The organism is Phenylobacterium conjunctum (assembly GCF_042679085.1).
GTDB lineage: Bacteria > Pseudomonadota > Alphaproteobacteria > Caulobacterales > Caulobacteraceae > Phenylobacterium > Phenylobacterium conjunctum.
Map to the genome: position 1 here is coordinate 1 of NZ_JBHTLQ010000007.1, position 56,891 is coordinate 56,891.

General features: G+C 68.3%; 47 protein-coding genes (1 of these 47 running past the window's edge). 30 read left to right on the forward strand and 17 right to left on the reverse strand.

Annotated features, from left to right (window positions below):
- The 3 genes from ACFQ27_RS04500 to ACFQ27_RS04510 form a co-directional block, all read left to right on the forward strand.
- Positions 1-1,764: hybrid sensor histidine kinase/response regulator (locus tag ACFQ27_RS04500; RefSeq protein ID WP_377352763.1), on the forward strand; the 1,764-nt coding region annotated here is incomplete at its 5' end.
- Between the two features lie 164 nt (positions 1,765-1,928).
- On the forward strand, positions 1,929-2,108 hold the full coding sequence (locus ACFQ27_RS04505; protein ID WP_374345197.1) for a hypothetical protein: 180 nt from the start codon (positions 1,929-1,931) through the stop codon (positions 2,106-2,108).
- A gap of 174 nt (positions 2,109-2,282) precedes the next feature.
- Positions 2,283-4,169 carry a DEAD/DEAH box helicase gene (locus ACFQ27_RS04510; protein WP_377352764.1) on the forward strand — a complete coding sequence of 629 codons (1,887 nt, stop codon included), beginning with the start codon at positions 2,283-2,285 and terminating at the stop codon, positions 4,167-4,169.
- Positions 4,170-4,475: 306 nt separating this feature from the next.
- On the opposite strand, the gene ACFQ27_RS04515 is transcribed toward ACFQ27_RS04510, so the two are convergent.
- Complete coding sequence (locus ACFQ27_RS04515; protein WP_374345195.1) at positions 4,476-5,762, reverse strand: M20/M25/M40 family metallo-hydrolase; 1,287 nt, start codon at positions 5,760-5,762, stop codon at positions 4,476-4,478.
- Between the two features lie 183 nt (positions 5,763-5,945).
- Here ACFQ27_RS04515 and ACFQ27_RS04520 point away from each other — a divergent pair, with 183 nt between their 5' ends.
- Complete coding sequence (locus tag ACFQ27_RS04520; protein WP_374345194.1) at positions 5,946-6,539, forward strand: response regulator; 594 nt, start codon at positions 5,946-5,948, stop codon at positions 6,537-6,539.
- Positions 6,536-7,042, forward strand: coding sequence for a hypothetical protein (locus ACFQ27_RS04525; protein WP_377352765.1), 507 nt, complete (start codon positions 6,536-6,538; stop codon positions 7,040-7,042). The genes ACFQ27_RS04520 and ACFQ27_RS04525 overlap by 4 nt, the downstream gene beginning before the upstream one ends.
- A 240-nt stretch (positions 7,043-7,282) precedes the next feature.
- Here the strand turns inward: ACFQ27_RS04525 and ACFQ27_RS04530 are convergent, their stop codons facing one another.
- Entirely contained in the window at positions 7,283-8,917 is a 1,635-nt protein-coding gene (locus ACFQ27_RS04530; RefSeq protein ID WP_377352766.1) for an AMP-binding protein, read from the reverse strand.
- Positions 8,918-9,021: 104 nt separating this feature from the next.
- Positions 9,022-10,056, reverse strand: a complete 1,035-nt coding sequence (locus ACFQ27_RS04535) for a fatty acid desaturase (RefSeq protein ID WP_374345190.1) — start codon at positions 10,054-10,056, stop codon at positions 9,022-9,024.
- A 261-nt stretch (positions 10,057-10,317) separates the two neighbouring features.
- On the opposite strand from ACFQ27_RS04535, the gene ACFQ27_RS04540 reads away from it, so the two are divergent.
- Positions 10,318-12,141 (forward strand): DUF885 domain-containing protein, encoded by a 1,824-nt coding sequence (locus ACFQ27_RS04540; protein ID WP_377352767.1) that lies wholly within the window; start codon positions 10,318-10,320, stop codon positions 12,139-12,141.
- 16 nt (positions 12,142-12,157) lie between these two features.
- Here the strand turns inward: ACFQ27_RS04540 and ACFQ27_RS04545 are convergent, their stop codons facing one another.
- Positions 12,158-13,768, reverse strand: coding sequence for an EAL domain-containing protein (locus ACFQ27_RS04545; RefSeq protein WP_377352768.1), 1,611 nt, complete (start codon positions 13,766-13,768; stop codon positions 12,158-12,160).
- 145 nt (positions 13,769-13,913) lie between these two features.
- Here ACFQ27_RS04545 and ACFQ27_RS04550 point away from each other — a divergent pair, with 145 nt between their 5' ends.
- Complete coding sequence (locus tag ACFQ27_RS04550) at positions 13,914-14,426, forward strand: NUDIX hydrolase (RefSeq protein WP_374345187.1); 513 nt, start codon at positions 13,914-13,916, stop codon at positions 14,424-14,426.
- 9 nt (positions 14,427-14,435) lie between these two features.
- Here the strand turns inward: ACFQ27_RS04550 and ACFQ27_RS04555 are convergent, their stop codons facing one another.
- Entirely contained in the window at positions 14,436-16,301 is a 1,866-nt protein-coding gene (locus ACFQ27_RS04555) for an ATP-binding protein (RefSeq protein WP_377352769.1), read from the reverse strand.
- 132 nt (positions 16,302-16,433) lie between these two features.
- Between ACFQ27_RS04555 and ACFQ27_RS04560 the strand changes: the two genes are divergently transcribed.
- Positions 16,434-17,558, forward strand: coding sequence for a phosphatidylinositol-specific phospholipase C1-like protein (locus ACFQ27_RS04560; RefSeq protein WP_377352770.1), 1,125 nt, complete (start codon positions 16,434-16,436; stop codon positions 17,556-17,558).
- On the opposite strand, the gene ACFQ27_RS04565 is transcribed toward ACFQ27_RS04560, so the two are convergent.
- Genes ACFQ27_RS04565 through ACFQ27_RS04575 form a run of 3 tightly spaced genes read right to left on the reverse strand, consistent with a single transcriptional unit; the run spans position 17,515 to position 19,556 of the window.
- Entirely contained in the window at positions 17,515-17,916 is a 402-nt protein-coding gene (locus ACFQ27_RS04565; protein WP_377352771.1) for a GFA family protein, read from the reverse strand. The genes ACFQ27_RS04560 and ACFQ27_RS04565 overlap by 44 nt on opposite strands.
- Before the next feature lie 3 nt (positions 17,917-17,919).
- A complete protein-coding gene (locus ACFQ27_RS04570) occupies positions 17,920-18,696 on the reverse strand; it encodes an enoyl-CoA hydratase/isomerase family protein (protein ID WP_374345183.1) in 777 nt (258 codons plus the stop codon).
- Positions 18,693-19,556 (reverse strand): hypothetical protein, encoded by an 864-nt coding sequence (locus tag ACFQ27_RS04575; RefSeq protein ID WP_377352773.1) that lies wholly within the window; start codon positions 19,554-19,556, stop codon positions 18,693-18,695. Before ACFQ27_RS04575 ends, ACFQ27_RS04570 begins: the two co-directional genes overlap by 4 nt.
- Positions 19,557-19,661: 105 nt before the next feature.
- Between ACFQ27_RS04575 and ACFQ27_RS04580 the strand changes: the two genes are divergently transcribed.
- Positions 19,662-20,189 carry a GNAT family N-acetyltransferase gene (locus ACFQ27_RS04580; protein ID WP_374345181.1) on the forward strand — a complete coding sequence of 176 codons (528 nt, stop codon included), beginning with the start codon at positions 19,662-19,664 and terminating at the stop codon, positions 20,187-20,189.
- A gap of 39 nt (positions 20,190-20,228) precedes the next feature.
- Here the strand turns inward: ACFQ27_RS04580 and ACFQ27_RS04585 are convergent, their stop codons facing one another.
- Positions 20,229-21,434: an acyl-CoA dehydrogenase family protein gene (locus tag ACFQ27_RS04585; RefSeq protein WP_374345180.1), complete on the reverse strand. Its 1,206-nt coding sequence runs from the start codon at positions 21,432-21,434 to the stop codon at positions 20,229-20,231.
- Between the two features lie 101 nt (positions 21,435-21,535).
- Complete coding sequence (locus tag ACFQ27_RS04590) at positions 21,536-22,612, reverse strand: phosphotransferase (RefSeq protein ID WP_374345178.1); 1,077 nt, start codon at positions 22,610-22,612, stop codon at positions 21,536-21,538.
- Positions 22,613-22,785: 173 nt separating this feature from the next.
- Here ACFQ27_RS04590 and ACFQ27_RS04595 point away from each other — a divergent pair, with 173 nt between their 5' ends.
- The 5 genes from ACFQ27_RS04595 (at position 22,786) to ACFQ27_RS04615 (ending at position 28,275) form a co-directional block, all read left to right on the forward strand.
- Complete coding sequence (locus ACFQ27_RS04595) at positions 22,786-23,403, forward strand: sulfotransferase family protein (protein WP_377352774.1); 618 nt, start codon at positions 22,786-22,788, stop codon at positions 23,401-23,403.
- 63 nt (positions 23,404-23,466) lie between these two features.
- Positions 23,467-25,287: an arylsulfatase gene (locus tag ACFQ27_RS04600; protein ID WP_377352775.1), complete on the forward strand. Its 1,821-nt coding sequence runs from the start codon at positions 23,467-23,469 to the stop codon at positions 25,285-25,287.
- A complete protein-coding gene (locus tag ACFQ27_RS04605) occupies positions 25,284-26,351 on the forward strand; it encodes a glutathione S-transferase family protein (protein WP_377352777.1) in 1,068 nt (355 codons plus the stop codon). Before ACFQ27_RS04600 ends, ACFQ27_RS04605 begins: the two co-directional genes overlap by 4 nt.
- Before the next feature lie 69 nt (positions 26,352-26,420).
- On the forward strand, positions 26,421-27,620 hold the full coding sequence (locus ACFQ27_RS04610) for a serine hydrolase domain-containing protein (RefSeq protein WP_377352778.1): 1,200 nt from the start codon (positions 26,421-26,423) through the stop codon (positions 27,618-27,620).
- A 43-nt stretch (positions 27,621-27,663) separates the two neighbouring features.
- Complete coding sequence (locus ACFQ27_RS04615) at positions 27,664-28,275, forward strand: pyridoxamine 5'-phosphate oxidase family protein (protein ID WP_377352779.1); 612 nt, start codon at positions 27,664-27,666, stop codon at positions 28,273-28,275.
- Here the strand turns inward: ACFQ27_RS04615 and ACFQ27_RS04620 are convergent.
- A complete protein-coding gene (locus ACFQ27_RS04620; protein ID WP_377352780.1) occupies positions 28,272-29,876 on the reverse strand; it encodes a GMC family oxidoreductase in 1,605 nt (534 codons plus the stop codon). The genes ACFQ27_RS04615 and ACFQ27_RS04620 overlap by 4 nt on opposite strands.
- A gap of 172 nt (positions 29,877-30,048) precedes the next feature.
- Between ACFQ27_RS04620 and ACFQ27_RS04625 the strand changes: the two genes are divergently transcribed.
- Together ACFQ27_RS04625 and ACFQ27_RS04630 are read left to right on the forward strand one after the other, a co-directional pair.
- Complete coding sequence (locus ACFQ27_RS04625) at positions 30,049-31,359, forward strand: hypothetical protein (RefSeq protein WP_377352781.1); 1,311 nt, start codon at positions 30,049-30,051, stop codon at positions 31,357-31,359.
- A 17-nt stretch (positions 31,360-31,376) separates the two neighbouring features.
- Positions 31,377-31,982 carry a hypothetical protein gene (locus ACFQ27_RS04630; protein ID WP_374345170.1) on the forward strand — a complete coding sequence of 202 codons (606 nt, stop codon included), beginning with the start codon at positions 31,377-31,379 and terminating at the stop codon, positions 31,980-31,982.
- A gap of 154 nt (positions 31,983-32,136) precedes the next feature.
- Here the strand turns inward: ACFQ27_RS04630 and ACFQ27_RS04635 are convergent, their stop codons facing one another.
- Positions 32,137-33,741: a flavin-containing monooxygenase gene (locus tag ACFQ27_RS04635; protein ID WP_374345169.1), complete on the reverse strand. Its 1,605-nt coding sequence runs from the start codon at positions 33,739-33,741 to the stop codon at positions 32,137-32,139.
- Positions 33,742-33,978: 237 nt separating this feature from the next.
- Here ACFQ27_RS04635 and recA point away from each other — a divergent pair, with 237 nt between their 5' ends.
- The 3 genes from recA (at position 33,979) to ACFQ27_RS04650 (ending at position 39,379) form a co-directional block, all read left to right on the forward strand.
- A complete protein-coding gene (gene recA, locus ACFQ27_RS04640; RefSeq protein WP_374345168.1) occupies positions 33,979-35,052 on the forward strand; it encodes a recombinase RecA in 1,074 nt (357 codons plus the stop codon).
- A 260-nt stretch (positions 35,053-35,312) separates the two neighbouring features.
- Positions 35,313-37,958, forward strand: coding sequence for an alanine--tRNA ligase (alaS, locus tag ACFQ27_RS04645; RefSeq protein WP_377352782.1), 2,646 nt, complete (start codon positions 35,313-35,315; stop codon positions 37,956-37,958).
- Between the two features lie 56 nt (positions 37,959-38,014).
- On the forward strand, positions 38,015-39,379 hold the full coding sequence (locus ACFQ27_RS04650) for an FAD-binding oxidoreductase (RefSeq protein ID WP_377352783.1): 1,365 nt from the start codon (positions 38,015-38,017) through the stop codon (positions 39,377-39,379).
- 2 nt (positions 39,380-39,381) lie between these two features.
- Here ACFQ27_RS04650 and ACFQ27_RS04655 read toward each other — a convergent pair whose 3' ends face one another.
- The 3 genes from ACFQ27_RS04655 to ACFQ27_RS04665 all read right to left on the reverse strand — a co-directional run bounded on the left by ACFQ27_RS04655 (position 39,382) and on the right by ACFQ27_RS04665 (position 41,439).
- A complete protein-coding gene (locus ACFQ27_RS04655) occupies positions 39,382-40,317 on the reverse strand; it encodes a hypothetical protein (RefSeq protein ID WP_377352784.1) in 936 nt (311 codons plus the stop codon).
- 99 nt (positions 40,318-40,416) lie between these two features.
- Positions 40,417-40,794: a VOC family protein gene (locus tag ACFQ27_RS04660; RefSeq protein WP_377352785.1), complete on the reverse strand. Its 378-nt coding sequence runs from the start codon at positions 40,792-40,794 to the stop codon at positions 40,417-40,419.
- A gap of 54 nt (positions 40,795-40,848) precedes the next feature.
- Complete coding sequence (locus ACFQ27_RS04665) at positions 40,849-41,439, reverse strand: DUF2939 domain-containing protein (RefSeq protein ID WP_377352786.1); 591 nt, start codon at positions 41,437-41,439, stop codon at positions 40,849-40,851.
- Between the two features lie 165 nt (positions 41,440-41,604).
- Between ACFQ27_RS04665 and ACFQ27_RS04670 the strand changes: the two genes are divergently transcribed.
- Complete coding sequence (locus tag ACFQ27_RS04670) at positions 41,605-42,423, forward strand: SDR family NAD(P)-dependent oxidoreductase (RefSeq protein WP_377352787.1); 819 nt, start codon at positions 41,605-41,607, stop codon at positions 42,421-42,423.
- A 55-nt stretch (positions 42,424-42,478) separates the two neighbouring features.
- Complete coding sequence (locus ACFQ27_RS04675) at positions 42,479-44,710, forward strand: S9 family peptidase (protein ID WP_377352788.1); 2,232 nt, start codon at positions 42,479-42,481, stop codon at positions 44,708-44,710.
- On the opposite strand, the gene ACFQ27_RS04680 is transcribed toward ACFQ27_RS04675, so the two are convergent.
- Positions 44,609-45,049, reverse strand: coding sequence for a hypothetical protein (locus tag ACFQ27_RS04680; RefSeq protein WP_374345160.1), 441 nt, complete (start codon positions 45,047-45,049; stop codon positions 44,609-44,611). The two genes, ACFQ27_RS04675 and ACFQ27_RS04680, sit on opposite strands and share 102 nt — an antisense overlap.
- Before the next feature lie 258 nt (positions 45,050-45,307).
- On the opposite strand from ACFQ27_RS04680, the gene ACFQ27_RS04685 reads away from it, so the two are divergent.
- The 6 genes from ACFQ27_RS04685 to ACFQ27_RS04710 all read left to right on the forward strand — a co-directional run bounded on the left by ACFQ27_RS04685 (position 45,308) and on the right by ACFQ27_RS04710 (position 52,997).
- Positions 45,308-45,535 carry a hypothetical protein gene (locus ACFQ27_RS04685; protein WP_374345159.1) on the forward strand — a complete coding sequence of 76 codons (228 nt, stop codon included), beginning with the start codon at positions 45,308-45,310 and terminating at the stop codon, positions 45,533-45,535.
- A gap of 1 nt (position 45,536) precedes the next feature.
- Positions 45,537-45,887 (forward strand): MarR family winged helix-turn-helix transcriptional regulator, encoded by a 351-nt coding sequence (locus ACFQ27_RS04690; protein WP_374345158.1) that lies wholly within the window; start codon positions 45,537-45,539, stop codon positions 45,885-45,887.
- 121 nt (positions 45,888-46,008) lie between these two features.
- Positions 46,009-46,476: an Lrp/AsnC family transcriptional regulator gene (locus tag ACFQ27_RS04695; protein ID WP_374345157.1), complete on the forward strand. Its 468-nt coding sequence runs from the start codon at positions 46,009-46,011 to the stop codon at positions 46,474-46,476.
- Between the two features lie 347 nt (positions 46,477-46,823).
- Entirely contained in the window at positions 46,824-49,808 is a 2,985-nt protein-coding gene (locus ACFQ27_RS04700) for a TonB-dependent receptor plug domain-containing protein (protein ID WP_377352789.1), read from the forward strand.
- A gap of 205 nt (positions 49,809-50,013) precedes the next feature.
- Complete coding sequence (locus ACFQ27_RS04705; RefSeq protein ID WP_377352790.1) at positions 50,014-52,254, forward strand: transferrin receptor-like dimerization domain-containing protein; 2,241 nt, start codon at positions 50,014-50,016, stop codon at positions 52,252-52,254.
- A 236-nt stretch (positions 52,255-52,490) separates the two neighbouring features.
- Entirely contained in the window at positions 52,491-52,997 is a 507-nt protein-coding gene (locus tag ACFQ27_RS04710) for a glycerol-3-phosphate acyltransferase (RefSeq protein WP_377352841.1), read from the forward strand.
- Positions 52,998-53,244: 247 nt separating this feature from the next.
- Here the strand turns inward: ACFQ27_RS04710 and ACFQ27_RS04715 are convergent, their stop codons facing one another.
- On the reverse strand, positions 53,245-54,462 hold the full coding sequence (locus tag ACFQ27_RS04715) for an NADP-dependent isocitrate dehydrogenase (RefSeq protein ID WP_374345152.1): 1,218 nt from the start codon (positions 54,460-54,462) through the stop codon (positions 53,245-53,247).
- A 239-nt stretch (positions 54,463-54,701) separates the two neighbouring features.
- Here ACFQ27_RS04715 and ACFQ27_RS04720 point away from each other — a divergent pair, with 239 nt between their 5' ends.
- The 3 genes from ACFQ27_RS04720 to ACFQ27_RS04730 form a co-directional block, all read left to right on the forward strand.
- The gene (locus tag ACFQ27_RS04720; protein WP_374345150.1) at positions 54,702-55,481 is read left to right on the forward strand and encodes an RNA methyltransferase; all 780 of its coding nucleotides are present in this window, start codon (positions 54,702-54,704) and stop codon (positions 55,479-55,481) included.
- Positions 55,482-55,542: 61 nt separating this feature from the next.
- On the forward strand, positions 55,543-56,793 hold the full coding sequence (locus ACFQ27_RS04725; protein ID WP_377352791.1) for a DUF1254 domain-containing protein: 1,251 nt from the start codon (positions 55,543-55,545) through the stop codon (positions 56,791-56,793).
- Between the two features lie 33 nt (positions 56,794-56,826).
- Positions 56,827-56,891, forward strand: partial view of a DUF1254 domain-containing protein gene (locus ACFQ27_RS04730; RefSeq protein WP_377352792.1) — the start only. Its footprint extends 1,261 nt past the window's final position; the window shows 65 of its 1,326 coding nt (coding positions 1-65); the start codon lies at positions 56,827-56,829; its stop codon lies off the right edge, out of view.

The following is a 56,891-nucleotide window of genomic DNA, read 5'->3' on the forward strand; positions in this document are numbered from 1 at the left end:
TCTCTGCTGGGCGCCGCCGCGCGCCTGCCGAAGACCGGCGCCTCGGCCTCCAGCCTGTTCTCGGCCCTGACCGCCGCCCGCCGCGAGGGCCTCGGCCAGGCCTCGATCCGCGCCCAGGGCGTGGAGCATCAGGCGACTGTCGCCGCCCTGGGCGAGCGTCGCTATCTCGTGCGTCTGGCCGGTCCGCCGGCCGACCAGCTGGCCTTGTCGCGCGCCGCCGCCGAGGTGCTGACCGCCTTCACCAGCGCCAAGCCGCCGCCGCCCAAGGTGCTGGACGCCTTCGCCGCCGCCTCGCCCTTCGGCGCCGCCCTGCTGGACGGCGAAGACCCGTTCGAGGCCGTGGTCATCGAGGCCAACCCGACCCTGGCGGCCACGCCGGGTTATGGCGGCCTGGGCTCGGCCTTCGGCGGGCTGATCGAGCCGGCCTCCCGCGCCGACGCCGCCGCGCGGCTCAAGGACGAGGCCTTCGCGGGCCAGGCCCTGGAAGTGCGGCTGGCCTACGACCCCACCAAGATCGCCCACCTGTACCTGTCCCGCGGCGAGGGCCGCTGGGTGGCTTATCTGGTGGACGTCTCCGAGCAGAAGCAGATCGAACTGCAGCTGGCCCAGAGCCAGAAGATGCAGGCCATCGGCCAGTTGGCCGGCGGCGTCGCCCACGACTTCAACAACCTGCTCACCGCCATCTTCATGCAGCTGGACGTCCTGGCCCAGCGGCACCCGGTGGGCGATCCCTCCTATGAGGGGCTGAACGAGATCCGCCAGACCTCGACCCGCGCCGCCGACCTGGTGCGCAAGCTGCTGGCCTTCTCGCGCAAGCAGACTGTCCAGCGTGAGATCCTGGACCTTGGCGAACTGATCAGCGAGTTCGAGGTGCTGCTGCGCCGCGTCCTGCACGAGGACGTCTCGCTGGACACCGAATACGGCCGCAACCTGCCCCATGTCCGCGCCGACCGCGGCCAACTGGAGACGGCGGTCATGAACCTGGCGGTCAACGCCCGGGACGCCGCGCGGTCCTTTGGCGGCTCCCGCGTGACGATCCGCACCGCGCGCCTGACCGAGGCCGAGGCGCACGCCCTGGGCTATCCGTCGGCGCGGGGCGAGCAGGCCCTGATCGAGGTGTCCGACGACGGCCCGGGCATCGCGCCCGAGGTGATGGACAAGATCTTCGATCCCTTCTTCACCACCAAGCCGGTGGGCGAGGGGACGGGCCTGGGTCTCGCCACCGTCTATGGCATCGTCAAGCAGTCCGACGGCTGGATTTCGGTCTCGTCCAAGCCGGGTGAGGGCGCGGCTTTCCGCATCTTCCTGCCGGTGCACGTGCCTGTGGCCCAGGCCGATGTCGCCCCGGCCCCCGCCAAACCCGCCCGGCCCCAGGCCCGCGACCTGTCCGGCGCCGGCCGCATCCTGTTCGTCGAGGACGAGGACGCGGTGCGCGGCGTCGCCGCCAAGCTGCTGCGCGCCCGCGGCTATGAGGTGATCGAGGCGGCCTCCGGCGAAGAGGCCCTGGAACTGGCCGAGGAACATGCCGGCTCCATCGACCTGATGATCTCCGACGTGGTCATGCCCGGCATGCAGGGGCCGGACCTGCTGAAAGCCGCCCGCATCTATCTGGGTGAGGCGCCGGTGATGTTCATCTCCGGCTACGCCGAGGCCGAGTTCTCCAACCTGCTCGAGGGCGAGACCAACATCTCCTTCCTGCCCAAGCCGATCGACATCAAGACGCTGGCGGAGCGAGTGAAGCAGGAGCTGCAGAAGGCCGCGTGAACAACCCCATAGTGGGTGTGCTCATTTCGGGTAGTAATCTGCGGAGAGGGGATTCCCCCTTGTGAATCATGGGTTAACCTCTGCAGTGGAAGATCAGTCGCAGGTAGCCCGGATCGATTCGGTCCTCTTCTGGCCGATCGAGCCGCAGTGCTCCGGAGAACGGCATGAAGACTATTGATCAACAGCTGACCGAGGCGAAATCTCCGCCCGCCGATCCTGTTCGCAAGATCACCAAGATCACCTCCGAGCGGATCACCTCCGTCGTCATGGACGCCTATGAGCAGCCCAGGGATACATGGCGCCGCGCCATGGCCGGCCTGATCCGCAACGAAGGCGTTTCTTAAGGCCAGGAGCTGGGACGGCGCACCCTTTGGCCCCCGATCCGTTCGCGCGCGCGGCGTCGACGATCGTGGCGGGTCTTTGCGACGCCTGAGATTGAGCTTGCTCCCGCGCCCGCAAAGGCCCATTAGGCTCGGCCCCGCGCTTTTCTGTGTGTGTCGCGGGCGCAAGGACCTTTCATGCCATTCCCCGCTACCCATCCCGCCCTCGAGCGTGCGCTCGCCCTGCAAGGCTATGCGGAGCCCACGCCCGTCCAGGCCGCCGTCCTGGCCGCTGACGCCGCCGGCCGCGACCTGCTGGTCTCGGCCCAGACCGGCTCCGGCAAGACCGTCGCCTTCGGCCTGGCCGCCGGCCCCACCCTGCTTGAGGATCGCGACACGCTGGGCAAGCCCGGCGCGCCGCTGGCCCTGGTCATTGCGCCCACCCGGGAGCTGGCCCTGCAGGTCAACGCCGAGCTGACCTGGCTCTACAAGGAGGCCGGCGCCGTCGTCGCCTCCTGTGTGGGCGGCATGGATCCCCGTCGGGAGCAGCGCAGCCTGGCCGCCGGCTGCCACATCGTGGTGGGCACGCCCGGCCGCCTGAAGGACCACCTGGAGCGCGGCAACCTCGATCCCTCGGCCCTGCGCGTCGTTGTGCTCGACGAGGCCGACGAGATGCTCGACATGGGCTTCCGCGAGGACCTGGAGGAGATCCTGGACTCCGCGCCGGAAGGCCGCCGGACCCTGCTGTTCTCAGCCACCATCGCCCGCGACATCGCCACCCTGGCCCGCCGCTACCAGCGCGACGCCCTGCGGATCGACACCATCCAGCGCAATGAGCCGCACGGGGATATCGAGTACCGCGCCATGCGCGTGGCCCCGAACGAGATCGAGCACGCCGTGGTCAATGTGCTGCGGTTCTTTGAATCGCCGGGCGCCCTGGTGTTCTGCAACACCCGTGACGGCGTGCGGCACATGCATGCGGCCCTGCGCGAGCGCGGCTTCTCGGTCGTCGGCCTTTCGGGTGAACTGGGCCAGCGCGAGCGCACCGATGCGCTGCAGGCCCTGCGCGACGGCCACGCCCGGGTCTGCGTCGCCACCGACGTCGCCGCCCGCGGCCTCGACCTGCCGGACCTGGGCCTCGTTATCCACGCCGATCTGCCGGTGAACAAGGCGGGCCTGCTGCACCGTTCGGGCCGGACCGGCCGGGCCGGGCGCAAGGGCGTCTCGGTGCTGATCGTTCCCTACACCCGCCGCCGCAAGGCCGAGTCCCTGCTGGACGCCGCCCATATCGAGGCTGAGTGGGGCCCGGCGCCCAGCGCCGACTCCATCCGCGCCAAGGACCAGGTGCGGCTGCTGGAAGATCCGATCCTGGCGGAGGCGCCGGCCGAGGAAGACCTGGCCCTGGCGGCCAAGGTGCTGGAGAGCCGCAGCGCCGAGGCGGTGGCCGCGGCCCTGATCCGGCTCTATCGCGCCCGACTGCCGTCGCCGGAGGACCTGTTCGACGATCCGCGGGATAGCGGCCATCCCGGCCGTAGCGACCGTCCGGCTCGTGGCGAGCGCCCCGAGCGCGGGGATCGCTTTGAGCGGTCGGAACCCGTCGGGCGTCCGGCGCGCCTGGCGCCCGAGGACGTCAACTGGTTCCGGGTTACGGTCGGCCGTCGCAACAACGCCGATCCCAAATGGCTGATCCCGCTGATCTGCCGGCTGGGCCACGTGACCAAGCCGGACATCGGCTCGATCCGCATCTTCGACAACGAGACCAAGTTCGAGATCGCCCGCACGGTGGAGGCCAAGTTCCTGGCCGCCATCGCCGCGACCGCCGACGAGGACATCCGCATCGAGCCCTCGTCGCCTCCCGGCGCGCGGGCCGAGGGCGGTGAGCGTCCGGCTTTCAAGAAGCCGTTCAAGAAGCGCGATGGCGAGGCCGGCGGCGAAGATCGCCCGAAGAAGCCTTTCCGCAAGGGCCCGCCGCCGCACAAGGCTGACGGCAAGCCCGCGGGCAAGCCGGCTGGAAAGCCGTTCGGCAAGCCCGCTGGGAAGGGGGGCGGCAAGCCCTTCAAGGGCCCGCCGCGCAAGCGAGACTAGTCCGGAAGGACGAGTGACGGGCCGCGGTTGGGTTGGCCGGGTCCAGCTTTATCCGTCTCCCACAAGGGAAACGTTGTGAAGTGTTTCTCCTCCAGAGCGTCATGGCCGGGCTTGTCCCGGCCACCTATACGCGCCTGAGGTTCAGGTCTGGGCGCCGCGGCGCCGCCTCACCCTATCCGCTGCCACGGAGTTCATGGGTGGCCGGGACAAGCCCGGCCATGACGGCGCCTCTTGGGGCCCGCTGAATTTCGCAGCGCTCCCACAAGAGGAGAATGACCCTCCGGGGACGACCTAGTCAGTGGGGCCCTAGTCGACCCCTGCCACGCCCAGCAGGGCGGCCAGGCCGACCTGCATGCCCTTCACGCTCGCTTCCTTCTCGACGTCGATCCATTCGTCGAGGGCGTGCGCCCGGCCGGCCGTACCGCCGGAGCCGATGGTCACGGCCGGAATGCCCAGGCTCATGGGCACGTTGGAGTCGGTGGACGAGGCCTCATGCCCGGGCGTGAAGCCGATGGCGCTGATCGCCGCCTGGGTGACGCGCACGATGTCGCTCTTCGGGTCGGTGGCGCCGGCCGGGCGTTCGCCGATCACCTTGGCGTCGTAGCTGACCTTGCCGAAGCGGGTGTTGCGGGCGGCGTTCTCGCCGGCCACGGCGGCGTCCAGGATGCTCACCAGCTTCTGGTCCAGCTTGGCCAGTTCGGCGGCGCTCTCGGAGCGCATGTCGAACTCCATATAGACCTCGTTGGGGATGGAGTTCACCGAGGTGCCACCGCCCGTCACGCTGGCCGAATAGGTGGTCTTGGGATCCGCCGGCGTCTGGATCGCGTAGAGATCGACCACCGACTTGGCCATGGCGGCCATGGGGTTCACGATCCCGAAGGCGCCATAGCTGTGGCCGCCCGGGCCCTTGAAAGTGACGCGATAGCGCTTGGAGCCGACGCCGCGGTCCACGACCCGACTGGGGTCGGTGCCATCCATGGAGAAGAAAGCGCTGATCCGGCCCTTGTAGGGGCCCTTGTTGAACAGGAACCGGGTGCCGCGCAGGTCACCGGGGCCTTCTTCGCCGACATTGGCGACGAACAGGATGTCGGCCTTGGTCTTGATCTTGGCGGCGTCGAGGGCGCGCATATAGGCGAGCACCACGGCCAGCGAGCGGGTGTCGTCGCCGATGCCCGGCGCCATCAACTTGGTCCCCTCGCGGCGGACCTTCACATTCGTGCCCTCCGGAAACACCGTGTCCTGGTGGGCGGCGAGCACGACATAGGGACCCTTGCCCTTGGTCTTGGTGCCGGGGCGCACGCCGGTGACATTGCCCTCGGCGTCCATCTGCACGTCGCTCAGGCCCGCAGCCTTCCACATCTCCAGCAGGGCCTTGCCGCGCTCGGCCTCCTTGAACGGCGGAGCCGGGATCTCGGTCAGGGTGATGATATCGGCGACCGTGCGGTCGTGCTGGTCGGCGAGGGTTTTGGCCGCCGTCTTGAAGGCGGGGCTGGCCACCAGCTTGGCGACAGCGGCGTCCGGCCCAGCGGCCTGGGCGGAGAGCGGGGCGGCGCTCAGGGTGGCGAACAGCAGAGCGTAGGCGATCGGGCGCATGGAGACTCCGTGGAACTGACCCTTCGCTCATAGCCCAAAGGACGCGCGGCGACCAATTGTCTCAGAGTGACCCATTTCGGGCGAGGGCCGCCTCGCCGCCCCCGGGGTGAACCCGAAATTTACAAAGCTACGGCTAAGCCTGGAAAGCAGCGCGAGCCCACGTCCGCGCGTCCGGACCAGGCGATGCAGACCTCCACAAAGATCAATCTCGAGAAGGCGACCGCCCTCGTGATCGATGACAACCAGCAGGCGCTAGACCTGCTGTGCGGGGTTCTGGCCAGTTTCGGCCTGCGCGAGCAGGTGCGCTGCAACAGCGCCCTTGAGGCCAAGGAGATCTGCAAGCGGCAGACCTTCGACCTGATCCTCACCGACGGCGCCATGCCGGAGATGGACGGCTACGAATTCGTCCATTGGCTGCGCCGCGAGGGCGGCGACCAGGGCCGCCTGACCCCGGCCATCGTGATCACCGCGCACACCCGCAAGTCTCACGTGATGAAGGCGAGGGACTGCGGCGCGAACTTCATCATCGCCAAGCCGATCACCCCGACCATCATCCTGCAGCGCATCCTGTGGGTGGCCCAGGCCAGCCGGATGTTCATCGAGGCCGACACCTTCATCGGCCCGGATCGGCGCTTCAAACAGCTGGGTCCGCCGGCGGAGTTCCCGGACGGCCGGCGTAAGGACGACAAGCCCATCGAGCTCGGGGCGGCTCAGGAGCCGAACATGAGCCAGGAAGAGCTCGACAACATGATCAAGGCACAAAAGGCCGCGCTATGAGCGTCGTGAAGAAATACCATGTGAAGCCCCGGCTCGCGACGCTGATCAAGCAGTCGGGCGGCATGTATGTCGGCGAGGCGTTGAAGCGCGGCCAGGCGGTGATCGAGGAGCATCTCGAGGACTGCCTGAGCGAGATCGACCTCGCCATGGCCGCCATGGAGGCGCTCGCCGCCAAGGCCGACTACGACATCGAGGAGATGTACACCGCCTCGACCCGCGTCATCGCGGCTTGCGCGGTGCTGTCGGACGAGAGCCTGGCCCAGGCGGCCCGCTCCCTGTGCGACCTGATCGACCGGGCCAGCGAGACCGGCAAGATCAACCCCATGAGCGTCCAGGTGCACCTGGCCTCGATGAAGCTGCTGCACCGCTCCGAGGCGGGGCCGGACGAACGGGCCCAGATCATCAAGGGCCTGGCTCTGGTGGTCGAGAAGCAGGAGCGGCAGGCCCAGGCGCAAGCCGAGGCCGCCGCCGCCAAGGCCGCTGCCGAAGCGGCCAAGGGGTAGTCCCCGGCCTCAACTGTAATCCGGCTGGATGAGTTTCCTTCTCCCCTTGCGGGAGAAGGTGTCGGGCGAGCAGCCCGACGGATGAGGGGTCGCACACCCCCGTTCGCAATTGTAACTAAGGGCCTTCCCGGAGAGGTCTGAGAGACCCCTCATCCAACCCTGCTCCGCAGGGCCACCTTCTCCCGCAAGGGGAGAAGGAAGCTTCACACAGGGCTGGCGGGGATCAGTTGCGTGCGGACGCTAGGCCTGTAGCCCCAGCGCCGCGAGCGCCCGGGCCTTCACGGCCTTGTAGTCGACCTTGCCGTTGGGGGCGCGGCCGATGCTGTCGACCACGACCAGCTCACGCGGGGCCTTGTAGTGGGCCAGTTGCGCCCGAACGTGATCCGACATCTCGGCCAGGGACAGCTCGGCTGAGCCGTCGGGCTCCACCACCGCGCAGATGCGCTCGCCGAAGCGGGGATCGGGGACGCCCACCACCACCGCGTCGCGGACCCGGGCATGGGTCTTCAGGGCTTCCTCGACCTCTTCGGGGAAGACTTTCTCGCCGCCGGTGTTGATGCACTGGGAGCCGCGGCCCAGCAGCTTCAGGGTCCCGTCGGTGTTGACCTCGGCGAAGTCGCCGGGCACCGACCAGCGCACGCCTTCCATGATCTTGAAGGTCTTGGCGCTCTTCTCCTCGTCCTTGTAGTAGCCCATCGGAAGGAACCCCGAGACGGCGACCAGGCCTCGCTCGCCGGAGCCGGGTTCGACCCGGCGGCCGTCCTCGGTGAACACCGCGGTGTTCGGCCCCAGCATGAAGGCCGCGGTCTGGGCTTCCGCCCCCGCCGCCGAGGCCGAGGCGCCCAGGCCCACGGCTTCCGAGGAGCCGAAGCTGTCAGCGATCATGGCGCCGGGGATGTGGCCCAGCAGGCCGCGCTTGTTCTCCTGGCTCCACATGGAGCCGGACGAGCTCATCGAGCGCACGCTCGACAGGTCCCAGCGGCCCGGATTGGCGTCCAGGGCCTCCAGCATCGGGGTGGAGAAGGCCAGGCCGACGATGACGATGTTGGTGGCCTTCAACCGCTCGACCTCGTTCCACAGCTCGATAGCGTCGAACTTGCGCGAGGGCAGGGTGCAGACCGTGCCGCCGCCGTTCAGGGAGATGAAGGCGGAGAACTGGCCGGTGCCGTGCATCAGCGGCGCGCAGGTGATCATCATGGCGCGCAGGTGGTCAGGCCCCTGGATGCGCTCGACGAGCTCGGCGATGGAGGTCGCGGGCGGGATGCCCAGGGCCGCGTTGCCGCCGGCGCCCAGGACGTTGAACAGGTCGTCCTGTCGCCACATCACGCCTTTGGGCATGCCGGTGGTGCCGCCGGTGTAGAGCAGCAGCATGTCGTCCGGCGAGCGGCCCCAGGGCGCCTTGACCGGGCGCTGGGCCGGAACCTTGGCGACGATGGCGTCATAGTCCTGCGCCCAGGCCGGGACCGGATGGCCGGGTTCGGCCACGGCGATCCACAGCTTGACCTTGGGCAGGCGGGTCTTGATCGCCTCGATGGTGGCGCTGAAGCCGGCGTGGAAGACCACGACCTCGGCGTCGGCGTTGTCGAAGAGATAGACCAGCTCCTCGCCGCCATAGCGGTAGTTGGTGTTGATCGGATCCAGGCCCGCCTTGAAGGCCGCGTAATAGGCCTCCAGGTATTCCGGCCCGTTGTAGAGATAGGCGGCGAGCTTGGCGTCGCCGCCGACGCCAGAGGCGATCAGGTGGGCGGCCAGGGCGTCGGCCCGGGCGTCGAACTGCCCCCAGCTGATCACCCGCTCGCCCTGGATCAGGGCTGGATGGTCCGGCTGCATGCCGGCGATGGCTTCCCAGACGTCAGCGATGGTCCATGCGCTCACGACCGCCTCCCGTGTTGTGTTCTTGTTGAACACAATTGGCGTCGGGCAGGCGGTCCTCGTCAACGGTGACGCGAGGAAAGGTGACGCAACGTCACCCGATTTCCTCAGGCGGCGCGGCGCTTTCGCAGCTCGCGGAAGGAGACCAGGCGCTGGCCGGCCTCGTCCCACAGGGCCAGCCGGACGCAGGCGAAGCTTTCCCTGAGGCCCAGCCGGCTGACCGACTTCAGCTCCGGATTGTCCTTCAGGACGTCGTTGAGCCGGTAGAAGGGGATGCGCGCCGACAGGTGGTGCACGTGGTGGATGCCGATGTTGGCGGTCAGCCAGCGCAGGGGCTGGGGCAGGTCATAGTGCGAGCTGCCGAGCAGGGCGGCCTCGTCGCGCTTCCATTCGCCGTTGCGGGCCCAGGACACGCCCTCGAACTGGTGCTGCACATAGAACAGCCACACGCCGATGGTCGCGGCGATCAGCAGGGTCAGGGTGTTGACCACCAGGACCGGGGTCAGGCCGACCAGCCAGATCAGCAGGCCGATGCCGGCCGCGGCGGCGAGGCCGTTGCCCAGGGTCGAGACCCAGGTCCGCCACTCCTTCATCATGCCGATCGGTACGCGCTGTTGCAGCAGGAAGACGAAGGCCGGGCCTAGGCCGAACATCACCAGCGGATGGCGATAGAGCCGGTAGCCAAGGCGACGCAGCGGCGGCAGGGCGAGGTATTCCTCAACCGTCAGCATCTCGATCACGCCCAGGCCCCGGCGGTCCAGGTTGCCGGAGGTGGCGTGGTGCATGGCGTGGGTGCGCCGCCAGTAGTCGTAAGGGGTCAGGGTCAGGACCCCGATGGCGCGGCCGACCCAGTCATTGGCGGCGCGGGCCTCGAAGAAGGAGCCATGACCGCAGTCGTGCTGGATCATGAACAGCCGCACCAGGAACACCCCGGCGGGCAGGGTGAGCAGCAGGGCCACCGGCCACCAGCCGGCCTTGAAGGCCAGCCAGGCGACGCCCCAGGTGGCGATGAAGATGGCCGCCGTGAGAGCCAGCTCGAACAGGCTGCGGCCGGTGGAGGATTTCCGATAGGGCGCGAGGAGACGGCTCCAGTCGCGCTTCAGGCTCTCGGGGCGGGCGGGCGGCGAAGTCAGGTCCGTCAAGGCGTGTCCGGTAATCGAGATGGTCGTGCGTCGCTTAAGACTAGGGGCCGTATGCGACGAAACCGTTATCCAGGCCAATCACAAGGCCGAGGGGTCCGGTCCTGCGGCGATCCGTCCCCATTACACGGATTTAATGTTCGCAATCAGGCCTCGTGCTTGTCGCCGCCGCCTGGGCCTGCCTAGCCTCGGCGCCATTGCAGTCGACCCCTTGGCCTCACGGGCGGGCGGTGATGGGCTGGGCTTAGTCAGGGCATTGATTTCATGAACACTCTTGATCGTCGCGGCTTTCTTCTGACCTCCGCCGGCGCGGCGGTTCTCGTTGCGACCCCGGCCCTGGCCCAGGGCGCCGAGGACGCGAAGCTGAGAACGCTGCTCGACAAGATGTTCGAGGACCAGGTGGATGAAAGCCCGCAGCGGGCCACGGGTCTGGGCATGGACAAGGGCGCACGCGCCGCCCTGAAGGGCCAGCTGGACGACAACTCCGCCGCCGGCCGGGCCAAGCGCCTGGAGGCGGTGCGGGCCAGGGTCGCCGCGCTGAAGGCCATCGACAGAAACGCCCTGTCTAGCGCCGGCAAGGTCGACCTCGACGTTGTGCTCTACCAGAACACCAACGCCCTGAACGCTGGCGACCGCTACAGCTTCGGCTCGGCCGGCGGTCGGTTCAGCCCCTATGTGATCAGCCAGCAGAATGGGGTCTATCAGTCGGTCCCCGACTTCATGGACAACCAGCATCGGGTGGCGACGTCTGCGGACGCCGACGCCTGGCTGTCGCGGTTGCACGCCTTCGGCAAGGCCCTGGACCAGGACCTGGACCGGATGAAGTCCGATGTCGCGGCCGGCGTCGTGCCGCCCGACTTCACCTGCGACCTGACCCTTGCCCAGCTGAAGGCCCTGCGCGACCAGGCCCCTGAGAAGACGGTCATGGTCACCTCCCTGGTCGGCAAGGCCAAGGCCGCGGGCCTGACAGCCGACTACGCCGGCCCGGCGGCGGCGATCGTGGCGCAGGAGATCTTCCCCGCCCTTGATCGCCAGATCGCCGCCTTGCAGGCGGTCCGCGCCAGGGCGACCAGCGACGCCGGCATCTGGAAGATCGAGAATGGCGCGGCCTACTACCAGGACGCCCTGCGCGCCTCGACCACCACCGAGATAACCGCCGACGAGATCCATCAGATGGGCCTCGACCAGGTGGCCGAGATCACGGGCCGTATCGATGCGATCCTCAAGGCCCAGGGCATGAGCAAGGGCACGGTGGCCGAGCGCCTGACGGCCCTGAACAACCGCCCCGACCAACTCTACGCCAACACCGACGAGGGGCGGGCCGACCTGCTGGCGGCGCTGAACGTCCAGATCGGCGAGATCTACAAGAAGCTTCCCCTGGCCTTCGCCACCCTGCCCAAGGCCAAGGTCGAGGTGAAGCGGGTGCCGGTCTTCATCCAGGACGGGGCGTCCAACGGCTACTACCAGGGCGCGGCCCTGGATGGCTCGCGCCCGGCCAACTTCTTCATCAACCTGAAGGAGACGCACGACTGGCCGAAGTACAACCTGCCGACCCTGGTCTATCACGAGGCGGTGCCGGGCCATCACCTGCAGATCGCCCTGGCCCAGGAGAGCACTCGCATTCCGATCATCCGGCGCACCGGGGGCAGCTTTTCGGCCTTCTCCGAGGGCTGGGCGCTCTACGCCGAACAGTTGGCCGACGAGATCGGCGTCTATCAGGGCGATCCGCTGGGCCAGGCGGGCTACCTGCAGTCCCTGCTGTTCCGAGCCTCACGCCTGGTGATCGACACCGGCATCCACGCCAAGCGATGGAGCCGGGAAAAGGCCACCGACTACATGGTCAGCGTCACCGGCTATCCGCGCACCCGCGCCCAGCGCGAGGTGGAACGCTACTGTGTCTCGCCCGGCCAGGCCTGCAGCTACAAGGTCGGCCATACCGTCTGGACGCGGTTGCGTGCGGAATCAAAAGCCAAGCTGGGGCCGAAATTCGATCTGAAGGCGTGGCACGACGCGGCCCTGCTGTCCGGGTCCATGCCGCTCACGGTGCTGGAGCGCCGCCTGGCGGAGTGGACCGCGGCGCAGGCTTAGGCGGCGGGGGCCGCGCTCAGCTCCAGGTCTCCCGCGCGCCGGCCCGGCGCCGGGGGGCCACCGAGCCCTGGCCGACAGGCTGCTGCGGGGTCTCTGAACCGGCGCCGTAGAGCCAGCCCTGGGCGTAGTCGACCCCGGCGGCGCGGACCACCTCCTCGGCGGCGGCGCTCTCGACCATCTCGGCGATGGTCTTGACCCCCAGTTCGGCGCACATGCGCACCAGATGGCGCAGGAAGGTCGATTGCCGGCCGCCGTGCTCGATCTCGCGGATGAAGCGGCCGTCGATCTTCACGATGTCCAGGGTCAGGTGCTGCAGATAGCCCAGCGAGGCGGCGCCCGACCCGAAGTCGTCCAGGCAGACCTGGCAGCCCGAGGTCCGAAGCATCTGCAGGTGCCGGTCGGCGAGGCCGAGGTCGTCGATGGCGGCGCTCTCGGTCAGCTCGAACATCAGGCGTTTGCGAATGGCCTGGTGCCGGACCAGCATCTGGCGGACCGAGCCCATGAAGTCGGGATTGACGATGGTCCGGCCGGAGATGTTGACCGCCAGCTTCAGGCCGGGATTGGCGTTCAGCTCGCGGATCGCGCGTTCGAGGATGGCCAGGTCCAGGCCCTGGATCATGTCCAGCTCCTCGGCCAGCCGGATCATCGGGAAGGGGCTGTCGTCGCCGAAGCGGACCAGCACCTCGTGGTGGTGCAGGGCGCCGCCGGCCTTCAGGTCCACGACGGGTTGATAGATCAGCCGGAAATCACCGGCGCGCACGACCTTCTGCAGGTCGCCCATCCGGGTCAGGGTTTTCTGAACCGACTGGGCCACCACGTCGTCGAGGTCGCCGGGCGGCACGCCGGGCATGCCATCGCGAATGAAGGAGTCCAGGGAGAAGCGGATGGCCCGGATGACCTGGCCCGGCGCGGCGTCATGGGTGTTGAGGGCCTTGGTCGCGGCCACCGGCTTGACGTCATGCGCCTCGGCCCGGGCCAGCAGGGTCAGCAGGCGCTTGGTCAGGCTGTCGGCGGTCTCGCCTTGTTGGCGGATCAGGGCGTAGCGGTCTTCGCCCAGCCGGGCGGCGGCCCCGCCGCCGTGGCTCTGGGCCAGAAGGATGCCGGTGAGCCGTTCCTCAAGCGCCTGGGCTGCGCGCTCGTCCATGTCCTGGCGAAGGCTGGACAGGCCCTCCATCTCCACCAGGGCGAGTTCCAGTTCCAGACCGCTCTGCTGGGCGGCCTCGATGAGATTGGCGGTGGTGACCTCGAACGCCGCCTTGTCCTGCAGGCCGTGGCTGGTCTTGGGCGCGGCCCGGCTCAGGGCGCAGGAGACCAGGCCTTCGTTATCGGGCAGGCAGAAGGCCGAGAGGCTGGCGGCGCGGTCCGGCCCGCCATGATTGGCCAGGCTGACAACCACCGGGCCGGCGCGGCGGCCGGGGCCGAGGCCGTCGAAGAGGGCTTGCAGCAGGGGCCAGTCGCGCTCGTCGATGAAGTCGCGCCAAGCCTGACCGATCACCTGGGTGTCGCGCGTGCCCGAGATCGCCTCGGCCGCGCCGATCGCGAATGTGATGACGCCGGCCGGCGAAATCTCGATCAGCAGATCCGCGCTGGCGAAGGCGAATCCGAGCAGGCGTTGGGGCGCGAGCAAAAGGCGGGCTCCTGTTTCGTCCGCCTTTTTCCCACACGAGACTTAAGAGCCGGTGCAAATCGTCGCACGGTGGAAAAAAGTTCAGCATGAATGCGCCAGTCGCCAGCGGCTTGATTCCGCCGTCTGGCCCAGGCTTCCTGCGGCGATGTTCGATCCCTCGCTACGTCACCGGCCGACGGCCCGGGTGCTTCTGTTCGATCCCGCCGGCCGCATCCTGTTGATGAAGGGCCGGCTGCCGAACCGACCCCAGGCGACGGCGGCCTGGTTCACGGTTGGGGGCGGCGTCGAGCCGGGCGAGACCCTTGAGGCGGCGGTCCGTCGCGAGATCGCCGAGGAGACCGGCTTTCGCCAGATCGAGATCGGGCCGGTGGTGTGGCTGCGCGAAGGGGTCGGCGCCCTGTCCACCGGCGAGACCGTGCTGTTCCGCGAGAGCTATGTCGTCGCGCGTTGTCCGGGCGGGGAGGCGAGCCGCGCGGGCTGGGAGGCCCACGAGGTCGACCTGGTGGACGATATGCGCTGGTGGACCCTGGACGAGGTCTCGGTCGCGACAGAGCGGATCTATCCCGAGCGCTTCATCGAACTGCTGCCGGAGGTGGCCGCGGGCCGTTATCCGGCCGAGCCCCTGGTCATCACCGTGCCCAGGCGGCCGCGGGCCTAGCTGGGAAGGCTATCCGGCGATCGCCGCCGGCGCGGCCGTGGCCTCGTCCTCGGCCAGGGCAGCCATCATGGCGCTGACCAGGCTCTGGGCCTGGATCGGCTTGGTCACGAACCCGGCGAAACCCAGCTCGGCATAGCGGGCGGGCCCCAGGGTCATGGCGTCGGCGGTCACCGCGATGAACGGGCTGGCCAGGTTGGGGCCGGGTTCGGCGCGGACGGCCTGGAGCACGTCGATCCCGGTCATTTCCGGCATCTGGATATCCATGAGCACGAGGTCGAAGCTCTGGGTGCGCAGCATCTCCAGGGCCTCCGGACCGCCGCCGGCCTTGCTGATCTCGAAGCCCAGGGCGCCCAGCAGCTGCTCGAGCACCAGCAGGTTGGTCGGGTTGTCGTCCGCCGCCAGGATGGACAGGGCCGTGGCCTCGCCATCGTGGGCCTCGGGCTCCGGTCGGCTCGCCGCCGGCGCGGCGCAGGCCTCGAACGGCAGGCGCAGAATGAAGGTCGAGCCCCGACCAAGCGCGCTTTCCACCGAGATCGAGCCGCCCATCAGGTCCGAGAGCTGCTGGCAGATGGCGAGGCCCATGCCGGTGCCAGCGAAGCGTCGGATGTCGGAGGCGTCGACCTGGCGGAACATCTCGAACAATCGCGGAATATCCGCCTCGGCGATGCCCACGCCCGTGTCCGACACCGCAAAGGCCAGGGTCTCGCCCTGCTCACAGGTCAGGGTGACGGAGATGCCGCCCTCTTCGGTGAACTTCAGCGCATTGCCGACCAGGTTGAACAGGATCTGCCGGACCCGACGCGGGTCCAGGGCGGCGTGGTCCGGCACGTCGGCGGCGACGTCGACGCTAAGCGCGAGGCTGCGATCGGTGGCGTTGGGGCCCCAGAAGGCCTCGAGCTCGGACATCAGACCCTGCAGGTCGCAGGGCGCCTTGTGAATCTCCATACGGCCGGCGTCGATCTTCGACAGGTCGAGCACGTCGTTCAGGATCGCCATCAGGAACTCGCCGCTCTTGATGATGGTGTCGACCTGCTGCCGCTGCAGCGGCGTCATCTCTGAACGTTCAAGCATCTGGGCCATGCCCAGCACGCCGTTCATGGGGGTGCGGATCTCGTGGCTCATGGTGGCCAGGAAGGTGGACTTGGCCAGGCTGGCCTCGCGGGCTTCCTCGCGGGCCTGTTCGGCGGCCTCGGCCTGCATCAGGGCCTGGTCGATGGCGGTGGTCAGGTGGTCGACCAGCCGCGTGGTCTCGTTCTGGCGTCGCATCAGGGCGTTGTTCGAGCGCCCCGCCAGGCGGCTGATCAGGCCGCTCATGGCCAGCAACAGGGCCAGGCCGCCCCACAGCACAAAGTCCGCCGGCCGCTCGATCACGCTGGCGACCAGAACCGCCAGGCCCAGGCCCGGCGCGGCGACGCCATAGGAGAAGATGTAGGGCGACAGGATGGCCTGGTTGACCGCGACCAGCAGGGTCCCGGCGCTGATCAGGCCCAGATAGACGAGGTCGGCGGGACGGCCGGTCATGAGGACGGCGATGATGGGGGCGGTCAGCGCCGCGGCGCCGCGCGCCAGGACCGCAAACCCCAGCCGGCGCATGGTCGACTTCGGCGGCCGGGCGTCCACGGCGGCGCGCCAGCGCACATAGAAGCGGTGCAGCACGAGGTCGAGGCCGATGCAGGCGACGGCCATGCCCAGCGCGAGCCAGGGGTGGCCGAGCACCGCCAGGATCACCGCGGACGCCGCGCTGAACAGGGTCGCCCCTGGCAGCGCCTTGACGTGATTGTCGAGCACGCGCGCGAGCAGGTTAAGGTCGGGCCTGTTCCCCTTCGGGGAGGTCGGCGCCGGCTCGGACGGGGGAGCGTCCAGGTCGTCGGCCATGGGGTCCTTAAGGTAATCGTACTGACTTCGGGTATCCCCAATTAGAGTGCAGACATTGAGATTTCCCTTGTGGGACAATGTGTCGCGGGGCTTGCATTATTGGACGCGCTTGGGCGTGCGGGGAGGATTCTGATGTTCGGTTCGTTTCTGGCGCTGGCGGGCGCGGTGGCCGCCCTGGGCTGCGACCTGGAGCAGCCTTCCGGTCAGGCGGGCTGCACGCGGGCCGCCGTCGACGCCCTGCCGATGAACGCCATCCAGGCGATCGGGACCCACAACAGCTACAAGGCCGCCATCTCGCCCAAGGAAATTGCGATCCTGAAGTCGATCAATCCGAAGACCGCCGCCAGTCTCGACTACGCCAAGCCGTCCCTGACCGCCCAGTTGGACGCCGGCGCCCGGCAGCTGGAACTGGACTATGTCTACGACCCGCAAGGCGGCCGCTATGCGACGCCCCTGGGCCTGAAGATCGCCAAGGACGCTGACGAAGCGCCCTACGACGCCGCGCCCATGATGGCGCCGGGCCTGAAGGTGATGCATGTGCCGGACATCGACTATCGCAGCGTCTGTGCGACGTTTGTCGCCTGCCTGACCGAGGTGCGGGCCTGGTCGCGGGCGCATCCGGACCACCTACCGCTGCTGATCATCATGAACCTGAAGGACGACAACATCCCGTTCCCGGGCGCCGTCCCCCTGTTGCCGTTCGACGCCAGGGCCATGGCCTCCATCGACGCCGAGATCCGCTCGGTGTTTCCGGAAGCCGGGCTGATCACCCCGGACAAGGTCCAGGGCCGGGCGGCCACCCTGCGCGAGGCGGTGGCGACGAAGGGGTGGCCGAGGCTGAAGGCGGCCCGCGGCAAGGTGATGTTCGCTATGGATGAGGGGCCGGCCAAGACCGACCTCTATCTCGGGCCGTCCAAGTCGCTGAAGGGCCGGGTCATGTTCGTGAATGTGGATGAGACCTCGCCCGCCGCCGGCTACATCACCCTGAACGAGCCCGTGGAGCAGTCCGACCGGATTGGCAAGGCGGTCGCCGCCGGCCTGATCGTCCGCACCCGCGCCGATGCCGACACCGTGGAGGCGCGGGCCAACGACAGGGCGCGCCAGGAGGCCGCCTTCGCCTCCGGAGCCCAGTACGTCTCTACCGACTACATGACCCCGGACACCCGGCTTGGGCCCTATGAGGCCAAGCTTCCCGGCGGCGGGGCGGGGCGGCTCAGTCCGGCTTTCGCAAAGGATAGCGGGGCAGGTCGTCGCTGATCGTCCACCAGTCGGCGGCGTCATCAACGAAGGCGTGGAAGGCCGGGCGGCTGGACACCGGTCCGGCCAGCAGGCCGGTGCGGACCCGCTTCACCCCCGGCACGGCGGTGGTGCGGCTGAAGACCGGGCTGCCGCAGGTGCGGCAGAACACCCGGTCCTTGCCTGGTGAGCTCTCATAGACCTGCAGGAGATCCTCGCCGCGCTCGAGGACAAAGGCCTCATCGGCGACAGGGATATTGGCGGCGAAGGCCGAGCCCTGGGCCCGGCGGCAGGCGCCGCAGTGACAGATCTGGATCGGCTCAAGCGGCCCGGTCAGGGTGAAGCGGACGCCGCCGCAGAGACTTGAGCCGGTGTGCATGCGTCAGAGCCCTGTGAAGTCCGCCGGCCGCTTCTCGCGGAAAGCGGCCAGGGCTTCAAGGTTCGCGGGCCCACCCTCCAGGCCCCGGAACACCGCGTCCTCTCGCGCCCGAGCGGCGCGCGCCGCATCCAGCCTGGCGATGCAGAGCAGCCGCTTGGTGGCGACCAGGGAGGCGACAGGGTTGGGCGCGATCTGGCTGGCGATGGCGCGGGCGCGGTCCAGGACCTGGCCGGCTGGGGCCACCTCACGGACCAGGCCCATCTGCAGCGCTGTCGGGGCGTCGATCCAGCGGCCGGTGTAGAGGATGTCGGCGGCGTTGGACCAGCCGACCAGGGCCGGCAGCAGGAGGGTCGATCCCGCCTCCGCCGTGACGCCCAGGGTGACAAAGGGGGCGCGAAGGCGGGCGGCCTCATCCATGACCACGAAGTCGCAATAGGGCAGCAGGGTCAGGCCGATGCCGACCCCCAGGCCGTTCACCGCCGCGATCAGCGGCTTCTCGAAGGCGTCCAGCGCATCCATGAACGGGGTGAAGCCGTGGACCTCGCCCGGTGGATAGGTCGGCCGGTTCTCCATCTCGGCCAGGTCCTGGCCGGCGCAGAAGGCGCGGCCCTCGCCCGTCAGGATCACCACCGCAACGCCAGGGTCGGCGGCGGCCAGGGTCAGTGCGTGGGCCAGCGCGTCATAGAGCGCGTCGTTCATGGAGTTGAGCTGGGCCGGCCGGTTCAGGGTCAGGATGCGGACCCGGCCCTCGTCGGCGGTCTTCAGGATGGTGTCGGTCATGCGTCGATCCTTTCGACCCGTTCGGGATGGCCGGACCATTGCCAGGCCATGGTGGGGCGCGACACGCCCAGCATCATCCCGCCCAGCGACGGCGGATGCAGCCAGAGCTGGTCGGCGTTCAGGTGGGCGGGACGGGCGTCGGGCCGGTCGATCGTGATCCCGCTTCCCCCCGCGGCGCGGGCGATGGCACCCAGGTCGCGGCTCTCGGCGAAGGCCATGTAGAACCCCGCGCCCTCGCGAGCCTGGTAGCGGCCCAGGGTCTTGTCCGGATCGGTGGCGGTGATGACCTCGAACCGATGCAGGCGGCCCTTCTCGAACAGGGTCAGCACCCCGGTGTAGCCGAAGGTCTCCGAGGTGATGGTGGTGAAGCAGGTCTCGTCCAGGCCGAAGGCGTCGCGGATCTTGGCCACCGCGCCGGCCTGGTCGGCGGCCAGGACGGTCGCCTCGTAGAGGAAGTCGATCCCGCCGACCTGCGGCCGCTCGGCCTCGGGCGAGATGACGAAGTTGATCGGCGCGCCTTCGATGGTCAGGGTCAGGTAGTCGCGGCCGTCGGCGCGGGCGTGGGCCGCGCCCTGGGCCTTGGCGGTGCGGGCCACCTCAGCCGGATCGGGGGAGGTGGCCCCGGCGGCGAACAGGTGCGCCCGCCCACGGCGCTTCAGAGCGTCGTCCACCGCGCCGGTCCCGTCAGGCTCCAGCAGTTCGATCTCGGAGGTTCCCAGGCGCAGGATGGTGCGCCGCGCCGCCAGGCCGGGGAGGGTGTCGCGCCCGGCCTCCTCCGCGCCCAGCAGGGCCTTCCAGCGCGCCGCCGCGCCCGCCGCATCCGGCGTGGCCAGCAACACCCGGTCGATCTCGGTCAGCATGCGGTCCTCCCCTTTTCTGTCTTTAAGAAGACGCTCGGCCGGAACGACCGCCGTGGCAAGGCCGCAGGCGTTGCGGTCCGCGCCGATTTCGGCGATGGCGGAACCATGCCGCTCTATCCCGCCGCCGACGCCGACCTCGATCCCATCGCCGCCCTGGTGAACTCCGCCTATCGGGGGGACAGCTCCCGCGCCGGCTGGACCACCGAGGCCGACTATCTCGATGGCCAGCGGACCGATCCGGAGACCCTGCGCCGCGACCTGGCCGCCAAGTCGTGCGCCCGCGTGCTGATGCTGAAGGACGGGCCGAGTGAGCCCTTGCTCGGCTGCGTCTGGCTGGAGCCGGCCAAGGGCGACACCTGGTATCTGGGCATGCTGACGGTGACGCCGACTCTGCAGGACCGCCAGCTCGGCCGCACCATGCTGGCCGCCGCGGAGGCCTATGTGGTCGAACAGGGCGGCAAACGCATCCAGATGACGGTGGTCTCGATCCGCGACACCCTGATCGCCTGGTACGAGCGGCGCGGCTACGCCTTCACGGGCGAGACCCGGCCCTTCCCCTATGACGACGAGCAGTTCGGCGTGCCGCGCCGGGCTGACCTGTCGTTCATCGTCATGGAAAAGGCGCTGGTCTGAGACCAGCGCCTTCAAGGTCGTCCAGGTCTTGGAAGCCGATCAGGCCGAGCCGGTGGCGTCCGGCAGACCCAGGATCCGCTTCGAGATGATGTTGTTCTGGATCTCGACCGAGCCGCCATAGATCGACATGGCCTTGCCCGAGAGCCAGCCGCGCACGGTCTCGATCTCCTCGGTGGTGAAGGCCTCGCCCTCCCAGCCTAGGCCCTGGTGGCCCATGATCTCCAAGGTGAGTTCGGCGCGGGTCTGGGAGACCACGGTGGCAGAGTTCTTCAACACCGAGGCGCCGTTGGTGGCGCCGTTGGCTTCCTTGGACTCAGCCGCGACGCGCGCCAGGGTCAGGTTGTGGATGCGGGCGTCCATCATGTGACGGGTCAGGCGGGTGCGCAGGTCGGTGTCGGCGATCTTGCCGTCAGCAGTGACCTCCACATAGCGCTTGGCGACCTCGGACAGCGGCACGGTGCGGCCGCCGCCGGCGGTGCCGGTCTGGCTGGCGCGTTCGTGCTGCAGCAGGCGCTTGCCAACGGTCCAGCCGACGTTCAGCTGGCCCAGCAGGGCGTTCTTCTCGGCGCGGGCGTTAGTGAAGAAGGTTTCGCAGAACGGCGAGGCGCCGGCGATCAGGGCGATCGGGCGGGTCTCGATGGCGTCCTGGGTCATGTCGATCAGCATGAAGCTGATGCCGTCATGCTTCTTCACGGTGGGGTCGGTGCGCACCAGGGCGCCGCACCATTGCGAATACTGGGCGCCGGAGGTCCAGGTCTTCTGGCCGTTGATCACCCAGTGGTCGCCCGCGTCCTCGGCCTTCATCTGCAGGGAGGCGAGGTCGGAGCCGGCGTTCGGCTCGGAATAGCCCACGCACCATTGCACGTCGCCGCGCACGATCGGCGGGATGTGCTTGGCCTTCTGCTCCGGCGTGCCGAAGTCGAGGATGGTCGGACCGATCATGGTCACGCCCATCCCGAACATCATCGGGTTGAACGCGCCCAGCTTGGCCATTTCCTGGGCCAGGGCCCGGGCTTGCGGGACTGACAGGCCGCCGCCGCCGTATTCCGCCGGCCAGGTCGGGGTGCTCCAGCCCTTCGCGCCGATGGCGTCGCGCCAGGCTTTCAGCTCCGCATGCGTGGTGCTGACCTCGGCGGTCGCCAGGTAGCCCTTGCCCTTCAGGGCGGGCGGGAAATTGGCCTCGATCCAGGCGCGCGCCTCGGCGCGGAAGTCCTCGAGGTCGATGTCGCCTCCGAAGTCCGCCATGGCCGTTCCTCCTTCAAAAATCTCTAGTCGCAAAACAGTTTAAGCGAAGCCGCGAGCCCGACAAGATTCCCCCAAGGGAAGGTTGGGCGAAAAGCCGCGGCTCAGGCCCACAGGTCGAAGGCGCCGTGGTCCAGCGCCTGGACGCAGCCGCCGCGGGTCATGGCCAGGAACAGGGCGTCGCTGCGCTCGGTCCGCTCCACGGCGATGGCCGAGAAGACGCCCATGAACACCCCATGCACCGCCGAGGCCTTGTAGTCCCGCCAGCAGGTGTCCCAGTCATAGTCCTTCACGCCAAAGCCCTTGAGCTCCTCGTGATAGATCCGCACCAGGTCCTGCTCATGCGCGCGGCGCACGTCATAGGGCAGGCCGGCGGACAGGAAGTAGGACACATCCGTCGCCCCGTGCCCGCAGCTGACGGTCTGCCAGTCCAGGGTGCCCATGCGCGCCTTGCCGCCTTGGACGTCGAACAGGATGTTGTCGAGGCGGAAGTCGCCGTGTTGTAGCGTCACCGGGCCCTCGCGCGGGCCGTTGAACCTGGCCATCACCTCCGGCAGGCGGTCGACCAGGGCCATGAACTCCGGCTCCAACGCGCCGTCGAAGCGGTCGTGATAGGCGGCCAGCACCATGGGCAGGGCGGCCAGGATGTGCGGATGCAGCTCGGCCGTGGTGTTCAGGTAGGGGATGGTCTTCAGGGCCGGATCGTCCCAGCGCGGACCATGCAGGGCCGCAGCCTCCAGCATCGCGGTGCGGGCGTCCTCCACCGAGCAACCGGTCAGCTGGTCGCCAGGGCGGGCGGGGCCCAGGTCCTCGAAGATCAGGGTGAAGTCGTGGGTGGCCGGGTCGATCTCGGCGAAGAAGGCCTTGGGCGTATGGATTTTCACCGTATGGGCCAGCTCCCGATAGAAGGACACTTCCTTCAGATAGAGCTGGTGGCCGACGCCCGAGGCGCGGCTGGACGGATCCTGGGCCGCGAACTTGCCCACCACGCTGGCCGGCGCGCCCGGCTCGGCGGCGTCATAGGTCAGGGTGAAGCGGAAGCTGTCGCCCACCAGGCCGTTGCCCACCGGCTTGGCGTCGATGGCGGTCACCGTCGCCTCCTTGATGGCCCCCGAAGCGCGCAGGGCGTCGGTCATCCAGGCAGGATCAATCTGGGCGGGGGTGGCGGCGATCGCCGGCATGCGGGCTTCCTTCCCTGGAAAGGCCGACCGCGTTCGGGGGCGCGGTTCAACTGAAGCCGACACTAAAACCCATTCCCCAACGGCGCCTCCAAATAGGAAATTTGAAGCTCCACCGGTTGGCTCGGGATTGGCCCGCTCCTCTAGGCTTCTCGCGGTCATTGGGGGAGCAGGACATGGGGTTGAAGGTCATCGGGTCGGGCCTGGGCCGGACGGGCACCAAGTCGATGCAGACAGCGCTGAACATGCTGGGCGTTGGACCCACCCACCACATGGTTGAGGTGTTCGCCCATCCGGAAAGCATCCCCCTGTGGGTCGCCGCGGGGCAGGGAAGGCCGGACTGGGACACGATCTTCGACGGCTATGGCGCGATGGTGGACTATCCCGGCGCCGCCTACTGGCGCGAGCTGGCGGCCTACTATCCGGACGCCAAGGTGCTGCACACCGTGCGCGACCCGGACAAGTGGTTCGACTCGACCCAGGCGACGATCTTCGCGCCGGGCTCGGCGGCGGACGCCCAGGAGGGGCCCATGGTTCCCTTCTTCGAGAGCTTCATGGGCGACCTGCGCCACCACCTGCACGACCGCGCCTACATGACCGACTACTTCCTGCGTCACACCGAGGCGGTGAAGGCGGCCATCCCGCCGGAACGTCTGCTGGTCTTTGAGGTCGGCGAAGGCTGGGAGCGGCTGTGCCGGTTCCTGGGCGTGCCGGTCCCGGCCGAGCCCTATCCGTCGGAGAATTCCACCGCGGAGTTCCAGGCGCGGCTGGCGACCATGCCGCCGCCGAGCTGACACCCTTGATTATGGCACTTGATGTGCCATAAGGTGTGGCAAAGCGATCCTTAGGGAGGATTCATGCGCCGCACGCTTGGTCGCCGAACCTTTGGCCGTCGGTCTTTGGGCCAACGTCTGGCGAGCCTTGGCCTGGCCGCCCTGATCGGCCTGGGTCAGGCGCCCATCGCCCTGGCGCAGGCTGCTACGCCCGCCGTCGCGGCCAAGCGGCCCAATATCGTGGTCATCCTGGTGGACGACGCGGCCTTGATGGACTTCGGGGCCTTCGGCGGCGAGGCGCGCACGCCCAACATCGACCGGCTGGCGCGGTCGGGGGCCATGTTCACCTCGTACCGCACCTCGCCCCTGTGCTCGCCGTCGCGCTCCATGCTGCTGACGGGCGTGGACAACCACCGGGCCGGGGTCGCCACCATCGAGGAAATCCTGCCCCCGTCGCAGAAGGGCAAACACGGCTACAACCTGCATTTCGAGCCGGGCGTCCTGACCATCGCCGACCGGCTGAAGGCCAATGGCTACCGCACCCTGATGGCCGGCAAGTGGCACCTGGGCCATGGCGAGGGCGACCTGCCCAATGGCCACGGCTTTGACAGGTCCCTGGCCCTGGACGCCTCGGGCGCCGACAACTGGCAGCCCAAGCCCTACATGCCCTACTACACCGAGGCGCCCTGGTTCGAGGACGGCAAGCCGGCCAAGCTGCCGAAAAACTTCTATTCCTCCGACCTGCTGGTCGACCGGCTCAAGGGCTATATCGACGAGAAGCCGGCGGGGGCGCAGCCCTTCTTCGCCTATCTGGCCTTCCAGGCGGTGCACATCCCGGTCCAGGCCCCCAAAGAGGTCTCCGACCGCTATCAGGGGCGGTTCGATGCGGGCTGGGCCGCGGTTCGCGCGGCGCGCAATGAACGCGCCAAGGCGCTCGGCCTGATCCCGGCCGATGCGCCCACCGTCGGCATGCCGGACTTCGCCCGCGACTGGAACAAGCTGACCCCTGAGGAGAAGGCGATCTACGCCCGGGCCATGGAGGTCTATTCCGGCATGTTGGAGTCCATGGACGCCAGCATCGGCCGGCTGATGCAGCACCTGCAGGCGCGTGGCGAACTCGACAACACCCTGTTCGTGGTGACCTCCGACAACGGTCCGGAGTTCAGCGATCCGGTGCATGCGCCGGGCATGGACATCTGGATGGCGCTGCACGGCTACGCCTGGAAGCTGAAGGGGCAGGGGGAGAAGGGCAGCCTGAACTTCATCGGCCGCGACTGGGCCGCGGCCCTGGCGGCGCCCAGCCGGCTGTTCAAGTTCTACACCACCGAGGGCGGCCTGCGCGTGCCGCTGATCCTGTCCGGCCCAGGCGTTGCGCCGGGCCAGAGGATCGCCGCCCCGGCCTTCGTCACGGACATCACCCCGACCCTGGTGGATTTCGCCGGCGCGACAGCCGGCCCAGCCGGCGTCAGCCTGGATGGCCGCAGCCTGAAGCCGGTCCTGACCGGGCAGGCCAAGACCGTGCGCGGCGCGGACGAGCCGGTGGGCATCGAGGTGTCCGGCAACGCCGCCCTGTTCCGTGGCCATCTGAAGCTGACGCGGGTCATGCCGCCCCTGGGCGATGGCCAATGGCGGTTGTTCGATCTGGAGACCGATCCGGCCGAGACCAAGGATCTGGCCAAGGACCGGCCCGAGTTGTTCCAGGCCATGCTCAAGGACTACGAGGCCTATGAGGCGCGGGTCGGCGTCGCCAAGCTGCCCCCCGGCTACACCACCCAGCAACAGCTGATGAGCAATGCGCTCGATCGCCAGAAGGGCTCCATCGCGGTCCTGGCCGGCGGCGCGCTGGTCCTGGTCCTGGGCGGCGTCGGGTTCCTGATCTGGCGGCGGCGGAAGGCCAGGGCGTGAGCGCGGGCGAATACGTCCTCCACGGCCTGAAGCTCTCCTACTTCACCGGCAAGCTGGAGGCCTATCTGCGGGTCAAGGGCGTGCCGCACCGCTTCGTCGGCATGGACATGGCCGACTTTCGGGCCTGCGCGCGGGCGACCGGGATCGCCCAGATGCCGCAGCTGGAGACCCCGGACGGCGGCTGGCTCACCGACACCACCGCGATCCTCCGCCGGTTCGAGGACGAGGGGGCGGGACCGCGGCTTCGGCCCACTGACCCTGCCGCCGGCTTCCTCAGCCTGCTGCTTGAGGACGCCTTCGATGAATGGCTGTGGCGGCCCGCCCTCTACTACCGCTGGGCCTTCGTCGAGGACGCCCGGCTGATGAGCCGCCAGATCGCCCGCACCATGCTGCGCGATGTTCCGGGGCCCTTGTGGCTGCGCGACCGCGTCATCCGCGCCCGCCAGCGCCGGGAGTTCCTGGCCCGCGACGGGATCACCCCGCTGACCAGCCCAGCTATCGAGCGCCTCTATCCGGAGGTGCTGGCGGTGCTGGAGGCGATCTTGGCCAGCCGGCCCTTCCTGTTCGGCGACCGCCCTTGCGAGGCGGATTTCGGCCTGTTCGGCCCCATGTTCCGACACTTCTTCAGCGACCCGACCCCCGGCGCGATCCTGCGCGAGACCTCCCCGGCGGTGCTGGCCTGGACCTCGCGGCTGTGGGGGACGCAGCCCGCCGACCTGGACGGCGCGGCGGACCTCGCCGAAGCGCCCGCCGATCTCGACCCGCTGCTGGCCCTGGTGGCGCGGGATCATCTGCCTGAACTTGCCGCCCACCTGGAGGCGACCTTGGCTGGGCGTCCCGAGGCGCGGTTCCAGGCCTGCGGCGTCGACTGGCGCGTGCCGGTCTCGCCCTATCGGGCAGGCTGCCTTCTGTCGCTTCGCCAGGATTTTCAGGCCCTCCCAGAGGCGGCGCGTGTGGCGGTGCGCAAACGGCTGGGGCCCGCTGTGGCCATCCTCGAGGGGACTATCCCGCAGCTTCCCGCGCGCAAGTCTGGTCGGCCGCTCAATCGCCATCTGCGCGCCTGAGCCCTTGCCAGACGGCCCGGCGCGGGCTTGGCTGGTCGCAACAAGGACAACAAGACCAGGGAGGCCGGCATGTCCGGACGCGAGCTTTCACCCGAGGGTCTGGCGCGCCTCGACGCCAGGATCGGCCGGTATATCGCCGATGGCGAACTGGCCGGCGCTCTGCTGCTCGTCGCCCATAAGGGCAGGGTGGTTCACACCTCGGTCCAGGGCCTGAAGGACCTGTCGCGGGGCGAGCCGCTGGCCCACGACACCATCTTCCGCATCTTCTCCATGACCAAGCCGGTGACCGGCGCGGCGATGATGATCCTTTTCGACGAGGGCAAGTGGTCGCCGGACGATCCGATCGCCAGGCACCTGCCCGAGTTCGCGGACGTTGAGGTCCTGGTCTCCCGCGACGCCGAGGGCCACATGATCGTCGAGCCGCCGGCCCATCCGCCGACGATCCGCGAGCTGATGACCCACACCGCGGGCCTGGGCTATGGCTTCGATCCCAACGATCCCATCGATGCGGGCTATATGGGCGCGGGCGTCTGGACCTCGTCGAACCTGGCGGAGTTTTCGCGCCGCATCGCCTCGGTCCCGCTCGCCTATCAGCCCGGGACGCGCTGGCGCTACAGCCTGTCGATGGACCTGCAGGGCGCCATCATCGAGAAGCTGTCGGGCATGAGCCTGGCCGATTTCATGCGGACCCGGATCTTCGAACCCCTGGGCATGGTCGACACCGGCTTCCACGTTCCGGAGGAAAAGCTGCCGCGGCTGGCGACGCTCTATCGGATGAGCAATTCCAGCAAGACGCTGAAGGTCTCGGCGCCGGGCCTGAACCGCAACGAGCCGCACGTGCCGCCGAAGATGGCCGGCGGCGGCGGCGGGCTGTTCTCGACCCTCGACGACTATTACCGCTTCGCCCAGATGATCCTGAACAAGGGCGAACTGGACGGCGTGCGCGTCCTGTCGCCGCAAGCCGTCACCCTGATGACCTCCAACCACCTGGCCGACGATGTGCAGTCGGGCGGCTATGGCGTCGGCCACCAGCAGATACGTCCGGGCTATGGCCACGGCTTCGACGGCGCGGTGTTCAACGACCCGGCCGCCGCCGGCTCGCGCGTCGGCCGCGGCACCTATCAGTGGGACGGCGCCGGCGGCACCTGGTTCTGGGTCGATCCGGAGAACGAGATCGTCTTCGTGGGCCTGATCCAGCGCATGGCCCTGGAGGGCAGTCCGCACTTCCAGGCGGTGACCCAGGAGCTCATCGCTGACGCCCTGGCTTGATCCTTGGGGGAAGGCGCATAGCTAAGGTCGGCCGGAGGCGCCCATGGCCTACACCTTCCTCGACACCCTCACGACGCCCGGCGTCATCTCGGCCCAGACGGCCCAGGGTGTGCGGCGCATCTGGGAGATGGACCACGACCGCGCCTTCGACCGCTTCGGCGAGAACGAGGCCGCCTTCATCGCCGCGCGCGACAGCTTCTACCTGGCCAGCGTGTCGGAAAGCGGCTGGCCCTATGTCCAGCACCGTGGCGGCCCCCAGGGCTTCCTGAAGGTGCTGGACGACAAGACCCTGGCCTTCGCCGATTTCGCGGGGAACCGGCAGTATATCAGCCTGGGCAATGTAGGCGCCGACGACCGGGTCGCTCTGTTCCTCATGGACTATCCCAACCGCGCGCGGCTGAAGATCCTCGCCCACATGCAGGTCCGCGATCTCGCCGCCGACCCCGATCTGGCGGCGCGGTTGATCGTCCCCGGCTACAAGGCCAAGGTCGAGCGCGCCTTCGTCCTGACCCTGGAAGCCTTCGACTGGAACTGTCCCCAGCACATCACGCCGCGGTTCACAGGCGCCGAGATCGAGCCGGTGGTCGCCGCCCTGCAGACCCGGATCGCGGTCCTGGAAGCTGAGAACGAGAAGCTGCGCGCACAGCTGGCCTAGCGCCGGTCCTCCGCCATCATGCGGGCGGCCTTCTCAGCGATCATCATGGTCGGCGAGTTGGTGTTGCCCGAGGTGATGGTCGGCATCACCGAAGCGTCGGCCACGCGCAGGCCCTCAATCCCGAACACCCGCAGGCGCTCATCGACCACCGCCAGGGGATCGGAGGCCGGGCCCATCTTCGCCGTGCCGACGGGGTGGAAGATGGTGGTGCCTAGCGCCCGGGCCGAGGCCAGCAGATCCTCGTCCGACTGGGCCTCGGGGCCGGGGCGGCGCTCTTGCGGATGGAACCGCTGCAGGGGCGGCTGGGCGACGATGCGGCGGATGAGGCGCAGGCTGTCGACCGCCACGCGCTCGTCCTCCGGCGTCGACAGATAGTTGGGCTGGATCATCGGCGCGGCCGTCGGGTCGGGGCTGGCCGCATGGACCTCGCCGCGGCTAGCGGGCCGCAGGTTGCAGACGCTGATGGTGATGGCCGGATCGCGATGCAGGTCCTCGCCGAACCTGTCCAGCGACAGGGGCTGGATGTGGAACTGCACATTCGGGGTGGCATAGTCCGGCGAGGACCTGGCGAAGGCCCCCAGTTGGGACGGCGCCATCGACATCGGCCCTTTGCGGAAGGCCGCATACTCCATCGCCATCAGGGGCCGACGCCACCACGAGGCATAGAGCTCGTTCATGGTCGGCACGCCGGAGACGCCGTAATAGGGGCGGACCTGCAGGTGGTCCTGCAGGTTGCCGCCGACGCCGGGCCGATGGGCCAGAGTCTCGACGCCTAGGCCCCGCAGCCGCTCGCCGTCGCCGATCCCGGACAGTTCCAGGAGCTTGGGGGTGGCCACCGCGCCGGCGGCCAGCACGACCTCGCCGGTGGCCCGCGCTTCGTGCGCCGCGCCGTCCTTCACCCAGGCGACGCCGACCGCCCGGCCGTTCTCGATCAGGATGCGGGTGACGTGGGCGTGCGTCTCCAGCTTCAGGTTGGGTCGCTTGAGGATGGGCTTGAGGAACCCCGCCGCCGCGCTCCAGCGCCGGCCGGCCTTCTGGTTCACCTGGAAGTATCCGGCCCCGAAATTGTCGCCGCTGTTGAAGTCGGCCACCTGGGGGATATCCGCCATCTCGGCGGCTTGCGCGAACGCGTCCAGCACCGCCCAGCGCATGCGCGGATGCTCCACCCGCCACTCGCCGCCCGCGCGGTGCAGGGGGCCTTGCGGGGCGATGTGATCCTCCTGGGCCAGGAACAGCGGCAGGACGTCGTCCCAGCCCCAGCCGGCCAGGCCCATCTGGCGCCAGCCGTCATAGTCGGCGGCCTGGCCGCGCATATAGATCATGGCGTTGATCGCCGAGCAGCCGCCGATCACCTTGCCGCGCGGATAGGCCAGCGACCGTCCGCCCAGGCCGGGGATGGCGTCAGTCTGGAACATCCAGTCCGAACGCGGATTGCCGATGGCGAACAGATAGCCGACCGGGATGTGGAACCAGATCCAGTCATCCTTGCCCCCGGCCTCCAGCACCAGCACGCGGCGGCCCGGATCGGCCGACAGCCGGTTGGCCAGCACGCACCCGGCCGAACCCGCCCCGATGACGATGTCGTCGAACTGATCCGCCATGCGCGCCCCCCAATGGCCCCTGGATTAGCGGCGTGAAGGCGGGGTGGCTAGGGCGGTCAGCTGTATGGAGTTCTGTATTTGTTCTTTACATATAATCTAAGGTTGTGCAATCTTCGGGTGTGCGGCCCGTGGAGGGGCTGGCTGTTCGGTTCCACAATCAGAGGAGATCGAGATGGCCGGCCCGGCGAAGCAGCAGAAGCCCAGTTTTTTCAGCAGCGCGAATGACTGGATTGCTGAGCGGAGCAGAGAAGCGGCCCGCTCCGCGCACGAGCTAGAAGCCGCTGGCCGAAAGGCCTGGAACGAGGCGACGCGGACCGGCCAGTATGTGCAAGCTGCGACCACGGCTCAGTTGAGAGCCCTGGGGGCGCGGGTGCTCGCCGGTGAACAGGCGGCAAAGCAGGCCGTGGCCCGGACCGTGGCTGCAACCAAGAAGACCTCGGCGCAGTTGGGCCAAGGCCTCGCGAAAACGACCAAGGAAATCTCGCCGGTCCTGTGGGACAACGGGAGGGCGTTTGGATCGGGCCTAGTTGACGCCATAACGTTCGATCTGGCTGACCCAGCAGGGTCCGTGGGCGGTGCGGCCTGGGACAAGTTGCACGGGAAGTCGTTCGCCGACTCCTACAAGGCGCGGATGGCTGCCAAGGCCGCGCAGGACACCTACGACCGGGAGCACTACGGAATCGCTCGAGGGGTTGGGGAGGTTGGAGGCACCGCACTGGCGCTACTGGGGGCTGCTCCGCTCGAAGGCTGGGCGCTTAGTGCGCGGATTGCGGAGACCACGCCCCTAATTCTGCGCGAGTATGCGGCGCTCACCGGCGCCGGTGCAGCGGCCGGCGTCGGCGGGCAGGTCATCAGCGATGTTGGTCGAGGCCGTCCCGGTTCTCCGGGAGACTACGCCGGCGCGGCTGTTGGTGGCGCAGTTGGCGGAGCCTTGGCGCCCGGCGGTCGCGCGGTGGTGTCCGGGGCCGCAATGGGCGCCGCCACCTCGTTGGCGCAGGACGCCTTCAATGGGCGTTTGGATTCAGGTTGGTTCGATCGCACCATGAGCGGCGCCAGGGTCGGCGGCGCATTCGGCGCTGTCGGTGGCCGATTTGGGCGCCAGGAAGCCCAGGCGCTTCCGGGCCAGATAAAGGGCCCTGCAGTCGAACAAACCTCGAAGGAGTTGCTCGGCGAGGATTTCTCAAAGCTGCGAACCTGGGCCCGCGGGGAGAAGACGATACCGATGAAGAAGAAGACAAGGCAGGTGGTGTCTGGCGGGCATACGAAGCCGGATCAACGCACGATGCTGAACGGCGTCGAAAAGGATCTCGTCGAATCCAAGTTCGGCAAGTCGGCTCGTCTCAAGAAGCGTCAGCGCGAAGCCTACGCGGAGCTTCCGAACTACAGGGTCGACCACACCCTGCCCCAGGACGTTGGGGTTTTGCAGGGCGTGCCCCTGAGCCTGCTCGGTCTGGACTTGGACCGGGTTCGTCGAGACTGGTGAAAAGAGGGGAGGGGGCGATGGGCTTCAGAATGAGTTGGATCGCAGCGCCGGCGGCGGAGCGGGAGCGTGTCTTCAAGACGTTTGGTGTCGAGCACGGTGGTGACGTGGAGGATGAGTTTGCCTCAGACTACACCTGCGCCGAGACGCCGGACGGATGGCTGATTTTAGTAAACGGCCGCTTCCGCGACGATCTCCGAGAGGTGCTCGTTGACCTGTCGGAGAGTGACCTAGTGTACGGGTTCGCGATCACAGAGACCATCAACTTCGCCGAAGCGATGGCCTTCGATCATGGCAAGCTCGTCTGGGCGGTGACCCGGGACGCTGAGGACGGCGAAGCGCTGATTATTGAAGGTGAGCCGCCGGAGGGGTTCGCTGAAATCCGTCATCGGTTGGAGGCGGAGCAGGTGACCGACCCGGACACCGACATCCTGATCGAAGCGCCGGTCGAACTTATGCAGGAACTCATCGGCTACCGGATGGATCAGGAGTCAGGGCTGTCCTGGACAGCTCTGAAATCCGTCGGAGACGCGCCTGTCGCTGTCTCCCGTGTGCGCGCCGGCCCATTGCGCGTCGGCTTTTCGGTCAGGCTCGTGCGCTTCCTCAGGCGTCTGGTCGGCGCCTAGAGCCCTTGCCGCCTGGGATGCCTGTCCCAGGCGAACAAGAAAGGCTCGCACCTACGGATGACGAGCCAGTTCATCCCAGTCGGGTTGGTTCAATCCGACTGAGACTGAGACTGAGACTGAGACTGAGACTGGGACTGGGACTGGGGCTAGCGCCTCACGCCGCTGGGCGCAGCTTGAAGCCCATATAGCCGTTGGCGGCGACTGCGTCGCACAGGGTGCGGTAGGCGCCGACGCCGCCGATATAGGGCATGAACACCCGCGGCTTTCCGGGGACGTTGGCGCCCAGGTACCAGCTGTTGGCGACGGGATAGAGGGTCTTGGACGCCGCCTCGTTGACGTGCTCGACCCAGGCGGTCTGACTCTCCGGCGCGGCCTCGATGGTGGCCAGGCCGTACATGCCCATGAAGGCGAACAGGTCCGACAGCCAGTCCACGTGCTGCTCGATGGAGACGATCATGTTGGACAGCACCGACGGGCTGCCCGGCCCGGTGACGGTGAAGAAGTTGGGGAAGCCCGCGACCATCAGGCCCAGATAGGTCTTCGGCCCCTCGGCCCAGGCGTCCTTCAGGGTCTGGCCGCCGCGGCCGGAGATGTCGATGCGCGACAGGGCGCCGGTCATGGCGTCGAAGCCGATGGCGAAGACGATGGCGTCCACCTCAAAGTCGCCGCCGGTGGTCGTAACGCCGGTCTCGGTGATGGTGGAAAGCGGGGTCTCCTTCAGGTCGATCAGTTCGACATTGTCGCGGTTGAAGACCTCGTAATAGCCGGTGTCGACGCACAGCCGCTTGGTCCCGAACGGATAGTCGCGGGGCACGAGCTTCTCGGCGGTCTTGGGATCCTTGACGATCTCGCGGATCTTCTCGGCGGCGAACTCGGCGACCATGGCGTTGGCCACGGGATCGACCGAGATGTCGGCGAAGGCCGCGCCGATGGTGAAGCCGCCGACAGCCCAGCGGTCCTCGAGCACCTGGCGGCGCTCATTGTCGCCCAGCTGGGTGGCCAGGGCCTCGTTGGCGTTGGACGACAGGAAGCCGGCGGGCGACAGGCGCTGTTCCTGGCGGTTTTGGTCGCGGTTGGCCAGCCAGGCCTCGACCACCTCCGGCTTGATCGGGCCGTTGTGGGCCGGGACGCTGTAGTTGGGCGTGCGCTGGAAGACGATGACCTTGTCGGCCTGCTTGGCGATCTGCGGGATCGACTGGATAGCCGAGGAGCCGGTGCCGATCACCGCCACCCGCTTGCCGGTGAAGTCCACGCCTTCGTGGGGCCAGCGGCCGGTGTGATAGGTCGGCCCCTTGAAGCGGTCCTGGCCCTGGAACTTCGGCTCGTTGGGCACCGACAGGCAGCCGGTGGCGGCGACCACGAACTTGGCGTCGATGGTCTCACCGCCCTCGGTCTTCACCGTCCAGCGGCCGGTCGCCTCGTCAAAGGCCGCCGAGGCGATGCGGGTGTCGAACTGGATGTCGCGGCGCAGGTCGAAGCGGTCGGCCACGTGGTTCAGGTAGGCGAGGATCTCCGGCTGGGCGGCGTAGCGCTCGGTCCACTTCCACTCGCGCTCCAGCTCCTCGGAGAAGGAGTAGGAATATTCCTGGCTCTCGATGTCCACCCGCGCGCCGGGATAGCGGTTCCAGTACCAGGTGCCGCCCACGTCCGCGCCCGCCTCATAGACTCGGGCGTTCAGGCCCAGGCCGCGCATGCGATGCAGCATGTACATGCCCGAAATGCCGGCTCCGATGATCACGGCGTCCAGGGTCTTGGTCATCTTCGTTTCCACCCGTTTGGTCTTGTTTGGGGGCACAGTTTCTCCCGGCGGGGCGCTTGTAAAGACGGACCTAAGGTCAGCGGGGGCCAGTTAACTCCAGATACGTCAGAAACGGTCGTGGGCGCCAAATGGAACATCTTGCGAACAGAGAACAAACCGCGTACTCATGAGTCCAGACGGGCAGGGCGATCTCCGGCCGGTCGGGTTGGCGGAATCATGGAATAAGGAGCGCCCATCGTGTCAAATCAATCGGCGTTAAAACTCGTGGCGAGAGAAGAAGGCGACAAGCAGCGGGCTCTGGAAGCGGCGCTGGCGCAAATCGACCGGGCCTTCGGCAAGGGCTCGGTGATGAAGCTTGGCGACAAGGCCACGATGGAGGTGGAGGCCGTCTCCACGGGCTCCCTCGGCCTGGACATCGCGCTTGGCATCGGCGGCCTGCCCAAGGGCCGGATCGTCGAGATCTACGGGCCGGAAAGCTCGGGCAAGACGACCCTGGCCCTGCACGTGGTGGCCGAGGTTCAGAAGGCCGGCGGCACCGCCGCCTTCGTGGACGCCGAGCACGCCCTCGACCCGGCCTACGCCAAGAAGCTGGGCGTGAACCTGGACGACCTCCTGGTCTCCCAGCCGGACACCGGCGAACAGGCGCTTGAGATCACCGACACCCTGGTCCGCTCAGGCGCCATCGACATCATCGTCGTGGACTCGGTGGCCGCGCTCACCCCGCGGGCGGAAATCGAAGGCGAGATGGGCGACAGCCTGCCCGGCCTTCAGGCCCGCCTGATGAGCCAGGCCCTGCGCAAGCTCACCGCCTCGATCTCCAAGGCCAAGACCCTGGTGATCTTCATCAACCAGATCCGCATGAAGATCGGGGTGATGTACGGCAGCCCGGAAACCACCACGGGCGGCAATGCGCTGAAGTTCTACGCCTCGGTCCGCCTGGACATCCGCCGCACCGGCTCGGTGAAGGTGCGCGACGAGATCGTCGGCAACAATGTCCGGGTCAAGGTGGTGAAGAACAAGGTGGCCCCGCCGTTCCGCGAGGTCGAGTTCGACATCATGTACGGCGAGGGTATCTCCAAGCTGGGCGAGATTATCGACCTGGGCGTCAAGGCCGGGGTGATCGAGAAGTCGGGCTCCTGGTTCTCCTGGAGCAGCCAGCGGATCGGCCAGGGCCGGGACAATGTGCGCGAGTTCCTGCGCAACAATCCCGACATCGCGAACCAGATCGAGAAGCAGGTTCGCGGCGCCAAGGACGCCATCGAGGAAGAGCTGCTTGTCGGCCCGTCCGAGGGCGAGGGCGACGACGACTGATCAAGGGATAACGGACCGCCGTTCCTCGCGCCTTGAGGCCGGGACGCGCCGCCAACCCCGCCGTTCCCGCGCGCTTGCGCGAAGACCCCGCACGGCTGTCCGTCTTGGAGGACGTCCGGGCCCGAAAGGCCCGGGCGTCCTTTTCCTTTTGCGATGGCCGTTAAGTTGCGTAAACGGTCGCCTTTCGCAGGGGCGCCGCAGCGCAGCGCGGCCTCCCGATTCACTCCCGGACCATCCGGACACGAACCGCGTCAGAGACCATGCCGAGCCTCAACGAGATCCGCTCCACCTTCCTCGACTATTTCAAGGCCGGTCAGCACCAGATCCTGCCCTCGGCTCCCCTGGTGCCGCAGAACGACCCGACCCTGTTGTTCGTCAATGCGGGCATGGTGCCGTTCAAGAACTACTTCACCGGCGCCGAGACCGCGCCCGCGCCGCGCGTGGCGACGGCCCAGAAGTGCGTCCGCGCCGGCGGCAAGCACAATGACCTGGACAATGTCGGCTACACCGCCCGCCACCACACCTTCTTCGAGATGCTGGGGAACTTCTCCTTCGGCGACTATTTCAAGGAAGGCGCGATCGAGGCCGCCTGGAAGCTGATCAACGGCGAGTTCGGCCTGTCCAAGGACAAGCTGCTGGTCACGGTCTACCACACCGACAACGAGGCGGCGGACCTGTGGAAGAAGATCGCCGGCTTCACCGACGACCGGATCATCCGCATCGCGACCTCGGACAATTTCTGGTCCATGGGCGACACCGGCCCCTGCGGCCCGTGCTCGGAAATCTTCATCGACCAGGGTCCGTCCCTGGCCGGTGGCCCTCCCGGCAGCCCGGATGAGGACGGCGACCGGTTCCTGGAATTCTGGAACCTGGTCTTCATGCAGTTCGAGCGCTTCGCCGACGGGACCGAGCGCCCGCTGCCCAAGCCGCAGATCGACACTGGCATGGGCCTGGAGCGGATCACCGCCATCCTGCAGGGCGTGCACTCCAACTATGACACCGACCTGTTCCGCACCCTGATCGCGGCCAGCGTCGACGCCACCGGCGTCAAGGCCGAGGGCAAGGCCCAGCCGTCGCACCGGGTCATCGCCGACCACCTGCGCTCCACCAGCTTCCTGATCGCCGACGGCGTCTCGCCCTCGAATGAGGGCCGCGGCTATGTCCTGCGCCGGATCATGCGCCGGGCCATGCGCCACGCGCACCTGCTGGGCGCCGAAGAGCCGTTGATGCACCGCCTGGCCCCGGTCCTGGTGGCTGAGATGGGCGACGCCTATCCCGAACTGCGCCGCGCCGAGCCGGTGATCGTCGAGACCCTGCGCCAGGAGGAGGAACGCTTCCGCCGCACCCTGGGCCGCGGCATGACCCTGCTGGACGAGGCCACAGCCGGCCTGTCGGAAGGCGGCGTGCTGTCGGGCGAGACCGCCTTCAAGCTCTACGACACCTACGGCTTCCCGCTCGACCTGACCCAGGACGCGGTGCGCGCCAAGGGCATTACGGTCGACCTGGACGGCTTCGACACCGCCATGGCGCGCCAGAAGGAACAGGCCCGCGAGGCCTGGACCGGGTCGGGCCAGTCGGCCGCGGCCGGCGAGTGGTTCGCGATCCGCGAGCGCCTGGGCGCCACCGACTTCAATGGCTACGAGACTGTCGAGGCCACCGGCCAGCTCCTGACCCTGGTGTCCGGCGCGGCGGAAGTGGGCGAGGCCGGCGCGGGCGAGACCGTGTTCGCCGTGTTCGATCGCACCCCCTTCTACGCCGAAAGCGGCGGCCAGGCCGGCGACACCGGCGAGGTCGAGTGGGACGGCGGCAAGGCCAAGGTGCTCGACACCCAGAAGCAGGCCGGCGACCTGTTCGTCCACGAGCTTGAGATCACTGAAGGCGTGCTCAAGGTCGGCGCCCGCGCGCGCCTGGCCGTCGACGCCGACCGTCGCCTGACCACCCGCTCCAACCATTCCGCCGCCCACCTGGTGCACGCGGCCCTGCGCAATGTCCTGGGCCCGCACGTCGCCCAGAAGGGCCAGCTGGTGGACGGTGAGCGCATGCGCTTCGACTTCAGCCACGGCGGGCCGCTGACCCCGGCCGAGCTCGACGCCATCGAGGCCGAGGTCAATGCGGTGATCCGCCAGAACATCCCGGCCGAGACCAAGGAAATGGCGCCTGACGAGGCCATTGAGGCCGGCGCCATCGCCCTGTTCGGCGAGAAGTACGGCGACAAGGTCCGGGTCCTGACCCTGGGCCATGCGCTGGAGGGCGACGGGGCCTATTCGGTCGAACTGTGCGGCGGCACCCACGTGGCCCGCACCGGCGATATCGCCCTGTTCAAGATCATCTCGGAAGGCGGCGTGGCCGCCGGCATCCGCCGTATCGAGGCCCTGACCGGCGAGGCGGCGCGCCGCTGGCTGCTGGAGCAGGCTTCCGTCGCCAAGGCGCTGGCCGACCAGTTCAAGACCCCGGTCGCCGAGGTCCTGGCCCGGGTCGACGCCCTCGACGCCCAGCGCCGCAAGCTCGAGAAGGAGCTGGCCGAGGCCAAGCGTCAGCTCGCCATGGGCGGTGGTTCGGGCGGCGGCGCGCCCGCCATCGAGGAGATCGGCGGCGTGCAGGTGCTGGCCCGCGTCATGGATGGCGTCGGCGGCAAGGACCTTCGGCCCATCGCCGAGGAATTCAAGAAGCAGGTGACCGACGGGGTCATCGCCCTTGTCGGCGTGGCCGACGGCAAGGCCGCCGTAACTGTCGCCGTGACCGGCGCTGCTGGCGGCCGTTTCAGCGCCGTGGACCTGGCCCGCGCGGCGGTGACCGCCATGGGCGGGCAGGGCGCCGGCGGCAAGCCGGACTTCGCCCAGGGCGGCGCGCCTGACGGAGCCAAGGCCGATGAAGGTCTGGCGGCCATCAAAGCCGCCCTGGCTTGACCTGGATCATCCCCTGACCGGCTCCTCCCGCGCCAAGCTGCGCGCGGGAGGGCCGCATGGACCAGCTGATCTCTGAGCTCACCGCCGCGCTCGGCGCCGGCGGCGTCATCACCGACATCGACAGCGTCGCGGGCGGCTGGAGCCGGGTTGGCAAGCCGTGTGCGATCCTGCGCCCGCGTTCCACCAATGAGGTCTCCGCGGTCCTGCGCCTGGCCCACGCCGCCGGCGCGCCCATCGTGCCCTGGGGCGGCAAGACCGGCCTGGTGGACGGGGCCAACGCCGAGGGCCAGCTGGCCCTGTCGCTGGAGCTGATGAACCGGGTCGAGGCGGTGGATGTCGAGGCCTCGACCCTAACCGTCCAGGCCGGCTGTCCGCTGCAGACGGCCTGCGAGGCGGCGGAGGCGCGCCATCTGTTCCTGCCGCTTGATCTCGGCTCCCGCGGCTCGGCGACCATCGGCGGCAACATCTCCACCAACGCCGGGGGCAACCGGGTCCTGCGGTACGGCATGGTGCGTGAGATGGTGCTCGGCCTTGAGGCCGTGCTGGCCGACGGGACCGTGGTCAGCGCCATGAGCCCGCTGATCAAGAACAACACCGGCTATGACCTCAAGCAGCTGTTCATCGGCGCCGAGGGGACGCTGGGCGTCGTCACCCGCGCGACCTTGCGGCTGCGGCCTCAGCCGCTCAGCCAGGATGTGGCGGTGCTGGGCGTCGAACGCTTCGAGCAGCTGCCACGCCTGCTGCGCCACCTGGAGGCCAGGTTGGGCGGCGCCCTGTCGGCCTTCGAGGTCATGTGGGCCTCGTTCCATGACCTGGTCACCACCGCGCCCGCCAAGGGCCGACCGCCGCTTGATGGCCGCTATCCCTACTATGTGCTGGTCGAGACCCTGGGCGCGGACCCCGCCGCCGACCGCGCCCGGCTGGAGGCGGCGCTGGAGGCCGGCTTCGCCGAGGACCTGATCGCCGACGCCGCCCTGGCCGGATCGGAGGCCCAGCGCCAGGCGCTCTGGGCGCTCCGGGACGACGTCGCCCAGGTGGCGCGCAATGGCCCGATCATCACCTTCGACGTCAGCCTGGCGATCTCGGCCATGGAGTCCTACGTCGCCGAACTGGAGGCTGTGCTGCAGACCAAGTGGCCAGGGATCAACCTGGTGGTGTTCGGGCACCTGGGCGACGGCAACCTGCACCTCATCGTGGGCTTGCCCGGCGCCGAGGCCCGCCACCCCATCGAGGAGGTGGTCTATGGCCTGCTGCGGACCCGCGACGGCTCGATCTCCGCCGAGCACGGAATCGGTCTGCAGAAGCGCGAGTTCCTGCCCTTGAGCCGCAGCCCGGCGGAAATCGCCGTGATGCGGACCCTGAAGGCGGCGCTGGATCCGAAGAACATCCTCAATCCCGGCAAGATCTTCGCCGCGGCCTGAACCTATTTGTCCAGGCAGGTCACCTTCATCAGCGGCGCGGCCGTCTTGCCCCAGGACTCGCTGTCATAGAGGAAGCCGTCCGGCGTCAGGGTGATGGCTTCCTGCTGTGTCAGCCGCTTGGACAGGATGACGGAATAGGTCTTGCCCGAGACCCAGCCAGCCTTGGGCGGCAGGCCCTTGGCCAGGTCGGAGCCGAACTCGAACACCGCCCCATAGGTCAGCAGCACGGCCCGCTTGCCGTCCTGGGAGATATCGAAGCCTGTGGGGATCCAGGCCCAGAAGGTCTGGTCGGACGCCAGGCGAGGCAGGTCGATCTCGCCCACCAGGTCCATCACCTGCACGCCGTCTGTCGCCCGCAGTTGCGCCGCCGACAGCCGATAGACCTTGGCGGGGCCGGGATTGCGGGCCTGGCTGTCGATGGGTTTGGTGACGAGGTACAGGTCGCCATCCGGATGCATGGCGATGGACTCGGCGTTGTGCGGGCCGTCGGGATAGCGGGCGCGCACGGTGCGCAGGGGCGTCTCGGTCTCGCCGAACTCGGCCTTCTCCTCGACCACCACAAAGGCGATCTCGCTGCGCGTCCCAGGATTGTCGCCGACATCGGCCAGGTAGAGACAAGAGCCCTTCCCGCAGGGACCCAGCGCCATGTCCTCGATGTCGCGTGGCTTCGGCCCCTCCAGGTTCACGGCCTTCAACCCGCCGCCGGTCAGGTCGGAGACAAAGAAGCGTAAGGAATCGCCGGAGTCGTTGTGGTGGTAGAGCCGGCCGGGAAAGCGGGTCGAGGCCTCCAGGCCGCTGGCCTCGTTCACCAGCGCCGGGTCCAGCGTCCCCACCTCGCTCGCCGCGCTCCAACTGGCGCACAGGTGGCTTGGCGCGGCCAAGGCCAGGCCGGGCAGGGCGGCGAGAACGGCGGCGAGGAGCGCGGGGCGGCGGCGCATGTGGGGATCTCCGACAGGCCGTCATGGGGCCGGGCGACGCAGCCGCCGTCAAGCGACGACCGCGTTCCGGCTAGGAGCCCCTACCAGGGAGCCGCCTGCTCACGTCTTGGCGAACACGCAGAGCTTGTTGCCGGTCGGGTCGCGGAAATAGGCGCCGTAGAAGCTGGTGGAGTCCGCTGGGCGAGGACCAGGTGCGCCTTCGTCCGCGCCGCCGGCGGCCAGGGCCGCGGCGTGGGCGGCGTCGACCTCGGCCTTCGATCCGGCCAGGAAAGCTATCATGATCCCGTTGCCGGGGCGGGCGTCCTGGCCGTCAAAGGGCGGACAGATGTAGCAGTCGGCGTCCGAGCCCTTGGCCCCATAGCCGGCCCAGCCGCCCTGGAAGAAGCTGCGCTCGCGGCCCATGGCGCCGAACACCGCATCGAAGAAGGGCAGGGACGCTTCGACGTCCTTCGCCCCGATAGTGACATAGCCGATCATGTTCGTTCCCTCTGGATGACAGGCGTGGAGCCTAGTCGCCAGAGATAGAACAAATCAAGAACCTTTTTCGGCTTCCGCCTGGGCCTTGGTCTTGGAGGGCAGCTTGATGTCGACCAGCTTCCACTCGAACCAATCCTTGCGCTGGAAGGTGAAGACCGTCTCCTGGCCGTCCTCCTTCGGGTGCTTCACCGCAAAGCGCATGCGGTTCGGGTCCCAGAACTGGGTGCGCGGCCAGCGCGCGTCGATGGCCGCCTTGGCCTGGTCGAGGAAGCCCTCGGGCGGCGGCGGCTCGGGCGGGCCTTCGCCGGGGGCATAGCCGCGGGTCAGGTCGTGCAGGCCCTGGGCGCTGACATAGGTGTCCACGGCCGGCGGCGGCGGGCGCAGGGGCTCCATGGCGTGGCGGATCGCGCCCAGCGGGTCGGTCCACAGGCTGGGGGCCGGAGCGGCCGGCGGCGGGGTGTCGGCGATCTGGGCCTTCAGGGAGCCGCGGACGGAATTGTAGTCCACCAGCTCAGCCAGACCCTGGGCGTCGCCGTCGCGGGCGTCGGCGCGCAGGGCGCGGAAGGCGAACCAGGGCGCGGCGAAGAAGGCCGCGACGGCCACCAGCAGGAGCACGAGGATCAGGTTGAAGATCCGGCGTCCCATCGTCTCGTCGTGTCGCTCAGAACTGGCCATGGCGAATGATTAACACGTCCTAGCCGGCTGGCGAGACCCTACAGCCGGCGCGCGATTGCTTGCGCTGGCGGCGCAACGGCGCGAGGCTCGCCCCATTGTTTGAACCATAACATCGCCCAGGGAGGGCCGGATTTCATGTCGGACGCCAGGATCAATCCCAATGGAAGCTTGCGGGGCAAGGTCGCCCTGGTCACCGGCGCCAGCCGCGGCATCGGCGAGGCCATCTGCGCCCGCCTGGCCATGGAGGGCGCTCACGTCGTCGCCTCAGCGCGGACGGCCGAAGCCGGCGAGAGCCGCCTGCCGGGCACCTTGCATGACACCGTCGACCGCCTGAAAGCCGCTGGCGGCCAGGCTGTCTTCGTCAAGGCCGATCTCGCCCAGGCCAGCGAGCGCGAGCGGCTGGTCGAGGAGGCCGAGGCCGCCTTCGGCCCCATCGACATCCTCGTGAACAACGCCGCCATCACCTATTTCATGCCGGTGGTCGACTTCACCGAGAAGCGCTTCAAGCTGATGATGGAGGTGCAGGTCTATGCCCCCTTCCACCTGTCCCAGCTGGTGCTGCCCGGCATGATCGCCCGCAAGTCGGGCTCCATCGTCAACATCTCCTCGCCGGCCGGCATCCACCCCAAGCCACCCTACCAGGGCGGGCGCGGCGGCACGGTCTATGGCCTGTGCAAGGCGGCGCTGGAGCGGTTCACGACCGGCCTGGCAAGCGAGGTCCAGGCTGACGGCGTGGCGGTGAACGTGGTCTCGCCGGGCCTTGTCGACACCCCCGGCGTCGCGGTGCACGGCCTGATCAACGAGGCGACCAAGTCCCGCGTCCAGCCGATCGAATACATCGCTGAGGCCGTCTACCAGCTGGCCAAGGCCGATCCCCAGGCCATGACCGGCCGCGTCGCCTATGCCGAGCCCCTGTTGAAGGAACTGGGCCTGGAGCCCGCGGCCCTGATCTGATCCTTGCCAAGCCCGCCCGCGCGGCCTCACATCCCCCGTCTTCAGGAGTACCTAGATGCGGATCGTTGTGAGCGTCCTCGCGGGCGTGGTGATGGGGATGACCATGGTGGGCCAGGCGAGCGCCGAGAAACTCACGGCGGAACGGGTCTACGCCGCGCCGGACCTGTCGGGGCCGAGGGCCCGGGGTGTCAGCCTGTCTCCGGACGGCACGCTCGTCACCTATCTGAAGGCCAAGGCCGACGATCCGCGCATGACCGACCTGTGGGCGGCGGAGGTGGCCGGCGGCGACCCACGCCTGCTGATCGACGCCCGCGCCCTGATCCCTAAGGACCGCATCCTCTCCGAGGCCGAGAAGAGCCGCCGTGAGCGCCAGGGCGTCCAGACCCGCGGGGTGGTGGCCTATGACTGGGACGACCAGGGCCGCTTCATCCTGGTCCCGGTCGAGGGCGACCTGTGGCTCTACAGCCGCGCCTCGGGCCAGGTCAGCCGCCTGACCAACACCCCCGACGACGAGATCGACGCCAAGGTCTCGCCCAAGGGCGGCTTCGTCTCCTTCGTCCGCGACGACAACCTCTATGTGCAGCCGGCCAGCGGCGGGGCCGAGCGCGCCCTGACCACGGACGGGAGCGAGCTCAAGTCCTGGGCCACGGCCGAGTTCATCGCCCAGGAGGAGATGGACCGCCAGACCGGCTATTGGTGGAGCCCGGACGAGCGTCATATCGCGCTGACCCATGTCGACCAGACCGGCGTGGACGTAGTGGAGCGGGCCGACATCGGCCCCACGGGCGCGACCATCGTCGCCCAGCGCTATCCCCGCGTCGGCCGGCCCAACGCCCGCGTCGACCTCTTTGTCGCCGACGTCGCCACCGGCGCGCGGGTCAAGGTCGACCTGGGCGCCGATGCGGACATCTATCTCGCCCGCGTCGACTGGGCCCGCGACGGCAAGACCCTCTATGTGCAGCGCCAGACCCGCGACCAGAAGCGTCTGGACCTGCTGGCCGTGGACATCGCCACCGGCAAGGCCACGGTGGTGCTCACCGAGACCAGCCCGCATTGGGTGGATCTCAGCGACGACTTCCGGCCCCTGAAGGACGGCGGCTTCCTGTGGTCGTCGGAGCGTTCGGGGTGGAAGCACCTCTACCTCTATGGCCCAAGCGGCAAGCTGGTCCGCCAGGTCACGCAAGGCGCCTGGCCGGTGGACGCTGTCCAGGGCGTGGACGAGGCGCGCGGCCTGGTGCTGTTCACCGCCAGTGTGGACACCCCCATCGAGCGCCGGCTCTACGAGGTCTCCTACAAGGCCTCCGCCCAGCCGAGGCCGCTGACCAAGGCCGGCGGCTGGTGGACCGTGAAGGTGGCCAAGGCCGGCGGCGCCTTCACCGGAACCTATGAGGATCCCGCGACCCCGCCCCAGACCGGCCTCTATCGCGCCGACGGCCAGCTGGTCCGCTGGATCGAGGAGAACCGCCTGGCCGAGGGCCACCCCTACTGGCCCTATCGCGCGCGGCTGCGCACCCCCCAGTTCGGGACGATCAAGGCCAGCGACGGCGAGGACCTGCACTGGATGATGCGCACCCCGCCGGGCTTTGATCCGGCCAAGCGTTATCCGGTGGTGGTCAAGCTCTATGGCGGGCCGGGGCGCGCCCTGGTGGCCAAGACCTGGGGCGATCCGGCGGACCAGCTCTATCTGGAAGCCGGCTTCATCCTGTTCACCCTGGACAATCACGGCACACCCAACCGCTCGACGGCGTTCAAGACCGCCATCGACCGCAAGCTGGGGACCTGGGAGGTCGCCGACCAGATCCGCGGCGCCGACTATCTGAAGACCCTGCCGTACGTGGATCCGGCCCGGATCGGCGTCACCGGCTGGTCCTATGGCGGCTACATGACCCTGATGCTGCTGACCGCCCCGAACACGCCGTTCGCGGCCGGGGTCTCGGGCGCGCCGCCGACGGACTGGAGCCTGTACGACACCCACTACACCGAGCGCTACATGGGCACGCCCGCGGACAACGCGGCCGGCTATGCGGGCTCGGAGGTGACGGCCCGTGCCGATCGGCTGGCGCCCGACGCCCTGCTGCTGATGCACGGCATGGCCGACGACAATGTCACCTTCGACAACTCGACGCGGCTGATGGCGGCCCTGCAGGCCAAGGCCATTCCCTTCGAGACCATGCTTTATCCGGGCCTACGCCACCGGGCCGGCTGGACCCAGGCCCACCTCAAGCACCGCATGGAAACGACGCTGGCCTTCTTCAAGCGCAAGCTCGTTCCCGTCACCGCGCCCTGAGGGTTCGCAGATCGGCCGGGCCTCGGCGAGAATCTCGTCGAGGCCCGCGCACAGGCGGCGCCCCGCCGGCGTCAGTTCGGCGGCCACGATGCCGCGCATGGCCCAGCGGTCCACCCGCACCAGGCCCTCGCCAGATCCATCATCCATTTCGCTCAGCGCCTGGACCGTCTTCCAGCAGGCGTCCGTCGCCATGCCCGCGCGCCGCCGCAGATCGGGCAGGGGCAGGGGCTCCGCCTCGTCAGCGATATAGAGCAGGCTGACCAGCTGGCTGACCGTGAAGTCGGCGTTGACCGCGCGAAGCAACTCCAGTGCTTCCAGCATGGCGTTGCGGTGACGCATGATAAACTTTCTGTAATGAATCCGTATCTTTCCGAAGTGTGATGAATGCGGCGGCTTGAATCAAGCAAATGGCCGGTTCATCTCTACATTACCGGGATTTAATTGTCGTATCGCGGGCGTAACATCGCAATGAAGACGCGTGGTTAGCCGCTCGGACGGGTCAATCGGGCGATGAGTACCTCGCAAACGCTCAAAACGGGCGTGCAAACCGTTCTAGATTTGGTTGTCCGTTCGACACCAAAGAGTACGAGGTTAGCTATGAAGCTGTGGGGCCAGATTTCCGTTGAGCTCACGGTCGGGGACTATGTCGAGGCCGCCGACCACCAGCGCCGGTTGGAAGACATCCTGAAGCTCGTCCGCGACGCCTACCCTGAGGCGACCCTGTCAATGCGTGAACGGCGGCAGCGCAAGGCCCAGCCGCTGGTTCGGGCCCTGCCGCGCCCCGCGGCCACCGGTAAGCTGAACGACTATATCGAGCGCGCCTAAGATGCGGCCCAGAGACTCCCTCCTGGAGGGGCTGTCCTATTTCCGCGAGCTCAATCCGGGCGTCACGGTCAATGAGATCATCGCCTTTCTCTACACGTGCGAGAACGAGGGGCTGAACGTCCAGGAGCTGGCCTATGTGGCCCGCATGACTGAGCCCACCGCCTCGCGCAGCATCCGCACCTTTGGGCCGGAGGGTTCCGAGTGGGCGCGGCCGCCGGCGCTGGGGCTGGTGGAGGCCTTTCTCAATCCCCGCGACGGCCGCAGCCGCATCATCCACCTGACCGACAAGGGCCGCGAGGTGCGCGCGCGGCTGGACGGGGTGATCCGACAGGCCATCGCCATCCTGCGCTGAGCGCCAACCTGCGCTCAGCGAATGAACGCGAGTTAACTGGCGCAAGCGCCGAGGGCCGGTGTTTGGTCGGCCCATTGTGAACAAGCCCATTTCAAACACTTCAGCCTGGGGGAGGGGATCGATGGCGGACTTTGAGCTCGACCGCCTTGACCTGCAGATCCTGGCGGCCCTGCAGGAGAACAATCAGGCCAGCGCCCAGGACTTGGCCGAGCGCGTGCCCCTGTCGCCCTCGGCCATCCTGCGCCGGATCCGCGGCTATCGCGCCTCAGGTGTCATCTCGGCCGACGTCTCGATCCTGGCCCCAAACCTCACCGGCGAGCGGATCAGGGTGCTCCTGATGATCCAGCTGGAGACCCACGCCCCGCCGACCGTCACTGACTTCCGCAGCCAGCTGGTGGGCTCGCCCAACGTCCAGGTCTGCCTGGAGGTCTCAGGCGTCTATGACATCGCCTGCCTGGGCGTGTTCCGCAGCATGGACGAGTTCAACGCCTTCGCCGACGCCACCGTGGCCAGCCACCCGGCCGTGCGCCGCTACGAGGCCAGCTTCGTCAAGCGCGGGGCCAAGATGAGCCTGGCGGTGCCGCTCTAGACCGCGGGGACAACCCCTCACCTCAACCGTTGAGAGCGAGCCGGACCTAGCCGGTCCGGCTCGCTCTCGACCCCCGCACGCATGGCGAGGGGTTGGCCTGCAGTTGTTAGAAAGTACTTACGCCAACGCAATCAATTTAGTTCAATATTCTTATCTCACACTTTGTGTCTTCCGCGAGACAATGTCTTAATATGATTGTATCTGATCTGACGTCGCGTTGACGCAATTGGGCCTCCGGCCGTAACTCCCATGTAACCGAGTCCGATATCCGGGCGCGGGACCTAAGCTTGTTGTGGGGCGCGGCCCCTCGTCCTTGTGGGCGGGGCGGGCCGCTGGAGGATCCAGACTTGAAAACCAACACGATGCGGGAGCGCCTGCTGGCCTCCTCAATGATCTGCGGCGTGGCCCTGGCGGCCCTGGCCGCCAGCCCGGCGTTCGCCCAGGACGAAGTCCAGGAAGTCGTCGTCACCGGGACGCGCATTCCGACGCCGAACCTGACCAGCGTCAGCCCGGTGACCGCCATCGGCGCCGCCGAGCTCAAGGCCCAGGGCGTGACCCGGGTCGAGGACATGATCAACTCCCTGCCGCAGGCCTTCGCCGCGCAAGGCTCCTCGATCTCCAACGGCTCGAACGGCACCGCTACGGTCAACCTGCGCGGCCTTGGCCCGTCCCGCACCCTCGTGCTGATTGACGGCCGTCGCCTGGGTCCCGGTAACCCCAGCCAGTCCACCGCCGCGGTGGCGGACCTGAACTTCATCCCCTCGGCCCTGGTTGAGCGCGTCGACGTGCTGACCGGCGGCGCCTCGGCTGTGTACGGCGCCGACGCCGTGGCCGGGGTGGTCAACTTCATCATGAAGAAGGACTTCGAGGGCGTGCAGCTGAACGCCCAGTGGTCGACCTACCAGCACAGCCAGCACTCGGACGGCCTGCAGTCGATCATCAAGGCCAAGGCCGCCACGGCCAATGACCCGTCCCAGTTCGCCCTGCCCAAGGACAATGTCCGTGACGGCGACGGCGCGGAGGTCACCCTGACCTTTGGCGTCAATTCCGCCGACGGCAAGGGCAACATCACCGCCTACGCCTCGTACCGCCAGATCAATGCGGTGCTCCAGGGCAACCGCGACTACTCGGTCTGCACCCTGAACTCGGGGAACGCCTTCACCTGCGGCGGCTCCGGCACGGCCTCGCCGGCTCGGGTCGGCGGCTTCACGGTGGCGGGGAACACCTTCCGGGCCCGCAACGCCACGACCGACGTCTATAACTTCGGCCCGACCAACTACTACCAGCGCCCTGACGAGCGGTACGCCCTGGGCGCCTTTGCGCACTACCAGGTCGCCGACTGGGCCGAGGCCTACGCCCAGGTGATGTTCATGGACGACCGTTCGGTCGCCCAGATCGCGCCGGGCGGCATCTTCGCGGCCAACTTCAACATCAACTGCGACAACGCCTTCCTGACGGCGACCCAGCAGGGCCAGCTCTGCGGCGCCAACGCCGGGACGGCCAACAACTTCCGCGGCGTGGTGGCCAAGCGCAACGTCGAGGGCGGCGGCCGCCAGTCCGACTTCCGCCACCAGTCCTACCGCTACGTGGTGGGCCTGAAGGGCGACCTGTCCGAGAACTGGAACTACGACGCCTACATGGAATACACCGCGACCCAGTTCAGCGCGTCGCAGACGGCCTACTTCCAGACCGCCCGGATCCAGAACGCCCTGATCGCCCGGCGCAACGCCGCCGGCCAGATCGTCTGCCAATCGGTGATCGACGGCACGGACCCGGCCTGCGTGCCCTACAACATCTTCCAGGAAGGCCAGGTCACCCAGGCGGCCCTGAACTATCTGCAGGTGCCCAGCTACACCGGCGGCGACGCCAGCGAGCGAGTGGTGAACTTCACCGTCGGCGGCAATCTCGGCGCCTATGGCGTCAAGTCCCCCTGGGCCGAGGACGGCGTCGGCGTCGCGTTCGGCTCTGAATATCGCCGCGAACACGTGGACTTCCACGCCGACTTCGTGGCCACCGCGGGCCTGCTGAACGGCGCCGGCGGCGCGGCCCCGCCGATCAACAAGAGCTTCGACCTCTACGAGCTGTTCGGCGAAGCCCGCATCCCGATCGCCCAGGACATGCCGTTCGCCAAGTCCCTGCAGATGGAACTGGCCTATCGCTATTCCGACTATTCGTTCGGCCCGAACACCAACACCTACAAGGTGGCCGGTGACTGGGAGCCGGTGGACGGCCTGCGCCTGCGCGCCAGCTACCAGCGCGCGGTCCGCGCCCCGAACATCGTCGAGCTGTACGCGACCCCGAACCACGTGCTGGACGGCTCGACCGACCTGTGCGCCGGCGCGGCGATCGGTTCGGCCCGCAACACCCGTTGCGCGGCGGTGTTCAAGCTGACCCCGGCCCAGGTCGCGGCCATCGAGCCGAACCCGGCCAACCAGTACTATGGCCAGACCGCGGGCAACGCGAACCTGCAGCCGGAAAAGTCGGACACGGTCTCGCTGGGCTTCGTGGCCCGTCCGACCTTCGCGCCGGGCCTGAACTTCTCGGTCGACTGGTTCGACATCAAGGTCGAGGACTACATCAGCCCGATCGGCGCCGACACGATCATGAAGCAGTGCATCGACAACGGCGTCGACTCGTTCTGCAGCCTGATCCAGCGCGACAGCAACAACTCGATCTGGCTGTCGCCGAACGGTCCCCTGGGCCACGTGATCGACCAGACGAAGAACACCGGCTCGCTGCACACCGCCGGGATCGACTTCGCCGCCAACTACCGCACCGACCTCAGCGTCATCGGCTGGGACGGCGGCGGCTCGGTTGCGATGTCGCTGGCCTCCACCTGGCTCGACAAGCTGGAAGTCCAGTCCCTGCCGGGCGGCGCCAGCACCGACTGCGCGGGCCTCTATGGCGCCCTCTGCACGGCCCTGCTCGGCGCCGGCACCAGCGGCGGTCCGAGCCCGGAATGGCGGCACAAGTTCCGCGCCACCTGGAACACCCCGTTCCCGATGGACCTGGCCCTGTCGGCCCAGGTGCGGCACTTCTCCAGCGTCGACCTCGACTCCACCTCCAGCCAGCCCGGCCTGGGCGGCGCCGCCCCCGGCGGTCCGACCACCGACCTGAAGCTGGGCGCGCGGACCTATCTGGACCTGCTCGCCACGTGGACGGTCGCCGACCGGTACAACTTCCGCCTCGGCGTGAACAACGTGCTGGACAAGGACCCGCCGCTGAACGGCGCCGCCAACTGCCCCAGCGGCCCCTGCAACGGCAACACCTGGCCGCAAGTCTATGACTCGCTCGGCCGCTACCTGTTCATCGGCCTGACCGCCGACTTCTAAGGTCAGGGTCTGAACGACGCAGATCCCGCTCCGGCCACCGCCGGGGCGGGATTTTCCGTACCTTCCCCGCACATCCCGGCGAACGCCGGGATGTGCGGTGATTGGGGCGCCGGCCTGCGGAATGCTGTTCCGCCCACCCCCGCGCTTGCAGCCCCCGCCGACAGCTGTCTAGCTGTGGGGATTGTCACTGTTACCGGGGGCCCATATGCGCCGCGCTGCTTCATCCATCCTCGCCCTGACCCTGGCTGCGGGGCTCGCGCTTCCGGCCCTTGCTGACGCCAAGCTCGAACAGGCCTTCGACGCCCAGATCTCGCCCGCCGAGATGAGCGCCTGGATGAAAGACATGGCGTCCGAGCCGAACCATGTCGGCTCGCCCCACGACAAGGCCAACGCCGAGGCCCTGCTGGCCCGCTACAAGTCCTGGGGCTGGGACGCCCATATCGAGACCTTCCAGGTGCTCTATCCCACCCCGATCAGCTCCAGCCTGGAGCTGGTGGGCGCTTCGCCCTTCAAGGCGACCCTGACCGAGGCCCCCGTGCCGGGGGATGAGACCTCGTCCCGCACCAAGGACCAGCTGCCCGCCTATGTGGCCTTCCAGGGCGACGGCGATGTCACCGCCCCGCTCGTCTATGTGAACTACGGGATGCCCGCCGACTATGACGCCCTGGAGCGCATGGGCGTGTCGGTGAAGGGCAAGATCGTCATCGCCCGCTATGGCGCGGGCTGGCGCGGCCTGAAGCCCAAGCTCGCCCAGGATCACGGCGCGGTCGGCTGCATCATCTATTCGGACCCTGCCGACGACGGCTACGCCACCGACGACGTTTACCCGAAGGGCGCGGCCCGCCCGGCCCAGGGCTTCCAGCGCGGCTCGGTGGCGGTGATGCCGACCTATCCTGGCGACCCGCTGACCCCCGGCGTTGGCGCCACCGAGAAGGCCAAGCGGATCAAGCGCGAGGACGCGCCGACCATCCTGAAGATCCCGACCCTGCCGATCTCCTATGGCGACGCCCAGCACTTCCTGGCCGCCCTGGATGGCGACGTGGCGCCGTCGAACTGGCGCGGGGCCCTGCCGATCACCTACCACGTGGGCGGCAGCGAGGCGGCCAAGGTCCGCATCGCGGTCAAGTCCGACTGGAGCCTGAAGACGGTCTACGACGTGGTGGCCATGATCAAGGGCTCCACCTATCCGGACCAGTGGGTGCTGCGCGGCAACCACCACGACGGCTGGGTGTTCGGCGCCTCGGATCCCTTGAGCGGCAACGTCGCCCAGCAGGCCGAGGCCAAGGCTATCGGCGGCCTCCTGAAGCAGGGCTGGCGGCCCAAGCGGACGCTGGTCTATCTCAGCTGGGACGCCGAGGAGCCGATGCTGCTGGGCTCCACCGAATGGGTCGAGACCCATGCCGAGGAACTGGCCCAGAAGGGCGTCGTCTACATCAACTCAGACGGCAACGGCCGCGGCTTCCTGGGCGCCGGCGGCAGCCACTCCCTGGAGCGGTTCGTCAACGACGTGGCCAAGGACGTGACCGACCCGCAGACCGGCGTCAGCGTCTCGGCCCGCCTACGGGCCGCCGCTCAGGTGGCGGCCGCGAGCCCGGGCGCCAGCCCGCGCCTGCAGGCGCAGGCCAAGGCCGCCGCCGATCCCAGCCGCGACATGCCCATCGACGCTCTGGGCTCCGGCTCGGACTATTCCAGCTTCCTGCAGCACATCGGCCTGGCCACCCTGGACGTCGGCTATGGCGGGGAGGGCTCGTCCGGCGGGGTCTATCACTCGGCCTATGACACCTGGGAGCATCACAGCCGCTTCGTCGATCCGGGCTTCGCCTATGCCGGGGCGCTGGCCAAGACCGGCGGCCGCCTGGTCCTGCGCATGGCCGACGCCGACCTGCCGCCCCAGCGCTACACCAACTTCGCCGACACGGTGGGCGGCTATCTCGACGAGGTGAAGAAGCTCGCTGACACCAAGCGGGAGACCCAGGTCACCCAGGCCAAATTGCTGGCCGCCGGCGCCTACAAGCTGGCCGACGACCCCACGGAGACCCACGGGCCGCCGACGCCCCTGAAGCCCGTGCCCTATTTCAACTTCGCACCCATGGACAATGCGGTCGCCACCCTGAAGGCCAGCGCCAAGGCCTATGACGCGGCCCTGGCGGCCAAGGGCGCCTCGCTGTCGCCGGACGCCAAGGCCAGGCTGTTCGCCCTGACCCGCGGCGTCGAGATGACCCTGACCTCCGATGTCGGACTGCCGGGCCGGCCCTGGTATAAGAACCTCGTCTATGCGCCGGGAGTCTACACAGGCTACGGCGCCAAGACCCTGCCGGGCGTCCGCGAAGCCATCGAGGAGGAACGCTGGGCGGACGCCGACAAGTACTCGGTGCTCACCGCCCAGGCCCTGACCGCCTACGCCGCCAAGCTCGACGAGGCCACAAAGCTGATCAACGGCGGCTGATCACATCCACCGCCTCCGTCATCCTCCGGTCAGCCGAAGGCTGATCCGGGGGACCCAAGCTGATTGGGGTATGCCGCGCCAATGGGAACAGTCATGACCTTCTGGATCGCCCAATTCCTCGGCCTCGCGGTCGCCTACCTGCTGGGCTCGATCCCCGCCGGTTACCTGACCGCGCGCATGCTGAAGGGGTTGATCTGCGCACCCTGGGCTCCGGCGGCACAGGCGCCACCAATGTCCTGCGCACCTTGGGCGCCGGGCCGTTCTGGGCGGTGCTGGCCTTCGATGTGGCCAAGGGCGCCTGCGCGATCCTGGTTATCAAGGCGCTCGAAGCCAGGCTCGCGTTTCCGGCCACGCTCAACGCCTCCGTCTTCATTCCGTGGGCGACGTCGCTGGGAGGGATCGTCGCCATCCTGGCTCATGCCCGCCCGGTCTGGCTGCGGTTCCAAGGCGGCAAGTCCGTGGCCGTCGGCCTTGGCGTTCTGCTGGCCCTGTCCTGGCCCGTCGCCCTGGGCGGCCTGGCGGCGTTCGGCGCGCTCCTGGCGGTGACCCGCATCATGTCCGTGGGCTCAATGGCCGCCGCCGTCGCCGCCATCGGCGTCAGCCTAGCTCTGCCCCATCCCTTGCCCGTCCGGCTGATGGTGATCGCCGGCGGGCTCTATGTGATCGTCCGCCACCGCGCGAACCTCGGCCGCATCGCGGCAGGAACCGAACCCCGCATCGGGCAGCGGGTCAATCTGACCTAGCCCCGCACTGTCCTTGCGGGCGGCCGGAGGATGACGACTTATAATTGTCCGGGTAAAAATACTTGCCGCTTACCGTGCCCCCTTCGTCCATGTTAACGTCAAAGCGGCAAGGTCGAATTCGGTCGTGGAAATCGCCGACCTCGTGAGACCCTGAAGGTCCTGAGGTCTTTCTCATCGTCGGGCGCGCACGAAAAAGGCCGGCGCCCTTTCGGACACCGGCCCTTGTCGTTCAGTCCCTCCGCGCGGCTCAGCCGGCGGCGAGCGCCTTGTCCAGGTTGGCGGCGATCTTGTCGAGGAAGCCCTCGGTGGTCAGCCAGCCTTGGTTGTCGCCGACCAGCAGGGCCAGGTCCTTGGTCATCGAGCCGCTTTCGACGGTGGCGACGCAGACCTCTTCCAGGGTCTTGGCGAAGTGGGCCAGCTCGGCGTTGCCGTCGAGCTTGGCGCGGTGCTCAAGGCCGCGGGTCCAGGCGAAGATCGAGGCGATCGAGTTGGTCGAGGTCGATTCGCCCTTCTGGTGCTGGCGGAAGTGGCGGGTGACGGTGCCGTGGGCGGCTTCGGCCTCCAGCGTCTTGCCGTCCGGCGTGACCAGGACCGAGGTCATCAGGCCGAGCGAGCCAAAGCCCTGCGCGACCTGGTCGGACTGGACGTCGCCGTCGTAGTTCTTGCAGGCCCAGATGAAGGCGCCGGACCACTTCAGGGCCGAGGCGACCATGTCGTCGATCAGGCGGTGCTCGTAGACCAGGCCCGCTTCCTTGTACTTCTCGGCGTATTCGGCCTCGAACACCTCGGCGAAGATGTCCTTGAAGCGGCCGTCATAGGCCTTGAGGATCGTGTTCTTGGTCGAGAGATAGACCGGGTAGTTGCGGTTCAGGCCGTAGGCCAGCGAGGCGTGGGCGAACTCGCGGATCGAGTCGTCCAGGTTGTACATGCCCATGGTGACGCCGGCGCCCGGGAAGTCGAACACCTCGTGCTCGATGGTCTCGCCGTTCTCGCCTTCCCACTTCATGGTCAGCTTGCCCTTGCCGGGCACGCGGAAGTCGGTGGCGCGATACTGGTCGCCGAAGGCGTGGCGGCCGATGATGATCGGTTGGGTCCAGCCGGGGATCAGGCGCGGCACGTTCTTGCAGATGATCGGTTCACGGAACACGACGCCGCCCAGGATGTTGCGGATGGTGCCGTTCGGCGACTTCCACATCTTCTTCAGGCCGAATTCCTCAACCCGGGCCTCGTCCGGCGTGATGGTCGCGCACTTGATGCCGACGCCGTACTTCTTGATGGCCATGGCGCTGTCGACGGTGACCTTGTCGTCGGTGGCGTCGCGGTGCTCGATCCCCAGGTCGTAATAGTCGATGTCGATATCGAGATAGGGGAAGATCAGCTTGTCCTTGATCCACTTCCAGATGATGCGGGTCATCTCGTCCCCATCGATATCCACGACAGGGTTGGCGACTTTGATCTTGGCCATGAGGGGGCAGGCGCTCCGGCGAAAAGGGTAAGGGTTGAAGGCCGTATATTAGGCTTCGGCCCGCCGCGCAAAGGTCCTCGATGTAACGTAACGACAACCGGGCGCGTTTCTGGAAACCGGTGTCATCCCTTGCGCGGCAATGCAGAGGCGACCGTCAGGGGTGTGATGTATCATCGCGCGGCGCCCTGGATCGTGCATCGCCCTTGCCTTCCTGGCGGGCGGAGGCTTGAAACCGGGTCATGGAAATCCTTGCCCCCTGCGTCATCCTCGACAAGCCCCAGATGGCCGAGAACATCGGGGCCGTGGCGCGCGCCATGGCCAATTTCGGCCTTTCGGACCTGCGCCTGGTCAATCCGCGCGATGGCTGGCCGCAGGAGCGGGCCTGGGCCTCGGCCTCCGGCGCCGAGTGGCCGCTGAACGCGGCGCGGATCTATGACAGCGTCGAGGCCGCCGTCGCCGACCTGCACCTGGTCTATGCGACCACGGCCCGGCCTCGGGAGTTGCAGCTGCCCGTGCTGACCCCGCGGGTCGCCATGGCGGCCATGCTGTCCGAGGTTCAGTCGGGCCACCGCGCCGGTCTGCTATTCGGCGGCGAGCGCGCCGGCCTGGAGACCGCCGACATCGCGCTCAGCCAGGCGGTGGTCACCCTGCCCATCGACCCGCGGTTCCGGTCGCTGAACCTGGCCCAGGCGGTGATCATCCTGGCCTATGAGTGGCGCATGACGATGGAGACCGGCGCGCCGGCCATCTTCCGCGACGCGCCGCCGCCCGCCGACGGCGCGGCCATGCTGGGCCTCTATGAGCACTTCGAGCGGGAACTGGAGACGGCGGGCTTCTTCCATCCGCCGGAGAAGAAGCCGTCGATGGTCCAGAACCTGCGCTCGGCCCTGGGTCGGGCGAGGATGAGCGACCAGGAGGTCCGCACCTTCCGCGGCGTGGTCACCGCCCTGTCGCGCGGGCGCGGGCGGGTCCTGGAGAAGCTGGCCAGGGCCAAGGCGGATAAGCCTACCGATCGGTAGGGTCTTGCGCGCCGCCCCCGAAAAGGCGACATGCTAGGCGCCAAAAGATCGGGAGGAAGACATGGCCGGGACGACCCTGGACGACCTGCGCCTTGCAGCGCGCGAGGCCTACATCTTCACCCTGCCGCTGGTGGAGATCGCCACCACCCGGGCGCGGGGGCAGGCGGCGGGTTCGCCCATGAACGTCTTCGGCCACATGCGCCGCCTGGCCGACCACAAGGCCCGGGCGGTGACCACGCCCAACAACGACACCTTCTATTCCACGGCCCAGGTGGATCTGAGCGCCGGACCGGTGACCATCAACCTGCCGGCCACGGGCGACCGCTATTTCTCCCTGGCCCTGATGGACGCCTACACCAACAACTTCGCCATCCTGGGGACCCGGACCACCGGCCCGGACGGCGGGACCTTCACCCTGGTGGGGCCGCGTGACGCCGCCGATGGTCCGAATGTCGTCCGTTCGCCCACCGATCACGTCTGGGCCCTGGCGCGCATCCTGGTTGACGGCCCGCATGACGTGGACGCCGCCAAGGCGGTGCAGCACGGCCTGTCCATGCAGGGGCCGGCGGTGGACTTTCCCGGCCCCTTCGCTCATCGCGGCGCGCCGTGGCCTGAATACTTCGAGACCGCCGCCCGGTTGATGAAGCTGAACCCGCCGCAGGTCAGCGACCGCGCCATGCTGGCCAGGATGGCGCCACTGGGCCTGGACGCCTTCAACCCCGCCCGCTTCACCGCCGAGCAGGCCGAGGCCATCGAGGCGGGTCTGGCCGAGGGGCGCAAGGCGTCCCGAAGCAGCGGCCTGGGCGGCGACCAGTTCATCGACGGCTGGTCCTACCCTTCAGCGCGGCTGGGGGATTTCGGACAGGATTACGTCCTGCGGGCCGCGATCGCCCTGGCGGGGCTGGCCGCCCTGCCGCCGGTGGAGGCGCTTTACATGCGCGCTGAGGGCCACCTGCCGCGCGCGCTGCTGGACGGAAACCGCGCCTGGCGCCTGCATTTCCCGGCCGACCGCATGCTGCCGGTCAACTCCTTCTGGTCGCTCAGCCTCTACGAGGCGACCGACGACGGGCAGTACTTCTTCACCGAGAACCCGCTGAACCGCTTCGCCATCGGTGACCGGACTGAGGGCCTTCAGCACAACGCCGATGGCTCCCTCGACATCTGGATCGGTCACGCCGATCCGGGCGAAGAGCGTCGCGCGAACTGGCTGCCGGCGCCTGCCGGCCCATTCGCCCTGTTCATGCGGGCCTATCTGCCCAAGCCTGAACTCTTGGACGGCGCCTATCGTCTGCCGCCGATCACTGAAGCCTGAAGCCTTAAGTCTCAAACCCCGGGGGAGGGGACCATGAACCGACGCGAACTCATGGCCGTGCTGGCCGCCATCGCCGCGACGCCCGCGGCCCGCGCCTT

What these genes read in the sequence shown, in the direction of transcription:
- ACFQ27_RS04720 (WP_374345150.1), top strand. Translation starts at nt 54,702, where the DNA reads ATGGAAATCCTTGCCCCCTGCGTCATCCTCGACAAGCCCCAGATGGCC.
- ACFQ27_RS04680 (WP_374345160.1), bottom strand. Translation starts at nt 45,049, where the DNA reads ATGCGTCACCGCAACGCCATGCTGGAAGCACTGGAGTTGCTTCGCGCG.
- ACFQ27_RS04555 (WP_377352769.1), bottom strand. Translation starts at nt 16,301, where the DNA reads ATGGCCGACGACCTGGACGCTCCCCCGTCCGAGCCGGCGCCGACCTCC.
- ACFQ27_RS04600 (WP_377352775.1), top strand. Translation starts at nt 23,467, where the DNA reads ATGCGCCGCACGCTTGGTCGCCGAACCTTTGGCCGTCGGTCTTTGGGC.
- ACFQ27_RS04670 (WP_377352787.1), top strand. Translation starts at nt 41,605, where the DNA reads ATGTCGGACGCCAGGATCAATCCCAATGGAAGCTTGCGGGGCAAGGTC.
- ACFQ27_RS04525 (WP_377352765.1), top strand. Translation starts at nt 6,536, where the DNA reads ATGAGCGTCGTGAAGAAATACCATGTGAAGCCCCGGCTCGCGACGCTG.
- ACFQ27_RS04510 (WP_377352764.1), top strand. Translation starts at nt 2,283, where the DNA reads ATGCCATTCCCCGCTACCCATCCCGCCCTCGAGCGTGCGCTCGCCCTG.
- ACFQ27_RS04675 (WP_377352788.1), top strand. Translation starts at nt 42,479, where the DNA reads ATGCGGATCGTTGTGAGCGTCCTCGCGGGCGTGGTGATGGGGATGACC.
- alaS (WP_377352782.1), top strand. Translation starts at nt 35,313, where the DNA reads ATGCCGAGCCTCAACGAGATCCGCTCCACCTTCCTCGACTATTTCAAG.
- ACFQ27_RS04630 (WP_374345170.1), top strand. Translation starts at nt 31,377, where the DNA reads ATGGGCTTCAGAATGAGTTGGATCGCAGCGCCGGCGGCGGAGCGGGAG.
- ACFQ27_RS04590 (WP_374345178.1), bottom strand. Translation starts at nt 22,612, where the DNA reads ATGCCGGCGATCGCCGCCACCCCCGCCCAGATTGATCCTGCCTGGATG.
- ACFQ27_RS04570 (WP_374345183.1), bottom strand. Translation starts at nt 18,696, where the DNA reads ATGACCGACACCATCCTGAAGACCGCCGACGAGGGCCGGGTCCGCATC.
- ACFQ27_RS04540 (WP_377352767.1), top strand. Translation starts at nt 10,318, where the DNA reads ATGAACACTCTTGATCGTCGCGGCTTTCTTCTGACCTCCGCCGGCGCG.
- ACFQ27_RS04550 (WP_374345187.1), top strand. Translation starts at nt 13,914, where the DNA reads ATGTTCGATCCCTCGCTACGTCACCGGCCGACGGCCCGGGTGCTTCTG.
- ACFQ27_RS04505 (WP_374345197.1), top strand. Translation starts at nt 1,929, where the DNA reads ATGAAGACTATTGATCAACAGCTGACCGAGGCGAAATCTCCGCCCGCC.
- ACFQ27_RS04715 (WP_374345152.1), bottom strand. Translation starts at nt 54,462, where the DNA reads ATGGCCAAGATCAAAGTCGCCAACCCTGTCGTGGATATCGATGGGGAC.
- ACFQ27_RS04595 (WP_377352774.1), top strand. Translation starts at nt 22,786, where the DNA reads ATGGGGTTGAAGGTCATCGGGTCGGGCCTGGGCCGGACGGGCACCAAG.
- ACFQ27_RS04580 (WP_374345181.1), top strand. Translation starts at nt 19,662, where the DNA reads ATGCCGCTCTATCCCGCCGCCGACGCCGACCTCGATCCCATCGCCGCC.
- ACFQ27_RS04695 (WP_374345157.1), top strand. Translation starts at nt 46,009, where the DNA reads ATGGCGGACTTTGAGCTCGACCGCCTTGACCTGCAGATCCTGGCGGCC.
- ACFQ27_RS04650 (WP_377352783.1), top strand. Translation starts at nt 38,015, where the DNA reads ATGGACCAGCTGATCTCTGAGCTCACCGCCGCGCTCGGCGCCGGCGGC.
- ACFQ27_RS04610 (WP_377352778.1), top strand. Translation starts at nt 26,421, where the DNA reads ATGTCCGGACGCGAGCTTTCACCCGAGGGTCTGGCGCGCCTCGACGCC.
- ACFQ27_RS04625 (WP_377352781.1), top strand. Translation starts at nt 30,049, where the DNA reads ATGGCCGGCCCGGCGAAGCAGCAGAAGCCCAGTTTTTTCAGCAGCGCG.
- ACFQ27_RS04725 (WP_377352791.1), top strand. Translation starts at nt 55,543, where the DNA reads ATGGCCGGGACGACCCTGGACGACCTGCGCCTTGCAGCGCGCGAGGCC.
- ACFQ27_RS04690 (WP_374345158.1), top strand. Translation starts at nt 45,537, where the DNA reads ATGCGGCCCAGAGACTCCCTCCTGGAGGGGCTGTCCTATTTCCGCGAG.
- ACFQ27_RS04635 (WP_374345169.1), bottom strand. Translation starts at nt 33,741, where the DNA reads ATGACCAAGACCCTGGACGCCGTGATCATCGGAGCCGGCATTTCGGGC.
- ACFQ27_RS04520 (WP_374345194.1), top strand. Translation starts at nt 5,946, where the DNA reads ATGCAGACCTCCACAAAGATCAATCTCGAGAAGGCGACCGCCCTCGTG.
- ACFQ27_RS04585 (WP_374345180.1), bottom strand. Translation starts at nt 21,434, where the DNA reads ATGGCGGACTTCGGAGGCGACATCGACCTCGAGGACTTCCGCGCCGAG.
- ACFQ27_RS04660 (WP_377352785.1), bottom strand. Translation starts at nt 40,794, where the DNA reads ATGATCGGCTATGTCACTATCGGGGCGAAGGACGTCGAAGCGTCCCTG.
- ACFQ27_RS04575 (WP_377352773.1), bottom strand. Translation starts at nt 19,556, where the DNA reads ATGCTGACCGAGATCGACCGGGTGTTGCTGGCCACGCCGGATGCGGCG.
- ACFQ27_RS04565 (WP_377352771.1), bottom strand. Translation starts at nt 17,916, where the DNA reads ATGCACACCGGCTCAAGTCTCTGCGGCGGCGTCCGCTTCACCCTGACC.
- ACFQ27_RS04665 (WP_377352786.1), bottom strand. Translation starts at nt 41,439, where the DNA reads ATGGGACGCCGGATCTTCAACCTGATCCTCGTGCTCCTGCTGGTGGCC.
- ACFQ27_RS04515 (WP_374345195.1), bottom strand. Translation starts at nt 5,762, where the DNA reads ATGCGCCCGATCGCCTACGCTCTGCTGTTCGCCACCCTGAGCGCCGCC.
- ACFQ27_RS04655 (WP_377352784.1), bottom strand. Translation starts at nt 40,317, where the DNA reads ATGCGCCGCCGCCCCGCGCTCCTCGCCGCCGTTCTCGCCGCCCTGCCC.
- ACFQ27_RS04685 (WP_374345159.1), top strand. Translation starts at nt 45,308, where the DNA reads ATGAAGCTGTGGGGCCAGATTTCCGTTGAGCTCACGGTCGGGGACTAT.
- ACFQ27_RS04620 (WP_377352780.1), bottom strand. Translation starts at nt 29,876, where the DNA reads ATGGCGGATCAGTTCGACGACATCGTCATCGGGGCGGGTTCGGCCGGG.
- ACFQ27_RS04615 (WP_377352779.1), top strand. Translation starts at nt 27,664, where the DNA reads ATGGCCTACACCTTCCTCGACACCCTCACGACGCCCGGCGTCATCTCG.
- ACFQ27_RS04705 (WP_377352790.1), top strand. Translation starts at nt 50,014, where the DNA reads ATGCGCCGCGCTGCTTCATCCATCCTCGCCCTGACCCTGGCTGCGGGG.
- ACFQ27_RS04560 (WP_377352770.1), top strand. Translation starts at nt 16,434, where the DNA reads ATGTTCGGTTCGTTTCTGGCGCTGGCGGGCGCGGTGGCCGCCCTGGGC.